Annotated in this window: 52 protein-coding genes and 1 riboswitch (2 of these 53 running past the window's edge); of the genes, 39 read left to right on the top strand and 13 right to left on the bottom strand. The window is 45.3% G+C overall.

What is annotated here, in order from left to right; all coding sequences use genetic code 11:
* From uvrB to luxU, 3 genes are all read left to right on the top strand, one after another.
* On the top strand, window positions 1-652 hold the final stretch of the coding sequence (gene uvrB, locus KI655_RS05150) for an excinuclease ABC subunit UvrB (RefSeq protein WP_285402386.1). Its footprint begins 1,379 nt before the window's first position; only the last 652 of its 2,031 coding nucleotides appear in the window; its start codon lies beyond the left edge, outside the window; its stop codon occupies window positions 650-652.
* Between the two features lie 313 nt (window positions 653-965).
* Window positions 966-2,366 carry a quorum-sensing sigma-54 dependent transcriptional regulator LuxO gene (gene luxO / locus KI655_RS05145; protein ID WP_285402384.1) on the top strand — a complete coding sequence of 467 codons (1,401 nt, stop codon included), beginning with the start codon at window positions 966-968 and terminating at the stop codon, window positions 2,364-2,366.
* Window positions 2,367-2,385: 19 nt separating this feature from the next.
* On the top strand, window positions 2,386-2,721 hold the full coding sequence (luxU, locus tag KI655_RS05140) for a quorum-sensing phosphorelay protein LuxU (protein ID WP_285402382.1): 336 nt from the start codon (window positions 2,386-2,388) through the stop codon (window positions 2,719-2,721).
* A 54-nt stretch (window positions 2,722-2,775) separates the two neighbouring features.
* Here luxU and KI655_RS05135 read toward each other — a convergent pair whose 3' ends face one another.
* On the bottom strand, window positions 2,776-3,663 hold the full coding sequence (locus KI655_RS05135) for a YvcK family protein (RefSeq protein ID WP_285402380.1): 888 nt from the start codon (window positions 3,661-3,663) through the stop codon (window positions 2,776-2,778).
* 195 nt (window positions 3,664-3,858) lie between these two features.
* Window positions 3,859-4,012: riboswitch (molybdenum cofactor riboswitch) on the top strand.
* On the opposite strand from KI655_RS05135, the gene moaA reads away from it, so the two are divergent.
* The 11 genes from moaA (at window position 4,001) to KI655_RS05080 (ending at window position 14,103) form a co-directional block, all read left to right on the top strand.
* On the top strand, window positions 4,001-4,990 hold the full coding sequence (gene moaA / locus KI655_RS05130) for a GTP 3',8-cyclase MoaA (RefSeq protein WP_285402378.1): 990 nt from the start codon (window positions 4,001-4,003) through the stop codon (window positions 4,988-4,990). (Overlaps the previous riboswitch by 12 nt.)
* Window positions 4,991-5,079: 89 nt before the next feature.
* The gene (gene moaB / locus KI655_RS05125) at window positions 5,080-5,592 is read left to right on the top strand and encodes a molybdenum cofactor biosynthesis protein B (protein ID WP_150868996.1); all 513 of its coding nucleotides are present in this window, start codon (window positions 5,080-5,082) and stop codon (window positions 5,590-5,592) included.
* 11 nt (window positions 5,593-5,603) lie between these two features.
* Window positions 5,604-6,080 (top strand): cyclic pyranopterin monophosphate synthase MoaC, encoded by a 477-nt coding sequence (gene moaC, locus KI655_RS05120; RefSeq protein ID WP_285402375.1) that lies wholly within the window; start codon window positions 5,604-5,606, stop codon window positions 6,078-6,080.
* Window positions 6,080-6,325: a molybdopterin synthase sulfur carrier subunit gene (gene moaD / locus KI655_RS05115; RefSeq protein ID WP_285402373.1), complete on the top strand. Its 246-nt coding sequence runs from the start codon at window positions 6,080-6,082 to the stop codon at window positions 6,323-6,325. The genes moaC and moaD overlap by 1 nt, the downstream gene beginning before the upstream one ends.
* A gap of 2 nt (window positions 6,326-6,327) precedes the next feature.
* Window positions 6,328-6,783: a molybdopterin synthase catalytic subunit MoaE gene (gene moaE, locus KI655_RS05110; protein WP_285402371.1), complete on the top strand. Its 456-nt coding sequence runs from the start codon at window positions 6,328-6,330 to the stop codon at window positions 6,781-6,783.
* Between the two features lie 594 nt (window positions 6,784-7,377).
* On the top strand, window positions 7,378-9,009 hold the full coding sequence (locus tag KI655_RS05105; RefSeq protein ID WP_285402369.1) for an ABC transporter substrate-binding protein: 1,632 nt from the start codon (window positions 7,378-7,380) through the stop codon (window positions 9,007-9,009).
* 118 nt (window positions 9,010-9,127) lie between these two features.
* Window positions 9,128-10,048, top strand: a complete 921-nt coding sequence (gene oppB, locus KI655_RS05100; protein ID WP_032552008.1) for an oligopeptide ABC transporter permease OppB — start codon at window positions 9,128-9,130, stop codon at window positions 10,046-10,048.
* Between the two features lie 15 nt (window positions 10,049-10,063).
* Complete coding sequence (oppC, locus tag KI655_RS05095; protein WP_032552009.1) at window positions 10,064-10,966, top strand: oligopeptide ABC transporter permease OppC; 903 nt, start codon at window positions 10,064-10,066, stop codon at window positions 10,964-10,966.
* 53 nt (window positions 10,967-11,019) lie between these two features.
* Window positions 11,020-11,991, top strand: coding sequence for an ABC transporter ATP-binding protein (locus KI655_RS05090; protein WP_285402366.1), 972 nt, complete (start codon window positions 11,020-11,022; stop codon window positions 11,989-11,991).
* Window positions 11,988-12,980: a murein tripeptide/oligopeptide ABC transporter ATP binding protein OppF gene (oppF, locus tag KI655_RS05085; protein ID WP_285402364.1), complete on the top strand. Its 993-nt coding sequence runs from the start codon at window positions 11,988-11,990 to the stop codon at window positions 12,978-12,980. Before KI655_RS05090 ends, oppF begins: the two co-directional genes overlap by 4 nt.
* A gap of 184 nt (window positions 12,981-13,164) precedes the next feature.
* Complete coding sequence (locus tag KI655_RS05080) at window positions 13,165-14,103, top strand: glutathione S-transferase family protein (RefSeq protein ID WP_285402362.1); 939 nt, start codon at window positions 13,165-13,167, stop codon at window positions 14,101-14,103.
* Window positions 14,104-14,181: 78 nt separating this feature from the next.
* Here KI655_RS05080 and pta read toward each other — a convergent pair whose 3' ends face one another.
* Window positions 14,182-16,347 carry a phosphate acetyltransferase gene (gene pta, locus KI655_RS05075; RefSeq protein ID WP_285402360.1) on the bottom strand — a complete coding sequence of 722 codons (2,166 nt, stop codon included), beginning with the start codon at window positions 16,345-16,347 and terminating at the stop codon, window positions 14,182-14,184.
* Between the two features lie 140 nt (window positions 16,348-16,487).
* Window positions 16,488-17,684, bottom strand: a complete 1,197-nt coding sequence (locus KI655_RS05070; RefSeq protein WP_032552014.1) for an acetate kinase — start codon at window positions 17,682-17,684, stop codon at window positions 16,488-16,490.
* A 342-nt stretch (window positions 17,685-18,026) separates the two neighbouring features.
* Between KI655_RS05070 and yfbV the strand changes: the two genes are divergently transcribed.
* The 4 genes from yfbV (at window position 18,027) to KI655_RS05050 (ending at window position 23,395) form a co-directional block, all read left to right on the top strand.
* Window positions 18,027-18,479, top strand: a complete 453-nt coding sequence (gene yfbV, locus KI655_RS05065) for a terminus macrodomain insulation protein YfbV (RefSeq protein ID WP_032552015.1) — start codon at window positions 18,027-18,029, stop codon at window positions 18,477-18,479.
* A 310-nt stretch (window positions 18,480-18,789) separates the two neighbouring features.
* Window positions 18,790-19,758: an ABC transporter substrate-binding protein gene (locus KI655_RS05060; protein ID WP_285402356.1), complete on the top strand. Its 969-nt coding sequence runs from the start codon at window positions 18,790-18,792 to the stop codon at window positions 19,756-19,758.
* Window positions 19,759-19,905: 147 nt separating this feature from the next.
* Complete coding sequence (gene malZ, locus KI655_RS05055) at window positions 19,906-21,744, top strand: maltodextrin glucosidase (RefSeq protein ID WP_285402354.1); 1,839 nt, start codon at window positions 19,906-19,908, stop codon at window positions 21,742-21,744.
* Between the two features lie 184 nt (window positions 21,745-21,928).
* The gene (locus KI655_RS05050; protein WP_285402352.1) at window positions 21,929-23,395 is read left to right on the top strand and encodes a sensor domain-containing diguanylate cyclase; all 1,467 of its coding nucleotides are present in this window, start codon (window positions 21,929-21,931) and stop codon (window positions 23,393-23,395) included.
* A 55-nt stretch (window positions 23,396-23,450) separates the two neighbouring features.
* On the opposite strand, the gene dusC is transcribed toward KI655_RS05050, so the two are convergent.
* Both dusC and KI655_RS05040 read right to left on the bottom strand, forming a co-directional pair.
* The gene (dusC, locus tag KI655_RS05045) at window positions 23,451-24,413 is read right to left on the bottom strand and encodes a tRNA dihydrouridine(16) synthase DusC (protein WP_285402350.1); all 963 of its coding nucleotides are present in this window, start codon (window positions 24,411-24,413) and stop codon (window positions 23,451-23,453) included.
* 73 nt (window positions 24,414-24,486) lie between these two features.
* Window positions 24,487-25,041: a prepilin-type N-terminal cleavage/methylation domain-containing protein gene (locus KI655_RS05040; protein ID WP_285402348.1), complete on the bottom strand. Its 555-nt coding sequence runs from the start codon at window positions 25,039-25,041 to the stop codon at window positions 24,487-24,489.
* A 210-nt stretch (window positions 25,042-25,251) separates the two neighbouring features.
* On the opposite strand from KI655_RS05040, the gene KI655_RS05035 reads away from it, so the two are divergent.
* Window positions 25,252-25,875, top strand: coding sequence for a YecA family protein (locus KI655_RS05035; protein ID WP_285402346.1), 624 nt, complete (start codon window positions 25,252-25,254; stop codon window positions 25,873-25,875).
* A 123-nt stretch (window positions 25,876-25,998) separates the two neighbouring features.
* On the opposite strand, the gene dsbB is transcribed toward KI655_RS05035, so the two are convergent.
* On the bottom strand, window positions 25,999-26,502 hold the full coding sequence (gene dsbB / locus KI655_RS05030; RefSeq protein ID WP_285402480.1) for a disulfide bond formation protein DsbB: 504 nt from the start codon (window positions 26,500-26,502) through the stop codon (window positions 25,999-26,001).
* A 147-nt stretch (window positions 26,503-26,649) separates the two neighbouring features.
* Window positions 26,650-28,239 (bottom strand): Na(+)/H(+) antiporter NhaB, encoded by a 1,590-nt coding sequence (gene nhaB, locus KI655_RS05025; protein WP_285402344.1) that lies wholly within the window; start codon window positions 28,237-28,239, stop codon window positions 26,650-26,652.
* A gap of 639 nt (window positions 28,240-28,878) precedes the next feature.
* Between nhaB and fadR the strand changes: the two genes are divergently transcribed.
* Window positions 28,879-29,718 carry a fatty acid metabolism transcriptional regulator FadR gene (gene fadR, locus KI655_RS05020; RefSeq protein ID WP_285402342.1) on the top strand — a complete coding sequence of 280 codons (840 nt, stop codon included), beginning with the start codon at window positions 28,879-28,881 and terminating at the stop codon, window positions 29,716-29,718.
* 111 nt (window positions 29,719-29,829) lie between these two features.
* Here the strand turns inward: fadR and KI655_RS05015 are convergent, their stop codons facing one another.
* Entirely contained in the window at window positions 29,830-30,309 is a 480-nt protein-coding gene (locus KI655_RS05015) for a DUF1456 family protein (RefSeq protein ID WP_285402340.1), read from the bottom strand.
* A 172-nt stretch (window positions 30,310-30,481) separates the two neighbouring features.
* Window positions 30,482-32,542: a methionine--tRNA ligase gene (gene metG, locus KI655_RS05010; RefSeq protein ID WP_285402338.1), complete on the bottom strand. Its 2,061-nt coding sequence runs from the start codon at window positions 32,540-32,542 to the stop codon at window positions 30,482-30,484.
* Window positions 32,543-32,701: 159 nt separating this feature from the next.
* Here metG and apbC point away from each other — a divergent pair, with 159 nt between their 5' ends.
* The 3 genes from apbC to KI655_RS04995 all read left to right on the top strand — a co-directional run bounded on the left by apbC (window position 32,702) and on the right by KI655_RS04995 (window position 36,838).
* On the top strand, window positions 32,702-33,778 hold the full coding sequence (apbC, locus tag KI655_RS05005) for an iron-sulfur cluster carrier protein ApbC (RefSeq protein WP_285402336.1): 1,077 nt from the start codon (window positions 32,702-32,704) through the stop codon (window positions 33,776-33,778).
* A 195-nt stretch (window positions 33,779-33,973) separates the two neighbouring features.
* A complete protein-coding gene (gene udk, locus KI655_RS05000; protein ID WP_285402335.1) occupies window positions 33,974-34,615 on the top strand; it encodes a uridine kinase in 642 nt (213 codons plus the stop codon).
* Window positions 34,616-34,738: 123 nt separating this feature from the next.
* Window positions 34,739-36,838, top strand: a complete 2,100-nt coding sequence (locus tag KI655_RS04995) for an AsmA family protein (RefSeq protein WP_285402333.1) — start codon at window positions 34,739-34,741, stop codon at window positions 36,836-36,838.
* A 167-nt stretch (window positions 36,839-37,005) separates the two neighbouring features.
* Here the strand turns inward: KI655_RS04995 and cobO are convergent, their stop codons facing one another.
* Window positions 37,006-37,611, bottom strand: a complete 606-nt coding sequence (gene cobO, locus KI655_RS04990; RefSeq protein WP_285402331.1) for a cob(I)yrinic acid a,c-diamide adenosyltransferase — start codon at window positions 37,609-37,611, stop codon at window positions 37,006-37,008.
* Between the two features lie 84 nt (window positions 37,612-37,695).
* On the opposite strand from cobO, the gene KI655_RS04985 reads away from it, so the two are divergent.
* Window positions 37,696-38,145 carry a low molecular weight protein-tyrosine-phosphatase gene (locus KI655_RS04985; protein ID WP_285402329.1) on the top strand — a complete coding sequence of 150 codons (450 nt, stop codon included), beginning with the start codon at window positions 37,696-37,698 and terminating at the stop codon, window positions 38,143-38,145.
* A 91-nt stretch (window positions 38,146-38,236) separates the two neighbouring features.
* On the opposite strand, the gene KI655_RS04980 is transcribed toward KI655_RS04985, so the two are convergent.
* Together KI655_RS04980 and rne are read right to left on the bottom strand one after the other, a co-directional pair.
* A complete protein-coding gene (locus KI655_RS04980; protein ID WP_285402327.1) occupies window positions 38,237-39,784 on the bottom strand; it encodes a SulP family inorganic anion transporter in 1,548 nt (515 codons plus the stop codon).
* Between the two features lie 261 nt (window positions 39,785-40,045).
* Entirely contained in the window at window positions 40,046-43,186 is a 3,141-nt protein-coding gene (gene rne, locus KI655_RS04975; protein ID WP_285402325.1) for a ribonuclease E, read from the bottom strand.
* Between the two features lie 594 nt (window positions 43,187-43,780).
* On the opposite strand from rne, the gene rluC reads away from it, so the two are divergent.
* Window positions 43,781-44,725 carry a 23S rRNA pseudouridine(955/2504/2580) synthase RluC gene (rluC, locus tag KI655_RS04970; RefSeq protein WP_285402323.1) on the top strand — a complete coding sequence of 315 codons (945 nt, stop codon included), beginning with the start codon at window positions 43,781-43,783 and terminating at the stop codon, window positions 44,723-44,725.
* 299 nt (window positions 44,726-45,024) lie between these two features.
* Here the strand turns inward: rluC and KI655_RS04965 are convergent, their stop codons facing one another.
* The gene (locus KI655_RS04965) at window positions 45,025-45,606 is read right to left on the bottom strand and encodes a nucleoside triphosphate pyrophosphatase (RefSeq protein ID WP_285402321.1); all 582 of its coding nucleotides are present in this window, start codon (window positions 45,604-45,606) and stop codon (window positions 45,025-45,027) included.
* Window positions 45,607-45,755: 149 nt separating this feature from the next.
* Here KI655_RS04965 and yceD point away from each other — a divergent pair, with 149 nt between their 5' ends.
* The 14 genes from yceD to ptsG all read left to right on the top strand — a co-directional run.
* A complete protein-coding gene (yceD, locus tag KI655_RS04960; protein ID WP_239841480.1) occupies window positions 45,756-46,283 on the top strand; it encodes a 23S rRNA accumulation protein YceD in 528 nt (175 codons plus the stop codon).
* 35 nt (window positions 46,284-46,318) lie between these two features.
* Window positions 46,319-46,489, top strand: coding sequence for a 50S ribosomal protein L32 (rpmF, locus tag KI655_RS04955; protein WP_004414666.1), 171 nt, complete (start codon window positions 46,319-46,321; stop codon window positions 46,487-46,489).
* 10 nt (window positions 46,490-46,499) lie between these two features.
* Entirely contained in the window at window positions 46,500-47,525 is a 1,026-nt protein-coding gene (plsX, locus tag KI655_RS04950; RefSeq protein WP_285402319.1) for a phosphate acyltransferase PlsX, read from the top strand.
* A gap of 5 nt (window positions 47,526-47,530) precedes the next feature.
* The gene (locus KI655_RS04945; RefSeq protein WP_285402317.1) at window positions 47,531-48,481 is read left to right on the top strand and encodes a beta-ketoacyl-ACP synthase III; all 951 of its coding nucleotides are present in this window, start codon (window positions 47,531-47,533) and stop codon (window positions 48,479-48,481) included.
* 78 nt (window positions 48,482-48,559) lie between these two features.
* Window positions 48,560-49,483, top strand: a complete 924-nt coding sequence (gene fabD / locus KI655_RS04940; protein ID WP_285402315.1) for an ACP S-malonyltransferase — start codon at window positions 48,560-48,562, stop codon at window positions 49,481-49,483.
* A 20-nt stretch (window positions 49,484-49,503) separates the two neighbouring features.
* Window positions 49,504-50,238, top strand: coding sequence for a 3-oxoacyl-ACP reductase FabG (gene fabG / locus KI655_RS04935; RefSeq protein WP_172974268.1), 735 nt, complete (start codon window positions 49,504-49,506; stop codon window positions 50,236-50,238).
* 166 nt (window positions 50,239-50,404) lie between these two features.
* Window positions 50,405-50,638 carry an acyl carrier protein gene (gene acpP, locus KI655_RS04930; RefSeq protein ID WP_004737381.1) on the top strand — a complete coding sequence of 78 codons (234 nt, stop codon included), beginning with the start codon at window positions 50,405-50,407 and terminating at the stop codon, window positions 50,636-50,638.
* A 93-nt stretch (window positions 50,639-50,731) separates the two neighbouring features.
* Window positions 50,732-51,976: a beta-ketoacyl-ACP synthase II gene (gene fabF / locus KI655_RS04925; protein ID WP_032552037.1), complete on the top strand. Its 1,245-nt coding sequence runs from the start codon at window positions 50,732-50,734 to the stop codon at window positions 51,974-51,976.
* Between the two features lie 103 nt (window positions 51,977-52,079).
* Window positions 52,080-52,889 carry an aminodeoxychorismate lyase gene (gene pabC / locus KI655_RS04920; protein WP_285402273.1) on the top strand — a complete coding sequence of 270 codons (810 nt, stop codon included), beginning with the start codon at window positions 52,080-52,082 and terminating at the stop codon, window positions 52,887-52,889.
* Window positions 52,886-53,902 carry an endolytic transglycosylase MltG gene (mltG, locus tag KI655_RS04915; RefSeq protein ID WP_285402272.1) on the top strand — a complete coding sequence of 339 codons (1,017 nt, stop codon included), beginning with the start codon at window positions 52,886-52,888 and terminating at the stop codon, window positions 53,900-53,902. The genes pabC and mltG overlap by 4 nt, the downstream gene beginning before the upstream one ends.
* Window positions 53,903-53,913: 11 nt before the next feature.
* Window positions 53,914-54,546 (top strand): dTMP kinase, encoded by a 633-nt coding sequence (tmk, locus tag KI655_RS04910; protein WP_285402270.1) that lies wholly within the window; start codon window positions 53,914-53,916, stop codon window positions 54,544-54,546.
* A gap of 7 nt (window positions 54,547-54,553) precedes the next feature.
* On the top strand, window positions 54,554-55,519 hold the full coding sequence (locus KI655_RS04905; protein ID WP_285402268.1) for a DNA polymerase III subunit delta': 966 nt from the start codon (window positions 54,554-54,556) through the stop codon (window positions 55,517-55,519).
* Window positions 55,510-56,277, top strand: coding sequence for a TatD family hydrolase (locus KI655_RS04900; protein ID WP_285402267.1), 768 nt, complete (start codon window positions 55,510-55,512; stop codon window positions 56,275-56,277). The genes KI655_RS04905 and KI655_RS04900 overlap by 10 nt, the downstream gene beginning before the upstream one ends.
* A 445-nt stretch (window positions 56,278-56,722) precedes the next feature.
* A protein-coding gene (gene ptsG, locus KI655_RS04895; RefSeq protein WP_285402265.1) for a PTS glucose transporter subunit IIBC crosses the window boundary here: on the top strand, window positions 56,723-57,671 show its 5' portion. 482 nt of this gene lie beyond the right edge of the window; the window shows 949 of its 1,431 coding nt (coding positions 1-949); it begins with the start codon at window positions 56,723-56,725; the stop codon falls past the right edge of the window.

Here is a 57,671-nt window from a genome sequence, read left to right as displayed (position 1 = left end):
AGAAGACCTTACTGAGTATCTTACAGAGCATGATGTTAAGGTGCGCTACCTACACTCTGATATTGATACGGTTGAGCGCGTTGAGATCATCCGTGACTTGAGGTTAGGCGAGTTTGATGTGCTGGTCGGTATCAACTTGCTGCGTGAGGGTCTGGATATGCCAGAGGTGTCTCTGGTGGCAATTCTTGATGCAGACAAAGAAGGCTTCTTACGTTCTGAACGTTCACTGATTCAGACTATAGGTCGTGCCGCGCGTAACCTCCGTGGTAAAGCGATCTTGTATGGTGACTCAATCACTAAATCAATGAAGAAAGCGATTGATGAGACGGAACGACGCCGAATCAAACAGATGCAATACAATGAAGAGCAGGGCATTACTCCACAAGCGCTTAAACGCAATGTTAAAGACATCATGGAATTGGGTGACATCACCAAGTCCAAGAAGCAGCGCCAGTCGAAGCAAGTGCCTCTTTCTAAAGTTGCTGAAGAATCTCAAGATTATGCAGTATTAACACCGCAGCAATTGGATAAGGCAATCAGTAAACTAGAGGCGGAAATGTATCAACACGCTCAGAACCTCGAGTTTGAACTTGCTGCTCAGAAGCGTGATGAAATCGAACAGATGAGACAGCAGTTTATTACTAATAGTTAGTGTGGGTTCTTAGCTAGTGTGAGTATTTAGCTAGCGTGAGTATTACGGATTCAGAGGTACATTTCGGCAATAAAAAAAAGCCAGTAGCAAGTATTCTACTGGCTCACATTTGTGGGAATGTCATCCACTAACAACGTCAGTTGGCTAGGTGACCCGTAGGTCAATTAGTATTCTGCATCCTTCATGCCAGATGTTTAACTGTATGATTTTTAGCCTTGACAGAAAATGATGCGATAAAAAGCGTCCGTTAATTTGCATAATGCAAAGCGGAATGCGATTATTACAATAAATGCAAAATAATATCGGCTAGGATATGCAATCACAAACATTTGATAACAAATCAAAATATTTGTTAATGGTAGAGGATACGGCATCAGTTGCTGCTTTGTATCGTTCTTACCTGACTCCACTCGAGATAGATATCAATATCGTGGGCACAGGTAAAGACGCTATTGAGAGTCTCAACCATAGAATCCCAGATCTCATTCTCTTGGATCTCCGTCTTCCTGATATGACGGGGATGGACGTCCTATTTGCTGTAAAACAGAACTTCCCAGAAGTCCCTGTGATCTTCATGACCGCACACGGTTCTATAGATACGGCCGTCGAAGCGATGCGTCATGGTTCTCAAGACTTCCTTATCAAGCCTTGTGAAGCCGACCGCCTTCGTATTACGGTCAACAATGCTATCCGCAAAGCGACTAAGCTAAAAAATAGCGCAGAGCATCCGGGGAGCCAAAACTATCAAGGCTTTATCGGCAGTAGCCAAACCATGCAACAGGTTTATCGTACCATTGACTCCGCAGCCTCAAGTAAGGCGAGTATCTTTATTACAGGTGAGAGTGGTACCGGTAAAGAGGTATGTGCTGAGGCTGTTCACGCAGCGAGTAAACGTGGTGATAAGCCGTTTATTGCGATCAACTGTGCGGCTATTCCTAAAGACTTGATCGAGAGTGAGCTGTTTGGTCACGTGAAAGGGGCCTTTACGGGCGCCGCTACCGATCGACAAGGTGCAGCAGAATTAGCCGATGGCGGCACGCTGTTCCTTGATGAACTTTGTGAAATGGACCTTGAGCTTCAAACCAAGCTGCTTCGTTTCATTCAAACCGGTACTTTCCAAAAAGTGGGTTCTTCAAAAATGAAGAGTGTGGATGTGCGTTTTGTCTGCGCAACCAACCGAGACCCGTGGAAAGAAGTTCAAGAAGGTCGCTTCCGTGAAGACTTGTATTACCGTCTTTACGTTATCCCACTGCACCTTCCACCACTGCGCGAGCGCGGTGAAGACGTGATTGAAATTGCCTACTCATTGCTAGGCTATATGTCCGTGGAAGAGGGCAAAGCGTTTGTTCGTTTCTCTCAAGAAGTGATCGATCGATTTAATCAATATGAGTGGCCGGGGAATGTACGTCAGCTGCAGAACGTATTGCGAAATGTTGTGGTACTGAACAACGGTAAAGAGATCACCTTGAGCATGCTGCCACCACCGCTCAACCAACCGCTGGAAAACAGTCTACGATTAAAAGAGAAACAGAGTGAAGATATCTCCGTTAAGGACATCTTCCCATTGTGGCTCACTGAAAAAACTGCGATAGAGCAGGCAATTAAAGCCTGTGATGGCAATATCCCAAGGGCGGCGGGTTTCTTAGATGTCAGCCCGTCGACCATTTATCGTAAGTTACAAGCATGGAACGCGAAACAATCATCCTCAGAGTAATTAGTGCATAAGAATAACGATGAAAATACTAAACCAACAAAAAGTAGATGAACTTGCTAGTGAAATTGGTCAAGAGAACGTCCCCGTTTTACTAGAGATTTTTTTAGGGGAACTCAAGGGTTATCATGAACATTTAGAGCAGAGTAATGCGGTAGATTCGACTAAGTACTTAGCCGATATCAGCCATGCATTAAAAAGTAGTGCGGCCAGTTTTGGCGCAGACTCTCTGTGTAATTTTGCGATTGGCTTAGACGCCAAAGTAAAACAGTCTAAACCGATTACCGACGATGACTATCAAGATATGAAGGCCTTGTTGGTCACCACTTACGGTGAATATCAACAACTGATGAGCTAATAAAAAAGGAGCGTGATGCTCCTTTTTTCTTTCATGACTCAGAGAAGTGATCGTTTAAACTAATTGCGCTTCAATCGCTCGCTGTAGTTTGACCCTGTCATGACGCCAATCTCGGTTTGGAGATGCGAGCTCGGTCGTCACACAATGCCATTGACCGTCCAGTTCAGGGTGTGCAGTATCACCGATAATCACGTCAATTTTGCGCGCTTTACATGCGCGTTCACACCATTCAATCTTCTCTTTAAGCGTCATCATCCCTGCAGGACCTGCTTCAGGTGACAGGTTTTCAACCAAGATTACTTTTGCATTGGTGTTGTCAGCGATCGCTTTGCCGATTTCAGGCAATAGCAAAGGTGGCATGATGCTAGTCAGGAAGCTTCCCGGTCCTAACACGATGCAGTCAGCTTCTGCGATCGCTTGAACGGCTTCCTTGGTTGCCGGAACTTCAGGCGAGAGATCAAGGCGACGCAGGCGCTCGTTCATGTCATCGACATTGGTTTCGCCTGTAACCCAACGACCATCCATAGAGAGTGCCGTGAGATCAGAAGGGTGCTCAGTCATTGGTACGATGTTAACGTCTACTTTCAGCATGCTGCGAATCAGATTAATCGCTTCTAATGGTCTTACCGACAGGTTATCAAGCGCAGTAAGCATGAGATTACCTAGGTTGTGTCCATCTAGCTCACCTTGACCTCGGAAACGATATTCAAACATCATTGAACTGATTGACGGTTCGGTAATCAACTGATTAATACAGTTACGAGTATCACCCCACGCGATGCCACCTTGGCAGTCACGAATACGACCTGTTGAGCCGCCATTGTCGGTGGTAGCGACAATACCTGTCGCGTTACTGCCAAACTCCTTTAATGCCGCTAACATGCGACCTAAGCCATGACCGCCGCCAATCGCGACGACTTTTTTTGAAGAGTACAAATTCATTTTTTCGTTCTTATTAGATTATTACCAACTATAATTTAGGGTAAATGGTTGTAAGCAGATACTCAACAAGAGTTATTTTGAGGGTCTGGTGTGGTTTTTTTGCTGCTATGGTTCGTTTTTTTAGTATCAGAGCTAGATTCACACACAATTATTAAGTATTTTATACGCAGCTGCTACGAGTGCCTCCGTGTACCGTAGTTGCCATAACTCCGAGCTCTTATATGCTAAGTCGCACAGTGGTCTTTTGCTGTATTGATAAGCGTTGAGAGCCAGTGACATGTTGTCACAAGGGCTTAATTGGAAATGATTATGCCTCCCGTGTTTGGAAAGGTGTTCCGTGGCGCAACAATTCGAAGATAGATTCCATCGCAAGTTTTATTACTTGCGCTTGTCGGTTACAGACGTCTGTAACTTTAAATGTACGTATTGCTTACCTGATGGCTATAAGCCTTCGGGGCAAAAAAACTCGTCTTTTCTGAGTGTTCCCGAGATCAAACGCATTGTAAAAGCGTTTGCAGATTGTGGTACCTCCAAGATTCGTATTACTGGTGGCGAGCCAAGCTTACGTAAAGATTTCACTGAAATTATTGATACCGTAGCCAATACTCCGGGTATCCAAAAAGTGGCCACCACCACTAATGGCTACCGTATGGAAAAGCAGGTTGCACAGTGGCGTGAAGCTGGCCTGACGCACATTAACGTCAGCGTCGATAGCTTAGACTCGCGTATGTTCCACCAAATTACGGGTGAGAATAAGTTCACTGAGGTAATGCGCGGTATCGATAAAGCGTTCGAGGTTGGCTATGAGCAAATCAAAGTCAACGTCGTGCTGATGAAAGATCTCAACAGCCAAGAGCTGCCTTCATTTCTTAATTGGATCAAAGACAAACCTATTCAACTGCGTTTTATTGAGCTGATGCAAACCGGCGAAATGGACGATCTGTTTGATAAACACCATGTATCAGGCGTTGCGATTAGAAACCATCTAATAGCGAACGGTTGGCTTTTGAAAGTTAAAGCGGTTAACGACGGCCCTGCACAGGTATTTGTTCATCCCGACTATAAGGGTGAGATTGGTTTGATCATGCCATATGAGAAAGACTTCTGTGAAAGCTGCAATCGCCTACGCGTATCGGCAACAGGCAAGCTTCATTTGTGTCTCTTTGGCGACCATGGCGTTGAGCTGCGTGATCTTCTTCAACAAGATGAACAAGAAGATGCGCTCATCGCTCGTATTCAAGCCGAACTGCAAACCAAATCAGTGAGTCATTTCCTCCATGATGGCAATAGCGGTATGACACCGCACCTTGCTTCGATTGGCGGCTAAGCTCCCATATCAACAAAATTTAATCACCTAGCTCAAAGGAGCTGGGTGAACTCAGTATAATCATTGAAATAGATAGAATAGGTGAACAAATGGGTCACGCAGAGAGTAAATTCCAACCTGCAAACATCGCAGTACTAACCGTTTCAGATACACGCACAGAAGAAAACGACACATCAGGTCGCTACCTAGCGGAAAACGCGCAGGAAGCGGGCCACAATGTTGTCGACAAGCAGATCGTTATTGATGATATGTACAAAATCCGTGCAATCGTTTCTAAGTGGATTGCGGATGAAACAGTACAAGCAATCATGATCACTGGTGGTACAGGATTTACTTCTCGCGATAGCACTCCAGAAGCACTAAAGCCGCTTTTCGATAAAGAAGTAGAAGGTTTTGGTGAGCTATTCCGTCAAGTTTCTTACGAAGAGATCGGCACATCGACGATTCAATCTCGCGCGATTGCAGGTTTTGCGAACCACACTGTGATTTTTGCAATGCCGGGCTCAACAGGCGCTTGTCGCACAGGTTGGACAAAAATCATCAAACAACAACTTGATGCAAGCCACCGCCCATGTAACTTCATGCCACACCTTTCAGTTTAAGGAAGGTCTTCATGAGCCAATTTACTCACATTAACGCTTCGGGCGAAGCTAACATGGTTGATGTATCGGCAAAAGCAGAAACCGTGCGTGAAGCACGAGCAGAAGCTTTCGTCCATATGGCACCAGAAACGCTTGAGCTGATTATGTCGGGCAGCCATCACAAGGGTGATGTGTTCGCAACCGCACGTATTGCTGGAATTCAGGCTGCGAAAAAGACATGGGATCTTATCCCTCTTTGTCACCCTCTACTGTTATCTAAGGTTGAAGTTCAGCTTGAGCCTATCGTGGAAGAGAACAAGGTTCGTATCGAGTCAGTCTGTAAGCTGGCAGGTAAAACCGGAGTTGAGATGGAAGCGCTAACAGCCGCTTCTGTTGCCGCGCTTACCATCTACGATATGTGTAAAGCAGTACAGAAAGATATGGTGATCGATCAGGTACGCCTTTTAGAAAAAACGGGTGGCAAATCAGGCCACTTTAAGGCGGAATAATGATTACAGTTCTATTCTTTGCACAAACACGTGAGCTTGTGGGTGTTGATAGTCTTGAAGTGGATGCAAGCTTTGCCACCATTGAAGCGATTCGCAGCCATCTTGTTCAACAAGAAGGTAAGTGGGACATAGCGCTGGAAGAGGGCAAGCTTCTGGCTGCGCTGAATCAATCGATCGTACCATTGACGACAGAAGTTAAAGATGGCGATGAAGTGGCATTCTTCCCGCCAGTAACGGGAGGGTAAACATGGATTCTCGTGTATTAGTGACCGCTGAAGACTTTTCCGTCGCTGACGAATACGATTTCCTCTCGCAAGGAACCTCAGCAGGCGCGGTGGTCACATTTGTTGGCAAGGTTCGTGATATGAACTTGGGCGATAACGTCATCGGTTTGTCTCTCGAGCACTACCCAGGTATGACAGAAAAGTCGCTTAGTGAGATCTGTGACCAAGCAGAAGCGCGTTGGCCGGTTCAAAAGATACGTGTTATCCATAGAGTGGGTGATCTCGATATCGGTGATCAAATCGTGTACGTTGGTGTATCGAGTGCTCACCGTGGGGCGGCATTTGAAGCGTGTGAATTTGTGATGGATTACCTGAAAACAAAAGCACCGTTTTGGAAGAAAGAGCGCACCACCGAATCGACTCGTTGGGTTGAATCTCGTGATTCAGATGCGAAAGCAGCCGAGCGCTGGCAAAAATAAACTCCTATTTGGGTAACTGAAAACCGACTCTTTGAGTCGGTTTTTTTATGCCTGAAGAATAATCAACCAATAAGTGAGTGCTGTTTGTGTGAATAAATAAGCATATAAACCGAATAAAACAATTTGTTGTGCCGATATGATCGACTAACCAGCTATTTGTTCTGCTTTTGATAGAGTGATAACCCTCACAATTAACGTAAGCAACTTAGGGGATATGTGATGCCCTATTAGATTTCATGTGTCAATAATGTTAATTTGTCAGGGTTGTTCTAGCATAAGATGCTAAAAATAAGTATCAAAACAGATATATCAACATTTACGGCTGGCTTTTAATAATACATCGTATTTAAATAGCTATAAATTACGTTTTTATTAGAGTTTATCGCTAATTCATTGAGGATTTCGGAGAATTATCCGATTTTTTGTCAGTTCTTTATGGCAAATTACTTCAATGATTGATAGTGTGTGCCGCAATCTTTGTAAGGTTTTAGGTTTTTATGCTCAAGAATTGAGCTAAATAAATCTAAATCACTAACCGTTCAGTGAACCAAGCAAAGAAGTCATGGATGCAATACAAAAACTTGGAGTTTATGCATGTACAAGAATAAAATCACTCAGGCCCTTCTTCTAGGTGCTGGTCTGGCAGTGGCTGCCACTTCTACTACATCAATCGCTGCTGACGTTCCAGCGGGTACAAAATTGGCAAAGGTTCAGGAACTCGTTCGTGGTAACGGTACTGAAGTTGCTACAATCGACCCACACAAATCTCAAGGTGTACCAGAGTCTCACGTAATTCGTGACCTACTAGAAGGTCTAGTGAATCAAGACGCGGACGGCAACACTATCCCAGGCGTAGCAAAAAGCTGGGAAACATCTGACAACAAAACTTTCACTTTCCACCTACGCGACGACGCAAAATGGTCTAACGGCGATCCTGTAACTGCAGGCGACTTCGTTTACAGCTTCCAACGTGCCGTTGATCCAGCGACAGCATCACCATACTCTTGGTACATGGAGTACACGAAGATGGTGAACGCGAAAGACATCATCGCGGGTAAGAAAGACAAGAGCGAACTAGGCGTTAAAGCACTAGACGATAAGACTCTTGTTGTTGAGCTAGAAACAGCAGTTCCATACTTCGTTATGATGACTGGCCACACAACAATGAAGCCAGTACACCAAGCAACAGTTGAGAAGTTTGGTGACCAATGGACTAAGCCAGAAAACTTCGTTGGTAACGGCGCATTTAAAGTAAACAACTGGGTTGTTAACGAGCGTCTAGAGATGGTTCGTAACGAGAACTACTGGGAAAATGACAAGACTGTTCTAAACAAAGTTACTTTCCTACCGATCGAAAACCAAGTAGCGGAAATGAACCGTTTCCTATCTGGTGAGATCCACTTTACTTCAACGCTGCCAACTGAGCACTTTAAGCGTCTGAAGAAAGAGCATGCAGAATCTGTTTCTGTTGAAGGTAGCCTGTGTACTTACTACTACTCTTTCAACACGAAGAAAGAACCATTCAACGACGTACGTGTTCGTAAAGCGATCTCTTACGCTATCGACCGTGACATCGTATCGGGTGCTATCCTTGGCCAAGGCCAAAAACCAGCTTACTTCCTAACTCCTGAAATCACAGCTAATTTCGATCCAGAAATGGCTGCTTACGGTGAGCTATCTCAGAAAGAGCGTAACGCAGAAGCTGCACGTCTTCTTGAAGAAGCAGGTTACGGCAAGAGCAACCCTCTAGAATTCACTCTTCTATACAACACTAACGAAAACCACAAGAAGATTGCGGTAGCACTTGGTTCTATGTGGAAGAAGACTCTAGGTCTTAAAGTAACTCTTGAGAACCAAGAGTGGAAAACATACCTAGATTCTAAAGATCAAGGTGACTTTGAAGTTGCACGTGCTGGTTGGTGTGGTGACTACAACGAAGCATCTTCATTCCTAACTCTAATGGTAAGTGCGAACACAACAGGTGGTCAGCACTGGGGCAACGCAGAATACGATGCTCTTATCGAAAAAGCACTGAAATCTACTTCTGAAGAAGAGCGTAAAGCTATCTACCTAGAAGCAGAGAAGATGATGGCTGACGATATGCCAATCGCACCGATTTACCAATACGTGCGTTCACGTCTACTTTCTCCGCAAGTTGGTGGTTTCCCAGCTGAAAACGCGGAAGAGAAAATCTTCTCTAAAGACCTCTACATCAAAGCTCAGTAATCTGCGCTTCGATTCTAGAAAGTTAATATAAAAATATAACGATACAGACACTACATGCGCAGCGCGCGCATGTAGCGTCTTTCTAATTTTAATTGTCACAGACTGAAAGAGTGAGTTTATGCTTAAATTCATTATGAAAAGGATATTTGAAGCAATCCCAACAATGTTGGTGTTGATCACTATATCTTTCTTTCTTATGCGTTTCGCACCGGGTAACCCGTTTTCAAGCGAGCGTCCATTACCGCCAGAAGTTATGGCGAACATCGAAGCTAAATACGGTTTAGATAAACCAGTATTTGAGCAATACACAACATACTTGACGAACATTCTGCAAGGCGACTTCGGTCCTTCGTTTAAGTACCAAGATTACACCGTAAATGAGCTGATCGCAGTAGCACTACCTGTTTCAGCTAAGGTTGGTTTCGTTGCCTTCATTTTTACGCTGATTATGGGGGTATCGGTCGGAACCATTGCCGCCTTGAAGCATAATACCTGGATCGACTACACCATAATGTCGACCGCCATGCTCGGGGTTGTAATGCCATCCTTTGTATTGGCACCCGCTCTGATTTACCTATTCTCGCTTCACTGGAACATCTTCCCAGCTGGTGGCTGGCATGGTGGTACCTTTATTTACCTCGTTCTGCCTGTAATCGCAATGTCGCTTCTATACGTTGCAACGTTCGCTCGTATTACTCGTGGTAGCATGATCGAAACTCTTAACAGTAACTTTATCCGTACCGCTCGTGCTAAGGGTCTAAGTTACCGTTACATCATTCTTAAACATGCGCTTAAGCCAGCGATGCTGCCTGTTGTTTCGTACATGGGCCCGGCATTCGTAGGTATCATCACAGGTTCGGTGGTTGTTGAAACCATCTTCGGCCTACCAGGTATCGGTAAGCTGTTCGTGAACGCTGCGTTTAACCGTGACTACTCGTTAGTAATGGGTGTAACCATCTTGATTGGTTTCCTATTCATCTTATTCAACGCAATTGTTGATATTTTGCTAGCGGTTATTGACCCGAAAATTCGCTACTAACAGGGACGCATGGTTATGTTGAAGAAAAAAGAAAATTTAGAAGCGATCGAAAAGTTCTCTGAGAACTTAGAAATTGAAGGTCGTAGTTTGTGGCAAGATGCGCGTATTCGTTTTATGCGTAACAAAGCTGCGATGGTGAGCCTGTTTATTCTAACATTGATGGTATTGGCGGTTATCTTCCTACCAATGCTGGCTCAATACACTTATGACGATACTGACTGGTATGCAATGCACGTTGGTCCAAACGCTGACCACTGGTTTGGTACTGATAGCTTAGGTCGTGACCTTTACGTACGTACTCTCATTGGCGGCCGTATCTCGTTGATGGTTGGTGTGATGGGTGCCTTCGTAGCGGTATTGATTGGTACGCTTTACGGTGCAGCTTCAGGCTTCATTGGCGGTCGTACTGACCGAGTAATGATGCGTATCCTTGAGATCTTGTACGCGGTTCCATTCATGTTCCTAGTTATCGTACTAGTAACATTCTTTGGTCGTAACATTGTACTAATCTTCGTCGCGATCGGTGCGATTGCTTGGCTTGATATGGCGCGTATTGTACGTGGCCAAACGCTGAGTCTACGTAGTAAAGAGTTCATTGAAGCTGCTCACGTATGTGGTGTAAGCAAATGGAAGATCATTACACGTCACATCGTACCAAACGTACTGGGTATCGTAGCGGTTTACTCAACTCTACTTATCCCAAGCATGATCCTGACGGAATCATTCCTATCTTTCCTTGGTCTTGGTGTTCAAGAGCCTATGACGAGCTGGGGCGCACTGCTTCAAGAAGGTTCGCAGACAATGGAAGTTGCTATCTGGCAACTGGCATTCCCTGCAGCATTCATGGTAGTTACGCTGTTCTGCTTTAACTATGTAGGTGATGGCCTGCGCGACGCGCTTGATCCAAAAGACAGATAAAAACTAAATAGCAAATAAAAATATAAAAGCTATAAAAGATTAAGGAAGCAATGATGAGCTTATTAGATGTCAAAGACCTGCGCGTCGAATTCACCACGCAAGATGGTATCGTAACCGCAGTAAATGACTTGAACTTCTCACTTAACCAAGGCGAAACGCTGGGTATCGTAGGTGAGTCAGGTTCAGGTAAATCACAGACCGTATTCTCTATCATGGGATTGCTAGCGAAAAACGGCATCATCTCTGGTAGTGCAAAATTCGAAGGTAAAGAGATTCTTAACCTTCCTGAAAAAGAACTGAATAAAGTTCGTGCTGAACAGATCGCGATGATCTTCCAAGATCCAATGACTTCGCTTAACCCTTACATGAAGGTAAGTGATCAGTTGATGGAAGTACTTATGCTACACAAAGGCATGGGTAAAGCGGAAGCGTTCGAAGAGTCGGTACGCATGCTTGAAGCGGTTAAGATTCCTGAAGCGCGTAAGCGTATTACCATGTACCCGCACGAGTTCTCAGGCGGTATGCGTCAGCGTGTAATGATTGCAATGGCACTTCTGTGTCGTCCTAAGCTGCTTATCGCTGATGAACCAACAACCGCATTGGATGTAACTATCCAAGCACAAATCATGGAACTGCTGAACGAACTGAAAGATGAGTTCAATACGGCAATCATCATGATCACTCACGATTTGGGTGTTGTTGCTGGTTCTTGTGACAAAGTACTTGTGATGTACGCAGGTCGTACTATGGAATACGGTTCAGTAGATGAAATCTTCTACAACCCAAGCCACCCATACGCGGAAGGCCTACTGAAAGCGATCCCTCGTCTTGATACTGAAGGTGAGATTCTGCCAACTATTCCAGGCAACCCGCCAAACTTACTTCGTCTACCACCAGGCTGTCCTTACCAAGACCGCTGTCACCGTGTGATGGACCGTTGTAAGCAAGAAGCACCGATTCTGACGCCATTCGGAAATGACCGTCAACGTGCATGTTTTTCTGATTGGGAGGCTTGGAAAAAATGAGTGTAGATAAACAGTTACTATTAGACATTAAAGACCTTAAGGTTCACTTTAGCATCGCTGCTAAGTCTGCATGGCCTTGGGCTAAGCCTTCAAACCTTAAAGCGGTTGATGGCGTTGATATCCACCTTTACGAAGGTGAGACGCTGGGCGTAGTAGGTGAGTCGGGTTGTGGTAAATCAACGTTCGCTCGTGCAATCATCGGTTTGGTTGAGGCAACTGACGGTGAAGTAATGTGGTTAGGCCAAGACCTAACTAAAATGGAAGAAATTCAACGCCGTGAAACGCGTAAAGAGATTCAGATGATCTTCCAAGACCCACTAGCATCGCTTAACCCGCGTATGTCAGTAGGTGACATCATTGCTGAGCCACTAGAGACGTTCTACCCAGAGCTTTCTAAGCAAGAAGTAAAAGACCGCGTTAAAGAGATGATGGCGAAGGTAGGTCTACTACCAAACGTAATCAACCGTTACCCGCACGAGTTCTCTGGTGGTCAGTGTCAGCGTATCGGTATCGCACGTGCACTTATCTTGAAGCCTAAGATGATCATCTGTGACGAACCAGTATCAGCACTAGACGTATCTATCCAAGCTCAAGTTGTTAACCTTCTGAAAGAGCTACAAAAAGAACTAGGTCTTTCGTTGGTATTCATCGCGCACGATTTGTCAGTGGTTAAGCACATCTCTGACCGTGTCTTGGTAATGTACTTGGGTAATGCGGTTGAGCTAGGTGAGTCAGATGCTCTGTTCTCTGATCCTAAGCACCCATACACCAAGGCACTGATGTCAGCAGTTCCAATCCCGGATCCTCGCTTAGAGCGCAGCAAAACAATCCAAATGTTGGAAGGTGATTTACCATCGCCAATCAACCCACCATCTGGTTGTGTGTTCCGTACTCGTTGTCCTCAAGCGACAGAGGCGTGTGCTGAGACAAAACCTAGAATTCAAGGTAACGACGTTCACGCGGTATCTTGTCTTCATGTTCAGGTTTAATCGAAGGTAATTCAGCCTGTGACAGGCTTAAGCGTGGCTGGTCAAACAGTCACGCTTTTTTTATGTCTGACGCTTATTCAAATAATTTGAACAACTAAGCCAACTTCTTCTAGTTTTGAAAAAGTTGGTTTTTTTTATACTGGTTGCGTTTGGTATAAAAAGTTTGGATATGAAGGGGTTCAAAATGGGTAAGTTGATACAAGGTGAGTGGCACGACGTTTGGTACGATACGAAGTCGAGCAATGGTAAATTTGTGCGCGAAGATGCTGGCTTTCGTGGTTGGGTCGAGAACCGTGCTGATGCGGAATTTCAACCAGAAAGTGGGCGCTATCATCTGTATGTGTCATTAGCCTGCCCATGGGCGCATAGAACACTGATTTTCCGAGAGCTTAAAGGCTTGGCTGAACATATTGACGTCACCATCGTATGTCCTGATATGATGAATGAAGGCTGGCAAATGGGGCTGCCTGAGCCATTGTTTGGTCATACCCGCATGCACCAGATGTATACCCAAGCTAAGTCTGAATACACCGGACGCGTTACGGTTCCTGTTCTCTGGGATAAGAAAACCAATACTATTGTGAGTAATGAGTCATCAGAGATCATTCGTATGTTTAACTCTGCATTTAATGACTTAACGGGCAATAACGACGATTACTATCCACCCGCACTTCGCCACGCGATCGATGAATGGAATGATTTTATTTATCCGAATATCAACAATGGTGTTTACCGTTGTGGCTTTGCGACTACCCAAGAGGCTTACGAAGAAGCATATGAAGGATTATTTGCTGCTCTAGATAAAGTCGATGCACACCTAGCAAAAAGTCGTTACTTAGCTGGAGATACAATTACCGAAGCGGATTGGCGTTTGTTCACGACTCTGATTCGTTTTGATGCTGTGTATGTAGGGCACTTCAAATGTAATAAAAAACGTATTGCTGACTACCCACACCTGAATGGCTACATGAAAGAGCTGTATCAAGTGAAGGGTATTAAAGAGACGACGGATTTCTACCACATCAAACGTCACTATTACTACAGCCATACAGGCATCAACCCAACACAAGTGGTACCAAAAGGTCCTGAGCTGGACTTAGAGTCACCTCATGGGCGCGGTTAGAATCATTAATTCGCTTTTCTCCAGGCATAAAAAAACCCTAGATAATCATCTAGGGTTTTTGCTTTCTGAAAAAGAAAATTAGTTAACTACTTTTTCTTCAGCTTGTGCAGCTTGGTCTGCTTGGATAGCCGTTAGAGCTACTGTGTAAACGATATCGTCTACTAGAGCGCCACGAGACAGGTCATTTACTGGCTTGCGCATACCTTGAAGCATTGGACCGATAGATACTAGGTCTGCTGAACGTTGTACAGCTTTGTACGTCGTGTTACCAGTGTTTAGATCTGGGAATACGAATACAGTCGCTTTACCTGCTACTGGAGAGTTAGGTGCTTTAGAAGCTGCAACGTTTTCCATGATAGCCGCGTCGTACTGTAGAGGGCCGTCGATTACTAGATCAGGACGCTTCTCTTGAGCAAGTTTCGTCGCTTCACGTACTTTATCTACGTCTGCGCCCTTACCAGATTCACCAGTAGAGTAAGAGATCATAGCAACGCGTGGTTCGATACCGAATGCTGCTGCAGAATCAGCAGATTGGATAGCGATTTCAGCAAGCTGTTCTGCTGTTGGATCTGGGTTGATCGCACAGTCACCGTAAACCAGTACTTGGTCAGGAAGTAGCATGAAGAATACAGAAGATACGATAGACGCATCAGGTGCAGTCTTGATGATTTGGAACGGAGGAACGATAGTGTTCGCCGTTGTGTGAACAGCACCAGAAACTAGGCCGTCAACTTCGTCGTTCTCAAGCATCATTGTGCCTAGGAATACTGAATCTTGTAGCTTCTCACGAGCAACAACTTCAGTCATACCTTTCGCGCCACGTAGCTCAACTAGACGAGCAACGTAGTTCTCACGTACTTCGTCAGAGTTGATGATCTTAACGCCAGCGCCTAGCTCAACGCCTTGCTGTGCAGCAACACGTTTGATCTCTTCAGGGTTACCTAGAAGTACACATTCCGCGATACCGCGCTCAGCACAGATAGCCGCAGCTTTAACTGTACGTGGCTCGTCACCTTCAGGAAGAACGATACGCTTAGCCGCTTTACGAGCAAATTCAGTTAGCTGGTAACGGAATGCTGGTGGGCTTAGACGACGAGACTTCTGAGTACCTTCAGTCATAGACTCGATCCAGTTGCCGTCGATGTGACCCGCAACGTGTTCATTGATGAACTCGATACGCTCTTTATCGTCAGCTGGAACTTCTAGGCTGAAGCTTTGTAGGTTCAGAGAAGTCTGCCAAGTGTTACCTTGTGCTTTGAAGATCGGTAGGCCGCTTTCTAGAGCTGGTTTGATTAGGTCTTGGATTTCCGCAGGGATATCGTAACCGCCAGTTAGAAGTACTGCACCGATTTCAACGCCGTTCATTGCTGCAAGAGCTGCTGCAACGATTACGTCTGGACGGTCAGCTGAAGTTACTAGTAGTGAACCTGGCTTGAAGTGCTCAATCATGTGCGGCAGTGAACGTGCACAGAACGTGATGCTCTTGATACGACGAGTGTTCAGTTCACCTTCGTTAACGATTTCAGCGTTTAGGTGAGAAGCCATATCTGCAGCACGAGTTGCGATTAGCTCGATGCTCCAAGGCACACAACCAAGAACGCGGATAGGAGAAGTGTTGAAAATCTCCATCACTTTTAGTTCGCTCTGTTTTGCGCTGTCTGAATCGTCGAAGATTTCAGATAGGTCAGGGCGAGTACGGCCTGCTTCATCAACTGGAGCGTTAAGCTTGTTGATGATAACGCCAGAGATGTTTTTGTTCTTAGTGCCGCCGAAGTTAGAACATGCTACTTCGATGCGCTCTTTAAGTTGAGCTGGGTTGTCAGTACCCGGAGTTGCAACAAGTACAATCTCAGCGCCAAGTGTTGCCGCGATTTCTGCGTTCACTTGGTTAGCGAATGGGTGCTTACGAGTTGGAACTAGACCTTCGATAAGTGTTACGTCAGCATCTTTGTTGATCTGGTTGTAACGCTCAACAACAGTTTCCAGTAACTCGTCCATGTTGTCGTTACCGATTAGGCTTTCAGCAACAGACATAGCAAGAGGTTGACCGATCTTAACATCGCTGTTTGTGCCAACGATAGTTGACGTTAGATCAGGTTGGTCGCCACCAGAACGTGGTTGAGAGATAGGTTTGTAGAAAGAAACCTTAACGCCTTTGCGCTCCATTGCGCGAAGAACACCCATGCTTGCGCTAGTTAGACCAACACCAGCACTTGTAGGGATAAGCATAATAGTACGAGACATTCGTATGAGTACCTTTAGCTATTGGATTAAAAAAAGCTCAACTTCATATTCCTATTTAAGGGTAGGAATAGGAATAGAAGCTGAGCCCCATTTTTATCAAAATACCGCCGACTCATGAGAGCCAGCGGTATAAATCTTGATTAAAGACCTGCTAGACGTGCAGTGTCTTCAGCGATTACTAGCTCTTCGTTAGTAGAGATAACCATCGCAGGGATGCGGCTGTCAGCTGTTGTGATAACGCCTTCACCACCGAAGCGAGCTTTAAGGTTAGCTTCGCCGTCAACTTCGATACCGAAGATGCCTAGGCGGTTAAGAACTAGTTCACGGATTGGAGCACCGTTTTCACCGATACCACCAGTGAATACGATAGCGTCTAGACGACCGTCTAGAGTTGCAGTGTAACCAGCGATGTATTTCGCTAGACGGTGACACATTACGTCCATTGCGCGAGTTGCAGCTTCTTCTTTACCGTAGTTGTCTTCAACGAAACGACAGTCTGGAGAAACAGCTGTTAGACCAGCAAGACCAGATTCTTTAGTTAGCATGTTGTTGATTTCTTCAACAGAGTAACCTAGAGAATCGTGTAGGTGGAAGATGATCGCTGGATCGATATCACCACAACGAGTACCCATTACTAGACCTTCAAGAGGAGTAAGACCCATAGAAGTATCTACAGATTTACCGTTTTTGATTGCACAAACAGATGCACCGTTACCTAGGTGACAGTTGATGATGTTAACTTCGTCAGCTGGCTTGCCTAGTTGCTCTGCTACTTCGCGAGCGATGAATAGGTGAGAAGTACCGTGCATGCCGTAACGACGGATGCCGTGCTCTTCGTATAGGTTGTACGGTAGAGCGTATAGGTAAGACTCTTGAGGCATTGTTTGGTGGAATGCAGTATCAAATACAGCAGACATTGGTAGACCAGGGAATGACTTTTGAGCAGCCTTGATACCGATGATAGCAGCTGGGTTGTGAAGAGGTGCTAGAGCAGCACAGTCTTCGATACCTTTCAGTACGTCGTCAGTGATTAGTGCAGACTGAGTGAACTTCTCGCCGCCGTGTACAACACGGTGACCAACTGCTGCTAGGTTTTCAGCAAGTTCTGGCTTAGAAGCAAGAATAGTTTCTACCATGAACGCTAGCGCTTCTTCGTGAGCTGCGCCATTACCTAGCTGAGCTTCGTGTTTGCCGTCAAGTTTCCACTTGATGCGAGCTTCAGGAAGGTGCAGACACTCTGCAAGACCTGTTAGATGCTCGTCACCGTTTTCTGCGTCAACAACAGCGAATTTAAGAGAAGAACTACCGCAGTTTAAAACTAAAACTAGCTTAGACATGAATGACTACCTGTAAATTTGTCTGATAAAATCAGTTAAGGGTGAAAATCAATCACAAGAATAGTCGAAGCACCGTAGCTTGCGTACTAATCTTGGTCAAAAAAACATTAATTTCCATATAAAGTGAAAGCCGTCTTTCATCGTAAAAGAGGCTGGTGCAATCCTTGCAGGGGTCGTCACAAAGTTGCTTAAATTGTAAATAAGGGCAACAATGAGATTGAGGTCTGCAAATAATAGCGATATTGTGCAAATATAACAAAAAAATTTGAAAGAATATTATTTTTCGTCAATTTTTTGCGTTTTTAGTTGATGATTTCAACTTTTTTTTAACGGGAGACTCATATGAGCAATAGAGTTGGGTTAGCCAGTAGTTTAAAAGATGGCCAAAAGTACATGGATCTCTGGCCTGTCAGAAAAGAGTTAAATGCGATCTTTCCCGAGCAACGCATCATTAAGGCAACGCGCTTTGGCATTAAGGTTATGCCTGCGATCGCCGCGATCAGCATTTTAACGCAGATGGTATTCAACAATTATCAAGCGATGCCGCAAGCCGTCGTTATGGCTTTGTTTGCGATTAGCTTACCACTGCAAGGCATGTGGTGGCTGGGCAACCGTTCCAATACTCAACTGCCACCAGCATTAGTGTCTTGGTATCGTGAACTGCATGAAAAGATTACAGAAACTGGCTTTGCTTTAGAGCCGATGAAGTCTCGCCCACGTTACAAAGAGTTGGCGATTATTTTGAACCGCGCCTTTAGACAGCTTGATAAGTCATCGATGGAGCGCTGGTTCTAGATTGAATCAAGTTCCAAGCCACATCATAAAACATTGCGCCCCTGAGATCCTTTTGGGGCGTTTTTGATCTCTACCGCTATCTCTCCTTTTTTGTGCACTTAGTCGCCTTTTTATTTCTCCATTTCAGACCTTTCACTCTAATTTTTGAAGCTAGCTCATAAATTCGACACTTGTTGCACTTTTGTTATTTTTAGCTTTCGTTCTGTATCTCTTACTGGTAATACTATCATTAACGTAATGATATGCCGTTCTCTTTATGCAACAGCGGGAGTATGGCGGCAAGTAAGCGAGTGCATCACAGGGAGTGTCGATGAAAATAAGGTTGAATTGGTCGAGTGCCATGTTATTGAGCGTGGTGGCGCTCTTATATTCGAGTGTCTCTCTAGCGAGCAGTGCCAAAGTCTCTATCTCTCAGATTATCGACCACCCCGACTTGAATGCCACACATAGAGGGTTGATTGATGGATTAAAGGAGCGCGGCTATGAAGATGGTAAGAATCTAGAGTTAACATCACAAGTCGCAGACGGTAAACCGGCGCAAGCGGCTAGGATTGCCAGAGAGCTCGTAAGTAAAAACCCACACGTATTGGTTGGTATCGCTACTCCATCTTCTCAGGCGTTGGTTTCCGCAACGCGTACTATTCCTATTGTGTTTACGGCAGTGACCGATCCTGTAGGGGCGCGACTTGTGAGACGCTTAGAAAACCCCGGTCGTAATGTCACTGGCCTGTCGGATCTTTCTCCCGTGCATCAACACGTCGAGCTTATTAAGCAATCGATGCTAGATGTCGACTCTATCGGTGTTGTCTATAACCCGGCGGAGTCTAACGCAGTCACTCTGATCTCAATACTGAAAGGCGCGGCTGAACAACACGATTTGGCATTGCATATCGAGCCCGTGTTCACCGTTGATGAAGTGGAAGAGAAAACCCGTATAGTGGCCAAGAAGTCGGATGTGGTGTACGCAATGACAGATAATACAGTCGCAAGTGCCATTGATGACCTTATTCAAGCTGCGAACAATCAGAATACCCCTGTTTTCGCTGGGACCACAGCCTATGTCAATAAAGGCGCTGTCCTCGGTGCTGGGCTGGATTACTACCAAATAGGTTTGGAGACAGCAGAGTATGTGGTTGCCATTCTAGAAGGTGAGAAGCCGGGGAAATTGGATGTCAAAACTCCGAATCGCTCAGCACTTAAGGTGAACTTAGAAGCATTGAAGAAGTTTCGAATCACACTGCCTTCGTCAATTCTAAACCAAGCATCCGTCGTGCAATAGAAGCCCTACAAAACACCAAGCAGTGAACTTTATTTGAGCGTTGTAGGGCTACAAAGCGTGATCCACTTTAACTGCTGATAGTTTGCACATTGTGGTCGAGATGATTTTTCATATCTTTAGCGAATCTAATATTGTGTGAGACTCGTTATGCGACCATATCTATACCATGCTCAAACCTCAGACTTCGTCGATTTAGAACGAGGCTTCCTTACTTTAAAACTGCACACAGAAAGTGACGACTGGAACAAAGTGCAACTGCGTCATGAGCCTGATAACGAAGAGTATCTGGTCGATATGTCGCTCGTTGGAAGGCAAGGGCGTTTGTTTATTTGGGAAGCTCGCATTCCACTTAATACTGATCAACCTATCACTCACTACACATTTAAGTTGTTAAGTGAAACGGGGCAGTTTTGGTTAGATGCACAAGGTATTCACCTGCGTATGCCAAGCCGCTCTCATCATTTTAAGTTCAACGCTGAACATCAACCGCCAAGTTGGGTCGCTAAGCAGGTGTTTTACCAGATTTTCCCTGAACGTTTTTGCAATGGTAAGCCAGAGATCAGCGTTCAACCCGGCGAGTACCGCCTCAAAGAAGATACGCTAGATGTGGTAGTCAAAGAGTGGGGCGCTGCCGTTGAAGGGCATAACGGTACTGGCGCTGCTGAGTTCTTTGGAGGCGATCTGGTAGGCGTTCATAGCAAGCTCGACTACTTGCAGCAGCTTGGTGTTACGGCACTCTATTTGAATCCGATTTTCCAATCTCCGAGTAATCATAAGTACGATACGACTGACTACTACAACGTTGACCCTCACTTCGGAACTAATCAAGAGTTTGCAGCTCTATCGGACGATCTGCATTCAAGGGGCATGAAAGTCGTGCTTGATGCGGTGTTTAACCACACTTCTGTCGAGCATCCTTGGTTTGATAAATTAGGTCGCGGTGACACCGGTGCCTTCGGTCAACCCCAGTCAGAATTCCACGACTACTACTTTTTTCATAACGACGAAGCGACGCAATACGTAGGTTGGAAGGGGATTAACTCTCTGCCGGTTTTGAACTTCTCTAATGAGTCGGTGCGCGACTACATCTACCAAGCTGAAGATTCGGTGATTAAGCACTGGCTCAAAGCGCCTTATGGCATAGATGGGTGGCGTTTTGACGTCATTCATATGTTGGGAGAAGGTGAGGGTGCCTACAATAATGCGCATTACGTGAGAGAGTTTCGTGATGCAGCCAAGAGCGAAAACCCAGAAGCGTATATTCTAGGCGAACATTTCTTTGAAGCGACGTCATGGTTACAGGGTGATCAAGAAGATGGTTCCATGAACTACTACGGTTTTGCTCACCCAGTTCGTGCGTTGTTGGCTAAGCAAGATATCGCGTATGACCCTATCGACATTAACGTGCATGACTTTTCAAACTGGCTGTCAGAAGCGCGTGCTAAAGTCCCATGGCTCAACCAATTGTCGCAACTGAATCAGCTTGATAGCCACGACACCGCGCGCTTCATATCTTTACTCAATGGGGATACTGCTAAACAAGAAATTGCTCTGGCGCTATTGATGACTTACGTCGGTACCCCTTGCCTCTATTATGGTACGGAAGTGGGCTTAGAAGGCGGGCAAGATCCAGACAATCGTCGATGCTTCCCATGGGGTGAAGAACAGACGTCGAGTTGGTTTGAATATACCCAAGCACTCATTAAGTTGAGGCAAGATCGCACAAGCTTACAAACGGGCGCCTACCAAGAGCTTTACTGTGATGACGAAGTACTGGTGTATGTGCGTAGCCTGGGGCAAGAGCATACGTTAGTGGCAATAAACCTTGCTCAAACGCCATCAGAGGTGGTGATCCCTGTGTGGAAATTGGGCCTAGAGTCTGGGGAGATTAGTGAGGTATTGGCTGGTGGTGATGCGTTAAGCATAGACAAAGGCCAATTGCGATTATCACTTAAATCCATGTCTGCACAGCTATACATCAACTAATATCTATTGTTCGGTACCGAACGATTCTTTAAACACCCCTTGAACAGCTTGCTCAGCGTCAAGGGGTTATTTTTTTGCGATATCTATTTGTGAAATAACAAATTACATAATTTTATCGGGTTGAATGTCGTTACGAATGTAATAATATTAATGGGAAATAGATAAGCGAAAGAGCATACAGTTTATGAAAGTTAATAGGCATTTTAGCCTAACCTTTGTTTTTGGTTTTCCTGCCATTATTATCACCATGCTGCTTGCGCTTATCGCTAAAAATCATCTCGATGCGGTAGAGAAAGAGGTGACCTACGAGTACCAAAGGATTATTGATGCCTTTGAACGTACGACAACGGTTGTAACCGCTCTGGACTACAGCTTCTCCAATTACTACAAATCCAGTAACCCTCTATTCCTAGACCACAATAAGACTGTGGTGGATGGTGTGTGCCGTATTTGGCCCATCGATGGTCTGTTGCTTGCAGACGGTAAGACTGCCGATATCCCTTCCGTCGATATCAACTATATGTTGGTTGGCGATGCAAGCTTGTGTTCAGAATTGAGTGATGCCTATAAAAGCGCCAGTGAGAAAGTGGCACTTGCTCCTATACTCTCTTTCTTAGCTCAGTTGGACGATTATTATTTTGGTGTTCATTTTATTGATACTAAGGGCTATGTGATCTCTTCTCCTGAGGATTTTGCCAAAGGGCTGGGTAAAGAACTGCTATCGACGGTCAAGGGCCGTCCCTACTGGCAGCGAACCGCCAATAACCCTGAAATGCTCACTTTGTCGGGGCCTGCTCGTAGACCCGATACTCTGGATCGAGTAATGAGTATGACCATCCCCGTATTCTACAAAGGCCGTCATCAGGGAATGCTCTCGGTGGATATCAATTCGAAAAAGCTTCTGCGCTCGGAAAGTCGTTTGCTTGCAGGGCAAGTTGATATTGTTGATTTAACCCATAAGCTGCCGCCAGAGGGCGCGATCTGGGTACAACCAATAGAGCTAAATGGTGTAGCAGCCCATCATATGATCTTCTATCGATTCGATTTGGCGAAAGAGCTTAAAACCTTTGTAAAAAATGAGACCGACAGTGTGTTTGTCGCCTTAACTGTGTATCTGTTCATGGTGACCATTTTTTTCTATATCAATAGCACGATAGAGAAAGGCTACTTTAAAGAGCTTGCGGCTAAAGACCCGATGACAGGATTGCTCAACCGACGTGGCTTAGAGGCATTTTGGCGTAACGTTCAGCACGATGAGTTATTTGTACTGGTCGTGTTTGATATCGATAACTTTAAAGGCATTAACGATACCTTTGGTCATGACAAAGGCGACGAAGTGATTCGCTATATGGCGCGTCAAATCCATAATGGAATACGCAGTAGTGATGCTGGGGCCCGTTTTGGTGGAGAAGAGTTTGTTCTTTATCTTAGAGGAGAGGAGCGACAAACCCTTAAGAACATCCTGCATCGCGTTAAGACGGCGATTTGTGAGCAGTCGACGAATGTGGTTGAGGGTGGTTTTACTGTCTCAGGCGGCGCTTGTATTGTCGAGTCGGATAGCACTCAACTAAGCTTTGATGAAGTATTCAAATGTGCGGATGAGAAGCTGTATATTGCGAAAACAACGGGCAAGAATAAGACTGTGTTTTAGTCTATAGAACGCCTGTGTGACGTTCTGTAGATGGGAGGAGATATCTTGGCGTGATTTAGACTGTTGGCGCGGCCAATAATCTATCTTGATAGCGCTGAATATGCTCAACGATCGGTGCGGCCTTCTTGAAGGTACGGATCTCTCGGAAGATCTCTTCTGCCTCTGGGTACTCTTTACGTAGATAGACAAACCACTGTTTTACACGGTTAGGGTAGTAGAGCCCCTTATCGCCCTCAATCTCGAACTCAGAATAGCGCAGTAGCAATGCCAATACTTCTTTCCAAGGCATCGGCTGGTGGTTGTGCTTAACCACATTACCTAGGTTAGGAACGTTAAAAGCGCCTCGGCACACCATCAAAGAATCAATACCCGTCGCTTTAATGCAGTCCTGGCCGTCTTGGTAATTCCAGATCTCGCCGTTTGCAATCAAGGGTAATGAGGTTTTCTGGCGGATTTGATTAATATAATCCCACTTGATTTCACTTGCCTTATAGCCACCTGTCTTAGTACGTGCGTGTACCGTTAACTCATCGGCCTTGGCTTGCTCAATCGCATCCACAATCTCAAAACACTCTTCAGGGTCTTCCCAACCCAGGCGAATCTTAGCTGATACAGGAATGTGCGCTGGTACCGCTTCGCGACAAGCCTTAACCACCTTGTAGATGAGGTCAGGCTCTTTAAGAAGAGAGGCACCACCATTACTCTTGTTTACCGCTTTAGCTGGGCAGCCGAAGTTAAGGTCAATCCCTTTTGCGCCCAGACTCGCGGCTTGGACTGCGTTTTGCGCCATCCATTCAGGGTGCTGACCAAGCAGTTGAACGTGCACAGGGACACCTGCCATGGTTTGAGAGCCTTGGTGTAGTTCAGGACACAGACGGTGGAATACGTGAGGCGGCAGTAGCTGATCGGTAACGCGCACAAATTCGGTGACACAAAGATCGTAATCGTTGATCTCTGTGAGGATCTCACGCATTAGGTGGTCTAAAACACCCTCCATCGGGCCTAGTATTACTCGCATATCGCTCTACCGAAACATCTCTGTCCTAAAAAATTAAGAGGCGTGATTGTACGGTGTCCCTTTCTGATTGTCACTACGGAGCGGAGTTAGCTAATTGCCTAGTTACTCTAACTTCACCTGTAATCGGTGAATAATAGAGAATAGGTAAGCGCTCGGATTGGGTGAAACTCGGAGTGTAGTAGTAATAGCACTCAGGCGTTCCTGTATACCAACTAACAATCGCTTCCGTTGAGGGTAGAATATAGCCAGTATCGTACTGTGAACGAGCGATTAAGTCAGAATCAATCAGAGAGTTCCACAGCGCAACACACTGGTCGCCTTCTACTTGTGGCGCTTGTGTTGGTGGTTGCTCACGTACCGATATCGGGAATCCAGTCTCTGAAGGATATACATCGCCTTCGCCGTAATTAACAACTTGATCAAAATCGGGCTCACCATCGACCAGCCATTGTGAATGGTACATATCGATACTGTTTCTGAAGGCAGAAAATGCGCCTTGCGCTAATGCCTCGTGAGCGTCTCTTTGTACACCCATAAAACGAGGTGCGACAGTAATGGCCAATACACCCAAAATAACCACCACCACAATAAGTTCGAGTAATGTAAAACCTCGGAATTTTGACTTCATGTTGATTAATCCTAAATGTAATAAATTATTTCAGCCGCCGTTTTACACCCAAGACTATGATTATCAAAGCGAAATAAGTGATATGAAGGTGATATTTTCAACGCAATGGTTTGCGTACGATTGTCGGTTACAAAAGGGAGAGAAGTGGTTGGCGACATCTTAGGGTGGTTGGCGTTATAATGTCGAAAATGCCCAATATCCAGAGCTTTCATGACATATCAATTATTAAGCCTTCCAGAGTCCATCAATGACATTACGCCTCAATTTATTGAAGGGGCAATCCTTGCTTCGAATCTAGCGACAAAACCGTTAGAGCCTGAAACATGGTTAGCGATTATTGCACCTGAAGCGGGTGAAGCTTTAGTTGCCTTGGTGACGGAACAGATTAACCGCCAACACAACCTAATTCAGCGTAGTGAATACTTACTGACGGATGTGCTTGCTGAAGGTGATTTCAACGAGCAGTTCGCGGATTTCGCTGAAGGCTTTATGATGGTTTGGCCGACTGTGGAAGAGCAGTGGCAAACCGTGACGATTGCCGACGGTACACTACGTATGTTGCAAGCGCTGCTGACAACGCTGATGCTAGCGATTGATGAGGAACAAACACAGCAACAGATGATTGCGGCTGGCCTTGAAAACCCACCTGTATTAGCAGATTTAGTTGGCCAAATTGACTTGATGGTTTCTGAGGTTGCACTGGCAGCAGACGAAGCGATGCTCGGCAATAAAGCACAGAGTGTGAATCCGTTCAAAGGTATTGGTCGAAATGATCCGTGTCCTTGTGAAAGCGGTAAAAAATTCAAGCAATGCTGCGGCCGAGCGAATGCTTAATACTCGTTAATAGCGGGTGGTTAATAGAGGCTCGTTACTAGAAGCCTGCTAAAAACAACGCGCAAGAAAAACAAAAAAGTCGACCTCATTGGTCGACTATTTTATTGATGTCTGCAGTGATGATTACTTAGATTTAACGAACTGAGAAATCACAATGATACCCAGTGCAATCAAGTTGCCGGCAAAAATGACCACCAACCATTGTGGCATGGATAAGCCTATAAATTGCCAAACGACCTTAGCACAATCACCATACGCCTCGAACATCCAAGGTGCCCATTCATTCAGTGGCGCCCAGCTTGGGAATGTCACAAATAGGTCACAGGTTGCGAATGGTGATGGATTGAATTGGTAATCCACGTGTTGAAGTGACAACATTAAGCCTTTATAAGCACCGAATCCCCAACCAGCAAGACCAAGCCAGCGTACAACTGGATTATTGGGTGCAATGGCACCTATCATAGCCGCAACACCAATAGCGAGCATGGCAATGCGCTCGTAGATACACATTACGCATGGGCCAAGCATCATAACGTGTTGGAAGAACAACGCGCATGCTTCAAAGAAGATTACGAAGCCAAGTAATAGTAGCCAAGAGAGGCGACCTTTAGAGAAATCTTTGAGCATTACAAGAAAATTCACGAATTTAGTCCTTCAATAAAATTAAAAAAGCCCTGATTACTCAGAGCTTTTTATCTTGGATAAGTTTCCTAATCAATGATTATTTTTCATTACTTAGATTCACTTATTCGTATCAGCCTACCAATTCGCCAATTAATGGCCGTTTGAGATGATTGATGTCACTTCGCCAGTGCGAGCCGTGATCCAACCTGCATCATAGAACCATGCGGTCATTGGCTCAACAAAGAACACGATTCCTGCAAGGCCAACCAGAGCCAGTACGATGGTGTAAGGCAGTGCCATGATAACCATACGACCGTAAGATAGGCGGATAAGTGGTGCTAGAGCCGAAGTCAGTAAGAATAGGAATGCCGCTTGGCCGTTTGGTGTTGCAACTGAAGGTAGGTTAGTACCCGTGTTGATAGCAACAGCAAGTAGGTCGAATTGGTCACGTGTGATGATACCGTCGACTAGAGCCGTTTTCACTTCATTGATGTAAACCGTACCAACGAATACGTTGTCCGAAACCATCGATAGAATACCGTTGGCTACGTAGAACAGAGCAAGTTGTGCACCTTTGTCTTCAACGTGAAGTACGGCATCGATAACTGGCTTAAATAGGCCTTGGTCGATGATTACCGCAACGATAGAGAAGAATACAGCAAGTAGCGCGGTAAATGGCAGTGCCTCTTCAAATGCTTTACCCATTGAGTGCTCTTCGATAACACCAGTAAATGCAGTTGCAAGGATGATAACCGATAGACCAATCAGACCTACTTCTGCAACGTGCAGAGCAAGACCAACGATTAGCCAAACCGCAATTGCGCCTTGAACCCACAGCTTAGCGATGTCTTGTTTTGTGCGGCTTGCTTTCTGCGTGTTATCGAATTCAACCAGGATTTGGCGAACGTTTGCAGGCAGTTTAGCACCGTAACCGAAGACTTTTAGCTTCTCAACTAGCGCACAAGTGATGATACCGCAGATGAATACTGGCAAGGTTACTGGCAGCATACGGATGATGAATTCACCAAACTCCCAGCCCGCTTGTTTAGCGATAACCAAGTTTTGTGGTTCGCCTACCATGGTCATTACACCACCCAGAGCCGTACCCACACCAGCGTGCATCAATAGTGAACGTAGGAAAGCACGGTAGTCTTCAAGGTCTTCACGTGTCAGTTCAGAGATCTCTTCATCGTGCGTGTGGTCGTGGGCTGAGTTCGAGCCCTTACCTGACGCGACTTTGTGATAGATAGAGTAGAAACCTACCGCCACGCTGATAACAACAGCAATAACCGTTAGTGCATCAAGGAACGCAGATAAGAACGCGGCTGCGACACAGAAGGCAACAGAGAGCAGGATTTTAGAGCGGATGCCAAGCAGTATCTTAGTAAAGATAAACAGCAGCAGCTCTTTCATGAAGTAGATACCCGCAACCATGAATACTAGCAAGAGTAGTACTGGAAGGTTGGCTTGGATTTCGTGGTAAACCATTTCAGGTTTGGTCATGCCAATCGCGATAGCTTGAATAGCCAGCAGACCGCCCGGTTGAAGAGGGTAACATTTGAGTGCCATTGCCAGCGTGAAAATAAATTCAACGACCAGTAACCAGCCTGCAACAAATGGATCAACGAGGAAGAAAACAAATGGGTTGATGATTAAAAACGAAATGATGGCAACTTTATACCAATCAGGAGCCTTACCAAGGAAGTTCTTGATAAAAGCGTTTCCGAGAGACATCGGCATGTTAATACTCTTTTATGTTGATTATGAATAGACAAGCAATACAACATTCGAGTTTCGAGCTATAGAAATTGATAAAAACTATAACTAACAGTGACTTAGAAAAACTACATTCCATGTAATGTTCTGTGGCCTTGCCAAGTCACTCCCTTAGAAACTCGTGCACTGCTTATTTTTGAGCGCAACTCTACTCTTAGATAACATTTAGTCAACAGGAAAAGCTCTGTTGGCCTAAAAATACCTCTTTTTTGTTGAAAAACGCGATCAAAGTAGCGCAAGCATAACACTTAAACTGTAATAAAAACCGACTAGAATCAATATTTGAGTGAAATGATTGAAATTTACATAATAACCCCACTTTATGTTCGATTATTACAACTTAATATTGCATTTTAATAGATTTAAAATTATGACCTATCTCTCTGATTTAATTGAAAAAGTAATGTGTTAAATTTTTGTTTAAATTGATGTTATATAGTGCAGCGATATTAGACTAAAGGTGCAAACGTGTGCTGCAATTTAGAGCTTTAGCTCTATTGTGTTGTTGGTGTGAGTAAACTTTTCGAGGTGTTTCCGAGAGGCGCTAACTAGTGGTATGATGAGTCAATTAAAGCAAAATAATTAAATTGGATTGAAGTGTAGATGGTCATTAAGGCGAAGAGCCCGGCAGGATTTGCAGAGAAGTATATTATTGAAAGTATTTGGAACGGCCGTTTTCCCCCTGGCTCAATCCTACCAGCTGAGCGTGAGCTGTCTGAGTTAATTGGTGTTACCCGTACTACGCTGCGTGAAGTGCTCCAGCGTTTGGCTCGTGACGGTTGGTTGACGATTCAACATGGTAAACCAACTAAGGTTAACCAGTTCATGGAAACGTCTGGTCTGCATATTCTTGATACGCTAATGACGCTAGACGTCGATAACGCGACTAACATCGTAGAAGACTTGCTTGCAGCACGTACAAATATTAGCCCTATCTTTATGCGCTACGCATTTAAGGCAAACAAAGAGAATTCTGAACGCACCATCATTAATGTGATTGAGTCGTGTGAAGCTCTACTTGCTTCAAAGACATGGGATGAGTTTGTTGAATCTTCTCCATATGCCGAGAAAATTAAACAAGCAGTAAAAGAAGACAACGAAAAAGACGAAGAGAAGCGCCAGGCGATTTTGATTGCGAAAACGTTCAACTTCTATGACTACATGTTGTTCCAACGTCTTGCGTTCCATTCAGGCAACCAAATCTATGGTTTGATCTTTAATGGTGTTCGTAAGCTTTACGACCGTATCGGTAGCTACTACTTCTCTAACCCAGAAGCACGTCGTCTAGCGATGGACTTTTACAAAGAGCTATTGGTGATTTGTGAGAGCGGTGAACGTGAAACCTTGCCATTGGTGATCCGTAACTACGGTGTTGCTAGCGGTCAGATTTGGAACGAGATGAAAACCACGTTACCAACGAACTTTACTGAAGACGACAGCTAAAGCGCGGTCTACAGTCTAGATTCTAGAAATAAATAAAAACGGGGAGCTATCTGATAGCTCCCCGTTTTTTGATCTTTTGCTGTGATTTGAGCGTGGTTAAAGGTGACTTAATTAACCAGCAAACTCTTCTGAATCTGGGCGCTGGGTGAACTGAACGCCGTTTAAGAAATCACACAGAAGCTGATCTTCACATACTTTGTAGTTTTTGTTGTTTGGCTTACGGAAGTAAGCACCAATCTCGTACTTGCTTAGGCTAATTCCCATTACTTCTAGCGCATCGAGTACATCTTCCGCTTTCATATTCAGTGCAATACGCAGCTTCATGAAAATCATGTTGTTGGTGAGTGATACTTCCGGCTTCGGTTGTTCGCCTTCTTTCTTACCGCGCTTAAGATTGATGAAACCGTTCAGGAAGATCGCCAGCTCTTTGTCTTTCATTTTCGAGAATGACTTTTCACCTTCGGCTTTGAGCCAGTTGTTCACTTGGTCGTGCGCAACGGTCGTATCTGCTTGTTCAAAAGCTTTGATGATTTGAGCGTTCTTCAGGTTTAGCGCGTGTTGGATACGGCGCAAGATTTCATTGTTAGTCACAGGAATCCTAGTTAGGCAGTGAGTCGAGAAGGGCTTGTATCGCATTAGTACGTAAAGCGCATCATCGACTGAAAAATTGAGGGGGGAATGTATCAGAGAATTTGGGATATCAACAGAAATAAAAAATCCCCATGCATTACTGCGATGGGGATTTTTAATTCAGTGGTTGGCGTTACATTACACGCATACCTGGCTGTGCACCTTCGTGCGGCTCAAGGATCCATAGGTCGCTGCCACCAGGGCCCGCTGCTAGGATCATGCCTTCAGACATACCAAACTTCATCTTACGAGGTTTAAGGTTCGCTACCATTACCGTTAGCTTGCCTTCTAGCTCTTCAGGTTTGTAGGCTGACTTGATGCCAGAAAATACCTGACGAGTTTCGCCACCGATGTCCAGTTGGAACTTAAGCAGTTTGTTTGCTTTTGGCACTTCTTCACAAGAGATGATACGAGCAATACGCATATCGACTGCTGCGAACGCGTCGAACTCAATCTCGTCTGCGATTGGATCTTTATCAAGCTCTGTTTGGCTTGCTTTGTTCTTAGCTGCTTCTGCCGCTTCTTTCGCTGCAACTTCTGCTGCGGCGTCTTCTTTAGAAGCTTCAATCATCGCTTCAACCTTTTTAGGGTCGATGCGGCTGAACAGTGCCTTGAACTTAGTGATCTCGTGGCCAGTTAGTGGTGCACTGATGCCTTCCCACGTTAGCTCTTCGTTTAGGAAGGCTTCTGTACGTGCTGCAAGCTCAGGCATTACAGGTTTCAGGTATGTGATCAGAACGCGGAATAGGTTAATACCAACAGAACAGATGTCTTGAAGCTCTTGGTCTTTACCTTCTTCTTTCGCTACAACCCACGGTGCTTTTTCGTCAACGTATTGGTTTGCTTTGTCTGCTAGCGCTGTGATTTCACGGATCGCACGACCAAACTCACGCGTTTCGTAAAGCTCAGCAATGCGGTCAGCGGCAGCAACGAACTCATTGTAAAGCTCAGGCTCAGCGAAGGTTTCAGATAGCTTGCCTTCATAGCGCTTAGTGATGAAGCCTGCGTTACGTGATGCTAGGTTAACGATCTTGTTTACTACGTCAGCGTTAACGCGCTGAGTGAAGTCTTCAAGGTTAAGATCTAGGTCATCGATACGGCTGTTTAGTTTCGCCGCGTAGTAGTAACGTAGACACTCTGGGTCTAGGTGGTCTAGGTACGTTGCCGCTTTGATGAATGTGCCTTTAGACTTAGACATCTTCGCACCGTTTACCGTTACATAGCCGTGTACGAATACGTTGTTTGGCTTACGGAAACCAGAGCCTTCTAACATTGCAGGCCAGAATAGAGAGTGGAAGTACACGATGTCTTTACCGATGAAGTGGTAAAGCTCTGTTGTGCTGTCTTTCTTCCAATACTCGTCGAAATCTAGACCTTCAGTCTTGTCACATAGGTTCTTGAACGAAGCCATGTAACCTACAGGTGCGTCTAGCCATACGTAGAAGAACTTATTCTTCTCGCCTGGGATTTCAAAACCGAAGTAAGGTGCATCACGTGAGATATCCCACTGTTGCAGGCCAGACTCAAACCACTCTTGCATCTTGTTTGCTGTTTCAGACTGAAGAGAGCCAGAGCGAGTCCACTCTTGTAGCATGCTTTCAAACTGAGGCAGGTCGAAGAAGAAGTGCTCAGAGTCTTTCATAACTGGTGTCGCGCCAGAAACTGCTGATTTCGGGTTAATCAGTTCAGTTGGGCTGTACGTTTCACCACAGTTGTCACAGTTGTCACCGTATTGGTCTTCTGACTTACACTTAGGGCATGTACCTTTTACGAAACGATCCGGTAGGAACATCTCTTTCTCAGGGTCGAATAGCTGAGAGATAGTGCGGCTAGAGATAAAGCCGTTCTTTTTAAGCTCTAGGTAGATGTGTGAAGCCAGCTCACGGTTCTCTTCTGAGTGTGTGCTGTGGTAGTTATCAAAGCTAATATCGAAGCCAGCGAAGTCTTTTTGGTGCTCTTCACTTACTGCAGCGATCATTTCTTCTGGTGTAATACCCATCTGTTGTGCTTTTAGCATGATTGGCGTGCCGTGAGCATCGTCAGCACAGATGAAGTTTACAGTGTTGCCACGTAGGCGTTGGTAGCGAACCCAGATATCAGCTTGAATGTGCTCAAGCATATGACCTAGGTGAATCGAACCATTAGCGTACGGAAGGGCACAAGTTACCAAAAGTTTTCTTGGATCAGTCGCCATACTTAAATTTCGCTTCTTTTTGATGGGTATTAATTTGATGTGTAATACTACTTTATAACGTGTGTCACGCCAAGGTATCAAATTGAGGAATCCCTTAGTTTTTTAAGGGTTCAGTCTTTCGTCAGCGGGTGATAGCATAAATCAAAAAAAGGAGCCCCAATGCGTAACTTCACATCAAAGCAAGATTTCTGTTCTTGGCTGAATGAGTTTGAATCTGTACTTCTTATCCCTGAATGGGCATCGCAACCAAACATGGTTACGGTTGACCCAAAAGGCGCATTCATCATCACACTACCATTTGCTGCCAACAGCTTAGTCGAAGAGTTGTCTCACTGGGTATCACATCAAATTGCAGACCAAAAGGTTGCTGCTTTCGAATTCGAAGTTCGAATTAAACCTGCTGCATTGGAAACCACCGTATCTAGCCCTGTGAAAGGGGTGAAAAACATCATTGCAGTGACGTCTGCAAAAGGTGGCGTGGGTAAATCAACAACCTCAGTAAACCTTGCGTTGGCTCTGTCTAAGTCGGGCGCCAAGGTCGGCCTACTAGATGCTGATATTTACGGCCCTTCTGTTCCTATGATGCTCGGTCAAATGCAGGCGAAACCAGAAGTACGTGATAACAAATGGATGATCCCAATTGAAGCGCATGGGATCTTTACGCACTCTATCGGTTACCTTGTATCAAAGGATGATGCGGCCATCTGGCGTGGTCCTATGGCGGCAAAAGCATTAGGTCAGATCATGAATGAGACGGTATGGCCTGATCTCGATTACCTGGTGATTGACATGCCACCGGGCACGGGCGATATCCAACTCACCCTCTCTCAACAGATTCCAGTGACGGGCGCTATCGTCGTAACTACACCACAAGACTTGGCACTCGCCGATGCGCGCAAGGGTGTGGCAATGTTCGATAAAGTGGGCGTGCCTGTGGCGGGCTTAGTGGAGAATATGAGCTACCATATCTGTAGTCACTGTGGTGAAAAAGAGCATATCTTTGGGGCTGGTGGCGCAGAAGCCATGGCTGTTGAGTTCAGTTTAGACATTCTGGCGCAAATTCCACTGCACATTGATGTGCGAGAAGATATCGATGCCGGCATGCCAACTGTCGTGCGTCGCCCGGAGAGTGAACATACTCGTCACTACCTTGATCTGGCTGAGAATGTTGCTTGTAAGATGTTCTGGACGGGTAAGGCAAAGCCAGAGGCAATCAATTTCTCAATGGTTGACTAGTTTAAAAATAATACAGAGTGTGCAAATGGTTGATGGGTTCTGAACGCTAAGCAAACGTTTGTTTTGATTTAATCCATTTGGATCATCAATTTGACGGTATTTTGCTGAAATGGCGACTAGAATCTGTAGAGCTTAGCCCCTATAATCAGGCGGTTTATCTATTCCCATCACCAAAACCATATCGGGTGCAAAATAATGTCTGATAATAATCAATGTGTCATCGTAGGTATCGCTGGCGCTTCAGCTTCAGGAAAAAGTCTGATTGCTAGTACTATTTATAATGAGTTGCGCGAAAAAGTAGGCGACCATCAAATTGGTGTTATCACGGAAGATTGCTACTACAGCGACCAAAGCCACTTGAGTATGGAAGAGCGTGTTAAAACGAACTACGACCACCCAAATGCACTAGATCATGATCTACTGTGCGAGCACCTGAAAGAGCTAATGAACGGCAACGCTGTTGAAGTTCCAGAATACAGCTACTCTGAACACACACGTACTTCTGAAACGACTACACTTACTCCAAAGAAAGTGATCATCTTAGAAGGTATCCTGCTGCTAACGGACCCACGTCTACGTGAATTGATGCACGCGAGTGTATTCATGGATACACCACTAGACATCTGTCTACTGCGTCGTGTTAAGCGTGATGTTGAAGAGCGTGGTCGTACGATGGACTCAGTACTGAAGCAGTACCAAGAGACAGTGCGCCCAATGTTTATGCAGTTTATCGAGCCATCAAAGCAGCATGCGGATATTATCGTTCCTCGTGGCGGTAAGAACCGTATCGCAATCGACGTTTTGAAAGCTCATATTGCTAAGCTATTAAAGTCGTAGTCAGTCGGATCTGACAGAAGTAAGAATTTAGTTATAAGTTCTTAACTTAGCTTTATTTTTTATCGAATAAGTGGCACTTTTATAGTGCCACTTTCTTTTGGAATCTAAGCAAGGAATATGCGGATGAAGAAACTACTCATTTTCATAGCTATCCCAGTTGTTGTCGTTATTGCGGCTATTCTGGCGTTAGTACTGTTAGTGAATCCTAACCAATTTAAACCAATGATCGTTGAACAGGCGCAAAAGCACACTGGCTTAGAGCTTGTGATTGAAGGCGATATCAGTTGGCAATTCTTCCCATCAATTGGTTTTGAACTCGGACAAACAGAGTTACGTAATCCGCAAGGCTTTACGCAGCCGAACCTATTTAAGGTTGATACTGTTGGTATCGACATCTCGGTAACCCCTCTATTTAGCAATCAACTTGAGATCGGTAACGTCACGCTGGATGGCGCAGAATTCTATTTAGAAACGCTGAAAGATGGCCGTAAGAATATTGATGCGCTAACGCAAGCTCAATCATCAGAAGCGACAACGGAAGAAGCGGTTGCGACTGAAGAGACAGTGCCGGCTGCACAAGAGGAGAGTGCGGGCTCTAACTGGACGATTAACCTTGCTGGTGTGACAGTATCCAATGCACTGTTTGAGATGGACGACAAGCAAGCTGGTTCGTTTATCAAGCTCTACGATGTGGCATTTAATCTATCTGAATTTGCAGCAGAGACTTGGACGACTGCGACTTTCTCCGCATCGGGTGAAAATAATCAACAGAAATTCTCAGCGGACGGCAGTGCGGAATTCAAGTTGGCGAAGGGTTTCACCAGCTACGTGCTGCGCAATATCGATCTAGATGCTACGTTTAGCGATCCAAGCACCAAGATTGAATCAGCAAAAATTGGTTTGGATGCCTTTGAGTTCGATAAGGTTAGCAATCTAACTTACAGTGTTGTGGGTCAAGCCGCTGATATGGAGCTGGATCTGAAAGGTTCGGGTGAGCTGACCGTAGACAGCGCAATTTCTAAAGTTGTGCTGAATAAGCTGACGCTAGACTCTACCTTTAAAGGAGCAGCACTTCCGCAATCGCCAATGAAGGTCGATATGCTATCGGACTTGAGTTTTGATCTGACTAAGAGCCATCTAAGCTTTGTGTTAGAGAAACTGCAAGCGAATAGCATCGCCTTAGACGGTAAAGCGGATGTGACACTGTCTGAGATTCCTAAGGTTCGCTTCTCTTTGCATAGCCCAAATATTGATTTGGATGAGTTCCTAGGTTTGAACAATGCTTCTGAAACGGCGGTTTCAGAGCCTGCGAAAGAGACAACGCCTTCAGCGCCGGCAAAAGAAGTAGAACCGGATCTTACTGCGCTGAAAACGCTTGATGTTAAAGGCGATATTACGATTGATAAGTTCAAAGCTAATAACGCACGTATGCAGAATGTAAAAACGGCATTCTCGGTTAACCGTGGCGTAGCAAAGCTAGAGTCATTCACATCTAACCTTTATGACGGCTCGATCTCTGCGACAGCAACTCTGGATGCGCGTAAGTCACCAGCGTCATACACGGCTAAGAAAGCGATTAAGGGCGTTAAGGTTCAACCATTGCTGGTGGATGTTGCGAATAACGACATGCTTGAAGGTACGGGTAATATCGATGTGAATGTCTCTGGTAAGAGTCTGACGCCGACTGGTATCAAGAAGAATCTTGTTGGTACCATTGCGATTAACTTTGCCGATGGTGCCGTGAACGGCATTAACGTTGCGCAGTTGATTCGTGAAAATTACGCGAAGATCAAAGGCGAAAAGCTAGACGATACCGAAGGTGTTCAGAAAACGGATTTCAGCGCGATGAAAGCAACACTGAAAGTCGATAAAGGTTGGGTATCGACCAATGACATGTCTGCACAATCTCCACTACTGCGTGTAACGGGCTCAGGTAAGGCTAACTTCATTAATGAGACTGTCGATTTCCTAGTACGCACCTCAATCGTAGGCTCTCTAGAAGGTCAGGGCGGTAAGAGCATTGATGACCTAAAAGATGTGACCATTCCAATTAAGGTGACAGGGGCTTGGGCAGATCCTAAGTTTAGCTTGGTGTTCGATGACGTATTGAAGCAGAAAGCACAGAAAGAGATTGATCGCGGTGTTGAGAAGCTGACTGACAAGATTAAAGATGAGAAAACCAAAGAGGCGGTAGATGGCCTTCTGAAAGGTCTATTTAACTAATCTTGGATTAATTCGTTAATGAAAAAGCGCCACTCTTTAATTAGGAGTGGCGCTTTTTTATTTAAACGTCTAAAACAGAGGTTTTCTAAGATATCGCCCTTTGTTATGGGAAGTAACACGGCCAAAGCCGTCATTTGCCTGAGTCGAGAACCCCTGTTCGAGGGTTATTACCAATCCACGCCTTGCAGAGCTTTAATACCAGACTCGAATGCATGCTTCACATTGCGAACCTCTGAAACCGTATCTGCCATCTCGGTCAACGTGCGATGTGCGCCACGACCTGTAATGATCACTGATTGCATCTTTGGACGGTTATTTAGCGCTTCAACGACTTCATCAAGCTCAATGTAGCCATAGCTCACCATGTAGGTCAGCTCATCAAATAGAATCACGTCTAGAGACTCATCAGCGAGCATTCGTTTACACTCTTTCCAAACGCGCTGAGCTGCCTCGATATCTTGGGCTTTATTTTGTGTCTCCCAAGTAAAGCCCGTGCCCATTACCTGAAACTCAACGTCTAGCTTCTCAAGAACATTCTTTTCGCCGTTGTCCCAAGTACCTTTAACAAACTGAGCCACTGCACACTTCTTACCGTGACCGACTGCGCGAGTAATGGTACCAAAGCCAGATGTAGACTTACCTTTGCCGTTACCTGTGATAACAAGCAGCAGTCCTTTGACTTCCTGAGCAGCAGCAACACGTGCGTCCACTTGCTCCTTTACCTTTTGTTGGCGGGCTTTGTGGCGTTGCTCTTTGTTGTCTTCAGTCGACATAACTCATCCTTATAATTTGTGATTGGCTCTATCATAGCTTAAGTTAAGACTATCAAAAACCATCGAAAGAACAGGTGATTAGGGATGAAAAAGATACTGGTAGTCTGCATGGGTAATATTTGTCGTTCTCCGACAGGCGAGGCAATACTGCGAGCAAAGGCAAAATCTATGGGAATAGACGTAGAGGTCGACTCAGCTGGCACCATTGGCTATCATCAAGGAAATCCACCGGATCCTCGTTCTAAAGCTGCAGGTGAGGCGAGGGGTTATAGCTTTGCGGGGATTACATCACGTAAGGTGGTAAGCCAAGATTTTGAGGACTTTGACCTGATCCTAGCCGCCGATAATGCCAACTTGTCGGATCTAGAATCACAATGCCCAGTGCACCTACGACACAAACTGGCACTTTTCTTAAGTTATGGTTCTTCAAGTTATCAAGAGATCCCTGATCCCTATTATGGCGGGGGAGATGGCTTTGAATTGGTTCTCGATTTAATCGAAGAGTCGAGTGAAGCGGTACTGAAATCCCTTTGAAACTCTAATATTCCGATTTCGTAAGCAGATACAAAAATGCCGACGTTCAACGTCGGCATTCTTTATCTTATCTATGTAAAGCCATCAGCTGTTACTTAGACATAACCTTGTAGATTGGGTCTTCAGCAACGTTTGCTTCAACTAGGCTACCGGCCTTGTGCAGCATAGCAACACAGTCTTGGCTTAGGTGGCGTAGGTGCAGCGTTTTACCTTGCGCAGCGTAACGCTCTGCAATGGTATCAATCGCTTCGATTGCTGAGTGGTCCGTTACGCGAGAGTTTGCGAAGTCTACGATAACATCTTGTGGATCTTCATGAGCATCAAATAGCTCTAGGAAGTTCGCTGTAGAACCGAAGAAGATTGGGCCATTAACCTTGTACTCTTTTGAGCCTTCTTCGTTGATGCACGTGTCTGCGTAGATGTGCTTAGCGTGTTGCCATGCAAACATTAGCGCAGAAGCGATAACACCAACAAATACAGCAACCGCAAGGTCAGTCATTACAGTAACAACCGTTACTAGAACGATAACAAAGAAGTCTTGCTTAGGTACGCGGCGTGCAAGCTTGAACGTTGCCCATTCGAACGTACCGATAACAACCATGAACATTACGCCCACAAGAGCTGCTAGAGGAATCATTTCAATCAGCGAAGATGCGAATAGGATGAACATCAGTAGAGCAACCGCAGCAACGATACCTGATAGACGACCACGACCACCAGAGTTTACGTTGATCATCGATTGACCAATCATTGCACAACCACCCATCGCGCCAAATACTGAACACGTTACGTTCGCCATACCTTGACCAACACATTCACGGTTAGATTGACCACGAGTGTTCGTCATTTCATCAAGTACTGTCAGAGTCAGTAGTGATTCAATCAGACCAATTGCTGCAAGGATCACTGCGTAAGGCAGGATGATGTAAATCGTTTCTAGGTTAAATGGTACTGCTGGAATAGAGAATGTTGGTAGAGAGCCAGCAAGTGTTGCTGCATCGTCGCCAGACATAGTACGCAGGAAGTCTACTACGGTACGTGTTTCTAGGTCTAAACCAACCACTAGCGCGGTAACAGTCACAATTGCAACCAGTGAAGAAGGTACTGCAGTGGTGAACTTAGGCAGGAAGTGGATGATACCCATTGTAAGTGCAACCAGACCTAGCATTAGCGTCATTTGGTCTGTTGGCAGCCAAGTAAGTGCGCCCGTCATATCCGGTGCTTTGAACTGACCAAGTTGAGCTAGGAAGATAACGATAGCCAGACCGTTCACAAAACCGATCATTACCGGGTGTGGAACGATACGGATAAACTTACCGAGTTTGAATAAGCCCGCAGCAATCTGAAGGATACCCGCTAGCATGATGGCTGCGAATAGGTATTGAACGCCATGAGTCGCGACTAGGCTAACCATTACAACGGCCATTGCACCCGTTGCACCAGAGATCATGCCTGGACGACCGCCAAAGATAGAAGTGATTAGACCGACGATGAATGCTGCGTAAAGGCCGACCATAGGGTCAACACCAGCAACGAATGCGAATGCTACGGCTTCAGGTACTAGAGCAAGTGCTACAGTAAGGCCTGAAAGCACGTCATTCTTTACAGAGTGCTTTGAAAATTGTGGGAATTCGAACATGTGTGCTCAGCTATGCTTTAAATGGATTTACCGACACGAACATATTGCGAAGCTAAACAGGTGTAATAAAGAGCGGCAATAGCTAAGTGTCGAAAAAGATAAGTGCGCGAATCCTACCCAAAAATGTGATTAAGTTCAAGGTTGAACCCAACTTTGAGTAATATATCTATTAATCGTTATTCCGATAACGGATATAAAAAAGGCTGCTTATTATAAGCAGCCTTTGATTCTATTTACTTAAGATTTTACAACAGTAAATGCTTAGTAGTTTGGCTTAGTCATGCCTGAACCCGCTTGGTTCGAAGCCGCTTGGCTACCTGCGCCTTTTGCAACGTAGCGCTCGCTACGGAAAGGTGCAGCAACAACTTCAATCTCTTTGATCTCTTGTGGACCAGGAGCTTTCGTCATTGGTGAGCTTGCTTGCTTCTTCACTTCTACTGAAGGTTTTGCTTCAGCCGTCTCAACAACTGATTTCGCTTCAACAGCAGGTTTAGCTTCGACAACTGGAGCTTCTGCAACAGGAGTTTCAGTCACAGTCTCTTCAGCTTTCGCTTCAACTGTTTCTTCAACTTCAACAGACTCTTCAATTGCAGGTGCCGCTTCTTCAACAACAGGCGCTGCTACAGGCGTTTCAGCAGTAGACGTTTCAACAGCAGGAGTCTCAACCACAGGTGTATCAACAACTGGTTGTGCTACGACTTCTTCAGCTTTCGCCTCAACAACAGCTTCTACCGCAGGTTCTTCACGACGGATAATTACCTTACCCATTGCCATTTCAGGACATGCAAAACCACCTGCAATCACAACGTTACTCTGAACTGCTTCTAGCTCAGTTGATTGTTGAGTTTGCACTTCTGCTTTAGCCGCTTCAGGCTTCGCTTGCTTGTGGTGTGGCTTAGGCACGAAACGAGGCATCACTTTACCCATCGCCATCTCTGGAGATGCTACACCACCTTTACGTAGGCGGAATGGGTTAGGGCGACGATCACGACCGCGACGACGACGTTGACCACTTGCACGTAGGTGACGTGGAGAACGACGGTTGCGACGTTGCTTCGGCTCTTCCTGCTCTGCTTGTTCAGCGTTTGCTTGGTTAGCTTCTACTTGATCAGCCACTTTTTGCTCTTGAGCAACAGACTTATCTTTTGATGCAACTTGGTCTTTAGCTGAAGGTGCTTTTTGCTCTTTCGCTGGTTGGTCAGCTTGTGCTTGCTGATCCTTCACACGAATTTGCTTGTTCAGTTTACGACGTTGACGACGCTCTTTAACTTTAGCCGCTTTCGCTTCAGATTTAGGCTTTTGACCTTCAGGCTTAGACGCTTGTGCATCTGCTGCAAGTTGTTGGCCTTGTTCTGCAAGTTTCGATGGTGCCTGCTCTTCGCGTTGTGGCTTCTGCTCGTCACGCTGCTTGTTGCGGCGGTCTTGCTTAGGCTTGCGGTTTTGACGAGGTTGCTGAGTCGCGGTCTCTTTTTGCTCTTCAGGTTTTTCGTCACGAGCTGGCTTACGGCGGCGCTTGTTATCGCGGTTTTCGTTACGATCACCACGTTGGTTGCGACGACGGTTGTCGTTACGATCGCGACGCTGGCGGTTGCCGTTGTTGCGATTGTTCTTAGGTTTCTCTTCTTGCTTCTCTTCTTGTTTCTCTTCTTGAGTTGAAGAGCCACCGAATAGGAAGCTGCCAATAGCCTTAAAGAAGCGGCTGATTAGGCCAGATTCTTGTGCTTTAGGCTCTTCTTTCTTCTCTTCTACTTTTGCAGCTGCTGCTTTTGGTGCCGGAGCTGGTGCAGATTGAGCTGGAGCAGCGAAGCCTTTCAGTGCAGGTTCTTCAATCTTCTTAGGACGAATAGTCTGTTCAGCTGGTTCTTTGCTTTCTGCTTCTTTCAGCGCATCTAGCTTCTTAGGAAGTAGGTAAGACAGTAGATCGAACTCTTCACCTTCACGAACACGGATAACTTCGAAGTGCGGAGTTTCCATGTCTGAGTTAGGAACAACAGTGATCTTAACTTCTTGGTTCTTCTCAATGTGGTTTACTGAGCGACGTTTTTCATTCAGAAGGTAAGAAGCGATAGGAACAGGCACAACCGCAAGGACTTGCGCTGTGTTGTCTTTCAGTGCTTCTTCTTCGATCAAACGTAGAACAGACAGTGCTAGAGATTCGTTATCACGAACAACGCCCGTACCTGTACAACGAGGACAGATGTGGTGGCTTGCTTCTGCTAGAGAAGGGCTCAAACGTTGACGAGACATCTCAAGTAGACCAAAGCGAGAGATACGGCCGATTTGAACACGTGCACGGTCTAGACGAACGGCATCACGTAGGCGGCTTTCTACTTCGCGTTGGTGGCGAACTGGTGTCATATCGATGAAGTCGATTACCACTAGACCACCTAGGTCACGTAGGCGAAGTTGGCGTGCAATTTCGTCTGCGGCTTCTAGGTTAGTGTTTAGTGCTGTCTCTTCAATATCGCCGCCCTTTGTTGCACGAGCAGAGTTGATATCGATAGAAGTTAACGCTTCAGTTGGGTCGATAACGATTGAACCACCAGACGGAAGGCGAACCTCACGTTGGAAAGCTGATTCAATTTGGCTCTCGATTTGGTAGTGACTGAATAGAGGCACTTCACCATCGTACTTCTTAACGCGACTGATAAAGTCAGGGCGCACTAGTTGAATGTGCGCTTGTGCACGCTCAAAAATAGTGTTGCTGTCGATAAGAATCTCACCAATATCGCGACGTAGGTAGTCACGAATTGCACGTACGATAACGTTACTTTCTTGGTGAATTAGGAAAGGCGCTGCATTTGAGTCTGAAGCTTGTTTGATCGCACCCCAGTGATTAAGTAGAACGTTTAAGTCCCACTCAAGCTCTTCTGCGCTTTTGCCAACACCCGCTGTACGTACGATTAGGCCCATACCTTGAGGAAGCTCAAGCGTGCTTAAAGCGGCTTTTAGTTGTGTACGCTCATCACCTTCGATACGGCGAGAAATACCGCCTGCACGAGGGTTGTTTGGCATAAGAACTAAGTAGCTACCCGCCAAAGAGATGAAAGTAGTCAGTGCAGCACCTTTGCTACCACGTTCTTCTTTCTCAACTTGTACGATAACTTCCTGACCTTCCTTTAGCACTTCTTTGATGCTTGGACGGCCTTGGTAGGTGTAACCTTCAGGGAAGTATTCGCGGGCAATTTCTTTAAGAGGGAGGAAACCGTGACGTTCTGCGCCGTAGTCAACAAATGCCGCTTCTAGGCTTGGTTCAATACGAGTGATACGTCCTTTGTAGATATTCGCTTTTTTTGATTCGTGACCTGGACTTTCGATATCAAGATCGAAAAGTCGCTGGCCGTCAACCAAAGCGACACGCAACTCTTCTTTTTGAGTTGCGTTAATTAACATTCTTTTCATTTAGAAATACTCATTGTCTTTTCTTATTTTCATCATTGTTCTTGTCGCTTGATTTCGTTACTCATGGTGCCTGATCCCATGGCTTTATCGGTGCAGCCTCCCGGCTGGAAGGGATGCTCTTGGGGCACGTCAGTCATCATAGATATTGATCTATGATCCGCGATGTGGCGGTGAATACTCAACACGAGTGTACGTGAGTAGAGCGACAAGGAACTCAGTTAACGGTGTCTTACGCCAGTGCAGCACGGTTTTGGCTGAGTCATCTACTCATTTACTTGCTTGTGAATGGATGACTGTTTAAATAGTAGTCAAACCATAGATAGCAGCTGTGAACTATAGCAGTGGTCGGTAATCACAGCAATCTGCTTTATCAGAATGCGCGAAAAAAAACGGTTTTTATTTGGGTTTTGATAGCTCTAACTCACTGTCTATCAATAATTTATCAAATGATATTTAATTTTGCGGCAGTCTTGACGATTTTTTGTTCGAAGAATCAAACAAATATAGAAGTTTCCCACCTCCTTTTGGGTATAATCGCGTTGAAAAATGCAATTAACTCTCAATTATCAAATTTGACAGTGATACACTAACCGCATGAGCGAAATTAGAACCAAAGTCCAATTTGTCGACATCGACGAAGATATGGCTGGTCAACGCATAGACAATTTCTTGCGTAACCAATTAAAAAATATCCCGAAAAGTATGATTTATCGAATCGTACGTAAGGGCGAAGTGCGCGTTAACAAAAAGCGTATCAAGGCAGAATATAAGCTGAAGGCGGGCGACCTAGTTCGTATCCCTCCAGTGACTATCGAAGAAAAAGTTGAAGAGCATGTGCCAAGCACCAAGCTGAACAAGGTTTCAGAGTTAGAGCACTGTATCATCTATGAAGATGATCACATGCTTATCTTGAATAAACCTTCTGGTACAGCAGTACACGGTGGTAGCGGATTAAAGTTCGGTGCCATTGAAGCACTGCGTGCACTACGACCAGAGGCTCGTTTTTTAGAGCTTGTACACCGTATTGATAGAGATACCTCAGGTATTCTTCTGGTTGCGAAAAAGCGTTCGGCGCTGCGTCACCTGCAAGCTCAGTTCCGTGAAAAAACGGTTCAGAAGTACTATTTCGCTCTTGTTATGGGTGAATGGAAAAACAGCTGCAAGGTGGTGAATGCACCGCTGCTTAAAAATGAAGTGAACAGTATTGTTCGAGTTAACCCGAACGGTAAGGCATCAGAAACGCGTTTTAAGGTGTTAGAAAAGTTCAAAGAGGCGACCTTGATTCAAGCAAGCCCGATTACAGGTCGTACTCACCAAATCCGTGTACACACTCAATACACGGGTCACCCGATAGCGTGGGATGATCGCTATGGTGATCGCCGCTTTGATGCTTATACAGGTAAAGTTGGTTTGGACCGCTTATTCCTGCACGCAGCAAACATTAAATTTACGCATCCAGGCAGTGAAGAGAAGATGGATATCTCGGCACCAATGGAAGCTAGACTAGAAAAAGCGATCGCTGGGTTACGTAAGCTTTAATTTCTAAAGATACGAGATACGAGATACGAGATACAAAAGAGAAATTCTCTCTCTGAGTTAGGTATCCCGAAATGAGAAAGGTTGACGAATATCGTCAACCTTTTTTGTTTGTGCCGTGGTAGGAGAGCCCCAACTCGCTCGTTCCTCGCTCTTGAGGATGACGAACTTTGGTTTTTAGCGATAAAGTAACCCGTTATGTTAGTTGAATCGTGTTATTCTAAAATGAGTGATAAACCTCTGTCATTCCCTAGACTGACGAAGGAAGGAGTAGGGAATCGCTAGCAACGGGATTGGAGCACTTAAAGCACATTCATCCCTTGCACTTCCAACATGTCGATCAAATCGATCAGAGGAAGTCCAATCAAGGTATTCGGATCTTTACCTTCAAGACGTTCAAACAGAGCAATACCTAGCCCTTCACTTTTGAAGCTACCTGCGCAATAGAATGGCTGCTCTTTATCAACGTAGTTTTCAATCTGTGCTGTGGTTAGTTGACGAAAGTGAACAATAAAGGTGTCGAGACGCGTGTCAGCTTGTTGGGTCTCGGTATTCCAAACAGAGAGGCCGGTATAGAAGGTAATGCTTTTACCGCTTTGTCGAGACAGCTGTTCAATGGCTTTTTCACGTGTATGGGGCTTTCCTATGATTTCACCATCAATCACACAAACCTGATCGGAGCCGATGACTAGGCTAGGAGAAGCGACTTCACAAGATTTAGCTTTCTCTTGCGCTAGTCGAGTGACGAGTTGTTGAGGTGTCTCATCAACTAGCGGCGTTTCATCGCAGTCTGGTTTGGCGGTGACAAAGTCTAAATGCAGTTTTTTAAGGATCTCTTGCCTAAATGGGGAAGTAGAGGCCAAAACTAGTTGGTAATTTTTCATTTTAATTTACAATTCATAGAAGCATTTAATGCAGGATATAGTAACTTATCTTGATATTCATAATGCTCTGTATGGGAAAGGTAAAAAAGTGTACTTTTTTTGCCATTTCCTTTGACTAAACTCGATTTGGAAGATAATATTCGCGCCCTATGCAAAAGGTAAAAATACCGCGTACAGTTGATCCGGCTAGAACCGCTCAAAAACGACTTGATTTAGATGGCATCATCCAAACCAGTCTTTTCAAGCGCTTAAGCGAGGCAACTGAAGGCGTAAAACGTGACGCGCAAGTCTCATTGTCATTTGGGCTTGATGAACAACGATTAGTCGTTATCTCTGGTAAAGCTAACGTCGAAGTCGATTTAGAGTGTCAGCGTTGTAATGAGGTTTTCGCACATGAGTGCGATGTCGAATTCACTTATACTCCTTACTACAATGAGAAAAGTGAAGAAGAAGCACCGGAAGAGTACGATTTGGTAGATCTGAACGAGTACGGTGAGTTAGACCTGATTCAACTAGTTGAAGACGAGTTCATCCTTGGATTGCCACAAGTAGCAATGCACGACGAAGCGGACTGTAGCGTTAACTCAAATAACTTGGTGTTTGGTGAACTTCCTGAAGAAATTGAGGAAGATAAGAAGCCGAATCCATTTGATGTTTTAAAAAGCTTAAAGAAGTAACTGCTTCTTTAAGAATTTACATAGGAGTAGGGTCAATGGCCGTACAAAAGAGCAAGAAATCACGTTCAATGCGTGGCATGCGTCGTTCACACGATGCGCTAACTACAGCTGCACTTTCTGTAGACGCAACTTCAGGTGAAACTCACCTACGTCACAACGTGACTGCGGAAGGTTACTACCGCGGCAAAAAGGTTATCAACAAGTAAGGTTGACCTTTTGCAAAATATAACCGTTGCGCTTGATGCAATGGGCGGGGATTTCGGTCCTCGTGTAACAGTGCCTGCCGCCGTGCAGGCACTGTCGTATTTCCCAGAGCTAAAAGTCATTCTCATAGGTGATCGAAACGCGATCACATCTCAATTATCCTCATTAGGTCGACAGCCTGATTCTCGTTTGAGCATCCAGCATTGTGACCGAGTAATCTCCAACTCAGAAAAGCCTTCTCTTGCCTTAAGAAACAGTCAGGGCAGTTCGATGCGTGAAGCAATCGATCTGGTTGCAGAATCTCAAGCAGACGCATGTGTCAGCGGTGGTAATACCGGCGCGTTGATGGCTTTGTCTCGTTTTCGTCTAAAGTTACTCCCAGGTATTGATCGCCCAGCTCTCGTTTCAGCATTGCCTACCGCTTCCGGTAGTCGTACGTGGATGTTGGACCTCGGTGCCAACGTATCCAGTGACGCAGACTCTCTTTTTCAATTTGCTGTAATGGGAAGTGCATTAGCAGAACAACATTTAGGCCGCCCTCCACGTGTCGCTATTTTGAATATCGGCGCAGAAGAAATAAAAGGTAATGACCTTGTAAAACGATGCGCGGAAATGTTGTCTAACACCCAGTCTGTGAACTTCATCGGCTATATTGAAGGAAATCAATTGCTGCAAGATGCAGCAGATGTGGTTGTTTGTGATGGTTTTGTGGGCAATGTGTGCCTAAAAACGTGTGAAGGCACTGCGCAGCTCTTTATTGATAAGCTAAAAACGCGCATCATGGCGTCAACGATAAAGGGTTGGATCGCCAGAATATTGTTTTCTGAGCTATTTACTGAATTAAAAACCTTGAACCCCGACCAGTATAACGGCGCAAGTTTGTTAGGATTGCGCGGCATTGTCATAAAAAGTCATGGAAGTGCTGATGTGTCTGCCGTCGTCAACGCGATTGGCGAAGCAGTACACGAGGTCAAACGACAAGTCCCTAGCCGCATTAGCGATCGTTTGGAAGCGGTTTTACTCGAGAGGCATTATTAGTCTTCATGTATAGCAAAATATTAGGTACTGGCAGCTACTTGCCATCTCAGGTGCGTACTAACGCAGATCTAGAGAAAATGGTAGAGACTAGCGATGAGTGGATTGTTGCTAGAACAGGAATTAAAGAGCGTCGTATTGCTGCTGAAAACGAAACAGTAGCGGATATGGCGTTTTACGCTGCAGAAAACGCGATTGAAATGGCGGGTATCGATAAAGAAGATATCGACTTGATCATCGTCGCGACAACCAGCAGCAGCCACACGTTCCCATCTTCTGCATGTCAGGTACAAGGTAAGCTTGGTATTAAAGGCTGCCCAGCATTTGACTTGGCTGCGGCTTGTTCTGGTTTTGTTTATGCATTATCAGTGGCAGACCAGCACATCAAATCAGGTATGTGCAAGAACGTATTGGTCATTGGCGCAGATGCACTGTCTAAAACCTGTGACCCAACGGATCGCTCGACTATCATCTTATTTGGTGATGCAGCAGGTGCGGTGGTTGTAGGTGCAAGTGAAGAGCCAGGTATTCTATCAACGCACATTTACTCTGATGGTAAATACGGCGAGCTACTAAGTCTTGAAGTACCAGAGCGCGGCGGTGACGCTGACAAATGGCTACACATGGCGGGCAATGAAGTATTTAAAGTGGCGGTAACTCAGCTTTCTAAGCTAGTTAAAGACACATTGGCTGCAAATAATATGGATAAGTCTGAGCTGGATTGGTTAGTACCACACCAAGCTAACTACCGTATTATTTCAGCGACGGCTAAAAAGCTAACCATGTCGCTTGATCAAGTGGTGATCACTCTTGATAAGCACGGTAACACGTCGGCAGCGACGGTTCCGACAGCGTTAGATGAAGCGGTTCGTGATGGACGAATTAAACGCGGTCAGACTCTTCTTCTTGAAGCGTTTGGTGGCGGTTTCACTTGGGGCTCAGCGCTCGTTAAGTTCTAACCCTAAGTTGACTGAACAATCAAGGCACATCGTTATGTGCCTTATTCATTTTTTTGCATTGCTTAAAGGATAATTACAATGAGCAAGTTTGCTATCGTATTCCCAGGCCAAGGTTCTCAAGCTATCGGTATGCTTGCTGAACTAGGCGAACAGTATGATGTTGTTAAACAAACATTTGCTGAAGCTTCTGAAGCACTTGGTTATGACCTATGGGCACTGGTTCAAGAAGGCCCAGTAGAAAATCTAAATGAAACTTTCCGTACTCAACCAGCTCTACTTACTGCATCTGTAGCGATCTGGCGTGTATGGCAAGAGCTTGGCCTAGAGCAGCCTGCAAACCTAGCAGGTCACAGCCTAGGTGAGTACTCTGCACTAGTATGTGCTGGCGTTATCGACTTTAAAGAAGCGATCAAGCTAGTTGAACTACGTGGTCAACTGATGCAAGAAGCGGTACCAGCAGGCGTTGGTGCAATGTACGCAATCATTGGTCTAGACGACGAATCTATCGCAAAAGCGTGTGAAGAAGCGGCGCAAGATGAAGTGGTTTCTCCAGTGAACTTCAACTCTCCAGGTCAAGTTGTTATCGCAGGTAACAAAGCGGCTGTAGAGCGTGCTGGTGCACTATGTAAAGAAGCGGGCGCTAAGCGTGCTCTTCCACTTCCTGTCTCTGTACCGTCTCACTGTGCACTGATGAAGCCAGCTGCAGATAAGCTAGCGGTTGCTCTAGAAGCGCTAGAGTTCAACACGCCAGTTCTGCCTGTAATCAACAACGTTGATGTGGCTGCTGAAACAGATCCAGCAAAAATCAAAGATGCACTTGTTCGTCAACTTTACAGCCCAGTTCGTTGGACTGAAGGTGTTCAAGCAATGAACGAGCAAGGCGTTGAGAAACTACTAGAATTAGGCCCAGGTAAGGTTCTTACTGGTCTAACTAAGCGTATTGTTAAAACAATGACAGCTGCTGCAGTAAACGATGCTGCATCACTAGAAGCTGCTAAATAACGACATAAAGAGAAGTTATGATGAATTTAGAAGGCAAAGTTGCACTAGTTACAGGTGCAAGCCGTGGTATCGGTCGTGCTATCGCTGAACTACTAGTTGAGCGCGGTGCTAAAGTTATCGGTACTGCAACGTCAGAAAACGGTGCTGCTGCGATCAGCGAGTATCTTGGTGAGAACGGTAAAGGTCTTGCTCTGAACGTAACAGATGTTGATTCTATCGCTGCAACACTAAAAACCATCAACGATGAGTTTGGTGCGATTGATATCCTAGTGAACAATGCTGGTATCACACGCGATAACCTACTTATGCGCATGAAAGATGACGAGTGGAACGATATCATCGATACTAACCTAACGCCTATCTACCGCATGTCTAAAGCTGTACTTCGTGGCATGATGAAGAAGCGTGAAGGCCGTATCATCAACGTAGGTTCTGTTGTTGGTACTATGGGTAACGCTGGCCAAGCAAACTACGCTGCAGCTAAAGCAGGTGTTATCGGTTTCACTAAGTCTATGGCACGTGAAGTAGCTTCTCGTGGTGTGACAGTGAACACAGTTGCACCTGGCTTTATTGAAACAGACATGACAAAAGCGCTAAATGATGACCAACGTGCAGCAACTTTGGCGAATGTACCAGCAGGTCGTCTAGGTGACCCTCGCGAAATCGCTGAAGCTGTGGTATTTTTGGCGTCGCCTGCGGCAGCTTATATCACAGGTGAAACACTTCACGTCAATGGCGGTATGTACATGGTGTAAATTGTGTGCAACATTTGTGCATGATTTAAGTCAAAATCATACGTAATTTCGGTTAAAATCGCTAAAATTGTGGTTTGACCAGAAAAGTTGGCCTTGCAACTTTTAATAGATTGAATAAACTACGGAAAACATCGCATAAAGCGAACTCTGTAAAGGAAAAGAAAAAATGAGCAACCTCGAAGAACGCGTAAAGAAAATCATTGTTGAACAACTAGGTGTAGACGAAGCAGAAGTTAAAAACGAAGCTTCTTTCGTTGATGACCTAGGTGCTGATTCTCTAGACACTGTTGAGCTAGTAATGGCTCTAGAAGAAGAATTCGACACTGAAATCCCAGATGAAGAAGCTGAGAAAATTACTACTGTTCAAGCTGCTATCGATTACGTAACTAGCGCTCAGTAATAATCTCTCCCAGGCGGTCACCTCGACCGCCTGTGTTTTATCTAACTCATCTATCCTCATCCTAAATCATTTCAATCCCCGGAGTGTAAAATCGTGTCCAAGCGTCGTGTAGTTGTCACTGGCATGGGTATGTTGTCACCGGTAGGCAACACTGTAGAATCTTCTTGGAAAGCCCTGCTAGCTGGTCAAAGTGGTATCGTGAATATCGAGCACTTTGATGCAACCAATTTCTCAACTCGTTTTGCAGGTCTAGTTAAAGACTTTAACTGCGAAGAGTACATGTCTAAAAAAGATGCTCGTAAAATGGATCTATTCATCCAGTACGGCGTCGCAGCAGGTGTTCAGGCACTTGATGATTCTGGTCTAACCGTTACTGATGAGAACGCACCACGTATTGGTGTGGCTATCGGTTCTGGTATCGGCGGCTTAGGTTTGATCGAAGCAGGTCACCAAGCTCTGACTGAAAAAGGCCCTCGTAAAATCAGCCCATTCTTTGTACCGTCAACCATCGTAAACATGATCGCGGGTCACATGTCTATCATGCGTGGTCTACGTGGTCCAAACATCGCTATCTCGACAGCATGTACGACTGGTCTACACAACATCGGTCACGCAGCTCGTATGATTGCATACGGCGATGCAGATGCGATGTTAGCGGGTGGTGCTGAGAAAGCATCTACACCTCTAGGTATGGGTGGCTTCGGTGCAGCTAAAGCGCTTTCAACACGTAACGATGAGCCTCAAAAAGCTTCTCGCCCGTGGGATAAAGGCCGTGATGGCTTCGTTCTAGGTGACGGTGCAGGCATGATGGTACTAGAAGAGTACGAACACGCTAAAGCACGTGGCGCTAAGATCTACTGTGAGCTAGTAGGCTTCGGTATGTCTGGTGACGCTTACCACATGACTTCTCCAAGTGAAGATGGTTCAGGTGGCGCACTAGCAATGGAAGCGGCGATGCGTGATGCAGGCATTACTGGTGAACAGATCGGTTATGTAAACGCACACGGTACATCGACACCAGCAGGTGACGTAGCAGAAATCAAAGGCATTAAGCGTGCCCTTGGTGAAGCAGGTTACAAGCAGGTTCTTGTGTCTTCGACTAAATCGATGACGGGTCACCTTCTAGGCGCTGCAGGCTCTGCAGAAGCTATCATCACAGCAATGTCTCTGGTTGACCAAGTGGTTCCACCAACAATTAACCTAGACGATCCTGAAGAGGGTCTAGACATTGACCTAGTACCACACACAGCTCGTGAAGTAAGCGGCATGGAATATGCGGCGTGTAACTCTTTCGGCTTTGGTGGCACAAACGGCTGTTTGATCTTCAAAAAGATTTAATCATCTTATAAAAGACTCAAACATCGTAGATAGTCATTAATTAGACTTGTTTTTAAACGGCTTGATGCTTAGCATTGAGCCGTTTCTTTTTATGGAGAAAAACATGTTTTGGGTTGACGGAGAAAGCCAGCAGACGATTGCTTTAAGCGATCGCTCTTTCCAGTATGGTGACGGCTGTTTTACCACGATGTTGACATTCGATGGTGAAATTAAGCATTACAATGATCACCAACAGCGCGTTAATGCATGCCTAGCGGCTTTGCGTATTGCGCCGTTAGATTGGAACCTTGTCGACCTATGGTTAAAGCAAGCACTGAGCTCAGTCTCTCAAGAGGGGCTAGGTGGTATTAAACTGCATGTAAGTCGCGGCTCTGGCGGCCGTGGGTATAGCCCTATGGGTGCAACTGCGCCTGTGGTGACGATTAGCACGTTTGCTTACCCAGAACATTATTTAGAGTGGCAGCAATCCGGTGTACATTTAGGATTGTGTCAACATAAGCTTGGCCTCTCACCAATGCTTGCTGGACACAAACATAATAACCGTCTTGAACAGATTATTATGAAGGCCGAGATGGATGAAGCGGGCTATGTCGATGGTATTGCATTAGATATCAACGATCAGGTTGTCGAAACGACGATGGCAAATCTCTTTTGGATTAAGGGCTCACATGTCTATACGCCTAAGCTAACTGAGAGTGGCGTCGCGGGTGTGATGCGTAGACAGGCTTTGCTTGCTCTTCAAGATATTGCTGAAGTAAGCGTGGGACATTTTAATCTTGACCATCTGCTTGCTAGCGACGAAGTCTTTATGACCAATTCGATACTCGGTATCGCTCCAGTCACACAAATCAAAGAAACATCATTTGAAATTGGACCTATCACACGTACCCTTCAAGGACTTTTAAACTCGTGATTAAGAAGTTATTTATTTTTTTCGTTCTATGTTTGGTTGTTGCGGCATCTGGCGCGTTTTATATCTATAACCAAGCACAAGATCACTTAAAACAAGTGATTCAATTGGATAAGCCACAGGTTATTACTGTCGCACCGGGCACGAGTTTCAACCGTGTACTCAATAAACTGGTCAACGAAGGCTTGTTTACGGCTTCTCCATACAGCAAGTTGATCCGTAAGCTTCACCCAGAGCTGGTTGATGTCAAAGCGGGCACTTTCTTATTGGAACCCGAGCTAACACTAAACCAAGCCCTTCAAGTATTGGTTGAGGGCAAAGAGCACCAATTTACGATTACCTTTGTTGAAGGCAGTCGTTTTGACGAGTGGCGCACGCAACTTGAGCAAAATGAGTTCATTGAACAGACCCTACAAGGCGTATCTGAAGAAGAGATTGCTGAGCTATTAGGTGTTGAACACAAGAAGCTAGAAGGCCTGTTTTTAGCAGAGACTTATCACTACACCTATGGTACAAGCGATTTAGATTTATTGAAACGTGCGCATCAAGATTTGATGGACGTGGTTAATCAAGAGTGGGAAAGCCGCGCTGAAAAACTGCCACTGAAGTCACCCTATGAAGCGCTGATTCTGGCATCTATCATTGAGAAAGAAACCGCAGTGGCGTCTGAGCGCGAGCGCGTTTCATCGGTATTCGTTAATCGTCTAAATAAGCGTATGCGTCTGCAAACTGACCCAACTGTTATCTACGGCATGGGCGACAGCTATGATGGTAACATTCGTAAGAAAGACTTAAGAACACCAACACCGTACAACACCTATACCATCAATGGCCTTCCACCAACGCCAATCGCGATGGCGGGGCGAGCATCTATCAATGCAGCACTTAACCCTGAAGAGAGTAACTATCTTTACTTTGTGGCAAGTGGTACTGGTGGTCACGTATTTTCAAAAAGTTTGGCTGAGCACAACCGTGCAGTACGAGCTTACCTAAAACAACTAAGAAAAAATAAATAAAGAACAGAGCTATGAATCAGTCGAAGTTTATTACCGTAGAAGGTCTAGAAGGCGCGGGCAAAAGTACCGCGATCAACGCAATTCTGGCAACGCTAAAGGCGTCGGGTGTGGCTGAGGTCGTCAATACTCGTGAGCCTGGCGGCACGGTTCTCGCAGAGAAGATGCGTGCTTTGGTCAAAGAAGAGCATGAAGGCGAGCAGCTGCAAGATATGACTGAGCTGCTACTGATGTATGCAGCGCGTGTTCAGTTGGTTGAGAACGTCATTAAACCCGCTCTTGCAGAAGGAAAGTGGGTATTAGGCGATCGTCATGATATGTCTTCACAAGCTTACCAAGGCGGCGGTCGTCAGATCGCGCGTAACACGATGACATCGTTGAAAGAGACAACCCTAGGCGATTTTAAGCCGGATTTAACCCTATATTTAGATCTGGACCCACGTGTTGGTCTTGAGCGTGCACGTGGACGCGGTGAGCTGGACCGTATCGAAAAGATGGATATCTCATTTTTTGACCGCACCCGCGAACGCTACTTAGAGATTGCCGCACAAGATGACTCTGTATTGGTGATCAATGCAGAGCAAGAGATCGAGCAGGTTGCCGCAGACATTAAACAAGCTCTAACAACTTGGTTAGAGCAGCAGTAGGTTAAACATGACCGAGTTATACCCATGGCTCTTGCCACTTTGGAATGAGTGGAAAAAGAGCTTAGAAGCGGGGCGATTCCCTAACTCCTCGATTGTGAATGCACCACAGGGGTTAGGTATTGATGAGGCTGTCGACCAACTCACCGCGTCTTTGATGTGCATGAACTATGAAAGCGAAGCGTGTGGTTTTTGTCATAGCTGTGAACTGATGAAGTCGGGCAGTCACCCTGACTTTCACGTCATCTCTCCTGAAAAAGAGGGGAAGGCGATCACTGTTGATCAAATCCGAGCGAGTAATCGCTGGGCACAGGAGTCATCGCAATTGAATGGCCTACGTGTCATCGTGATCAGCCCAGCTGAAGCTATGAACGAATCGGCATCGAATGCTCTACTTAAGACGTTAGAAGAGCCTTCTAGTGAGTGTGTTTTTGTGTTGGTAAGCCAAAATAGCCACCGCTTGATGCCAACGATTGTGAGCCGTTGCCAGCAGTTTACGGTGAGCTCTCCGAGTATTGAGCTTGGGTGTGAATGGCTTGAACAAGAGCTTGGTAAAACCGTCCCTCAGTACGCATTGGCCTTGAATGATAATGCGCCTCTGCTCGCTAAAGCTATGGTCGAAGAAGGCGGTTTAGACAGTTCAAAACAACTGTTCGAACGCTTTTCAAAGATCGTTCAGCGCACGGATATCAATCTGATGCAAATGGCCTCTGAATTGGCGAAAGATCCTGTGGTTCAGCTGAGCTGGTTGTGGCATTTGTTATCCGATGTACAGAAGGTACATTTTGGTATTCAGAATCCGTCGTTGTTGCCCAGTGCACAAGCATTGGCTGCGACACTCTCGTACCAGTCTGCATACAAATCATCGAATCAACTTCTAGTATTACTGGAACAGTTAAAGCAACACCCAGGGCTCAACAAAGAGTTACTGATAATGAATTGGCTTATTGCCACTTGTGAGGAAACATGTTTGTAGATTCCCATTGTCATCTAGACAAGCTGGACTATCAAGATTTGCACACCAGCGTAGAAGATGTAGTTAATAAAGCGAAAGCAGCCAATGTTGAACAGCTGCTTTCTGTGGGTGTAACGCTCGATTCCTTTGAAAACATGATCGAAATGATCGCCCCTTTTGACAATGTGCATGCGTCGTGTGGTGTGCATCCATTGGATGTAGAAAGCGATTTCGACTTTGACCGAATGCGTCGCTACGCCGCTGACGATAAGGTTGTGGCTATTGGTGAAACGGGGTTGGATTACCATTACCAACCTGAAACGGCAGCACTACAACAAGAGCGTTTTAAGCAGCATGTAGCCTTGGCTGTTGAGTTGAATAAACCGTTAATTATCCACACACGCAATGCACGCGAAGATACGCTGGCGATTCTACGTGAGGGTGGCGCGCAGAAGTGTGGTGGTGTAATTCACTGTTTTACAGAAGATCAAGCTTTCGCTGATGCTGCTATGGAACTTGGGTTTTATATCTCTATTTCAGGGATCGTAACCTTTAGGCAAGCAACTGAGTTGAAGGAAGTGGTTAAAAATATCCCACTGGATAGGCTACTGATTGAAACAGATTCCCCATACTTGGCACCTGTACCATATCGTGGTAAACAGAATCAGCCTGCATATGTAGTGGAAGTGGCTGCGTATATCGCACAGCTCAAGGGAATCTCAATGAAAGAAATTGCACAAAAAACCACAGAAAATTATCAAAAACTTTTTTTGCGATAAAAAGTAAAGTTAATAAACAAAAGGGAGCGTGAGCTCCCTTTTTTGCGTATTAGATCACCAAAACGCTCAACTTTTTTAATGTTTACGAATTATGTTGAACTTGAGAGCATGAAATGCAACATTTGTAAATTTGTTACGTGAAATAACATTGCCCTTTATTTTATTTACCCCGTAAAATAATAAGGCTTCAATAAATAAATGATAAAAATCAATAATTTACACCGCTGTAAACCATTGCATTTTTAAATTTGACATGTGATCCAAGACGTGTTTTGAAACTAAATTTCGTAAGTGACTAGAAACTTTGTCACCCATCAATATATATTTAGCGGCAGAAAATATAATGCAATACATGGTTACATTTTCACTGGGTGCTAACATTTAGGCTACGGGGGTGTGCCGTTAGAACCCATATAATTATTTTATCTTTATCAGGAGCATAAACATGTTTAAGAACCTTTTTGCTAGCCTGCAGAAAGTTGGTAAGTCTCTGATGCTTCCAGTATCAGTTTTACCAGTTGCGGGTATTTTGCTTGGTGTTGGTGCAGCGGACCTTCCTTTCATTCCAGAGATTGTTTCTAACCTAATGGAACAAGCTGGTGGTTCGGTATTCGGTCAAATGGCTCTACTATTCGCAGTAGGTGTTGCACTTGGCTTTACAAACAACGACGGTGTAGCGGGTCTAGCTGCTATCGTTGGTTACGGTATCATGACAGCAACACTAGGCGTAATGGCTGGTGTTATGGGCGTTGAGAAAATCGATACTGGTGTACTAGGTGGTATCCTAGTCGGTGGTGTTGCTGCTTGGGCATTCAACCGCTTCTTCCGTATCCAACTTCCAGAGTACCTTGGCTTCTTCGCTGGTAAGCGTGCTGTGCCAATCATCACTGGTTTCTCTGCAATCGGTCTTGCAATCGTACTTTCTATCGTATGGCCACCAGTTGGCGGCGCAATTGCTGCGTTCTCTGATTGGGCTGCACACCAAAACCCACAAGTTGCGTTTGGTATCTACGGCATCATCGAGCGTTCACTAATCCCATTCGGTCTTCACCACGTTTGGAACGTACCGTTCTTCTTCGAAGCTGGTACTTGTGTAAACGCTGCTGGCGAAACGCAAAACGGTGTTCTTACTTGTTACCTAGTTGCCGATGAAGCATCTCGTGCAGCGGGCAATGGCTTCGGTCAGCTAGCCGGTGGTTACATGTTCAAGATGTTCGGTCTACCTGCTGCTGCAATCGCAATTGCACACTCAGCTAAGCCTGAAAACCGCGCTAAAGTAATGGGTATCATGGCATCTGCTGCTCTGACTTCATTCCTAACGGGTATCACAGAGCCAATCGAATTCTCATTCCTATTCGTTGCTCCTGTACTGTACGCAATCCACGCTCTACTAG

It is taken from the genome of Vibrio sp. D404a (genome assembly GCF_030248535.1).
GTDB lineage: Bacteria > Pseudomonadota > Gammaproteobacteria > Enterobacterales > Vibrionaceae > Vibrio.
Note: the sequence above shows the minus strand (reverse complement) of the source record. Positions and strands in the feature narration are given on the sequence as shown.

Excerpts from the sequence above, each read along its gene's own strand:
- cobO (WP_285402331.1), bottom strand. The coding sequence starts at position 37,611 with ATGTCGACTGAAGACAACAAAGAGCAACGCCACAAAGCCCGCCAACAA.
- apbC (WP_285402336.1), top strand. The coding sequence starts at position 32,702 with ATGCGTAACTTCACATCAAAGCAAGATTTCTGTTCTTGGCTGAATGAG.
- luxU (WP_285402382.1), top strand. The coding sequence starts at position 2,386 with ATGAAAATACTAAACCAACAAAAAGTAGATGAACTTGCTAGTGAAATT.
- fabG (WP_172974268.1), top strand. The coding sequence starts at position 49,504 with ATGAATTTAGAAGGCAAAGTTGCACTAGTTACAGGTGCAAGCCGTGGT.
- KI655_RS04985 (WP_285402329.1), top strand. The coding sequence starts at position 37,696 with ATGAAAAAGATACTGGTAGTCTGCATGGGTAATATTTGTCGTTCTCCG.
- oppB (WP_032552008.1), top strand. The coding sequence starts at position 9,128 with ATGCTTAAATTCATTATGAAAAGGATATTTGAAGCAATCCCAACAATG.
- KI655_RS05135 (WP_285402380.1), bottom strand. The coding sequence starts at position 3,663 with ATGAATTTGTACTCTTCAAAAAAAGTCGTCGCGATTGGCGGCGGTCAT.
- moaD (WP_285402373.1), top strand. The coding sequence starts at position 6,080 with ATGATTACAGTTCTATTCTTTGCACAAACACGTGAGCTTGTGGGTGTT.
- pabC (WP_285402273.1), top strand. The coding sequence starts at position 52,080 with ATGTTTTGGGTTGACGGAGAAAGCCAGCAGACGATTGCTTTAAGCGAT.
- oppF (WP_285402364.1), top strand. The coding sequence starts at position 11,988 with ATGAGTGTAGATAAACAGTTACTATTAGACATTAAAGACCTTAAGGTT.
- fabD (WP_285402315.1), top strand. The coding sequence starts at position 48,560 with ATGAGCAAGTTTGCTATCGTATTCCCAGGCCAAGGTTCTCAAGCTATC.
- KI655_RS05060 (WP_285402356.1), top strand. The coding sequence starts at position 18,790 with ATGAAAATAAGGTTGAATTGGTCGAGTGCCATGTTATTGAGCGTGGTG.
- KI655_RS05050 (WP_285402352.1), top strand. The coding sequence starts at position 21,929 with ATGAAAGTTAATAGGCATTTTAGCCTAACCTTTGTTTTTGGTTTTCCT.
- KI655_RS04980 (WP_285402327.1), bottom strand. The coding sequence starts at position 39,784 with ATGTTCGAATTCCCACAATTTTCAAAGCACTCTGTAAAGAATGACGTG.
- rpmF (WP_004414666.1), top strand. The coding sequence starts at position 46,319 with ATGGCCGTACAAAAGAGCAAGAAATCACGTTCAATGCGTGGCATGCGT.
- tmk (WP_285402270.1), top strand. The coding sequence starts at position 53,914 with ATGAATCAGTCGAAGTTTATTACCGTAGAAGGTCTAGAAGGCGCGGGC.
- moaE (WP_285402371.1), top strand. The coding sequence starts at position 6,328 with ATGGATTCTCGTGTATTAGTGACCGCTGAAGACTTTTCCGTCGCTGAC.
- dsbB (WP_285402480.1), bottom strand. The coding sequence starts at position 26,502 with ATGCTCAAAGATTTCTCTAAAGGTCGCCTCTCTTGGCTACTATTACTT.
- dusC (WP_285402350.1), bottom strand. The coding sequence starts at position 24,413 with ATGCGAGTAATACTAGGCCCGATGGAGGGTGTTTTAGACCACCTAATG.
- rne (WP_285402325.1), bottom strand. The coding sequence starts at position 43,186 with ATGAAAAGAATGTTAATTAACGCAACTCAAAAAGAAGAGTTGCGTGTC.
- pta (WP_285402360.1), bottom strand. The coding sequence starts at position 16,347 with ATGTCTCGTACTATTATGCTTATCCCTACAAGTGCTGGTGTTGGTCTA.
- moaB (WP_150868996.1), top strand. The coding sequence starts at position 5,080 with ATGGGTCACGCAGAGAGTAAATTCCAACCTGCAAACATCGCAGTACTA.
- KI655_RS05105 (WP_285402369.1), top strand. The coding sequence starts at position 7,378 with ATGTACAAGAATAAAATCACTCAGGCCCTTCTTCTAGGTGCTGGTCTG.
- yfbV (WP_032552015.1), top strand. The coding sequence starts at position 18,027 with ATGAGCAATAGAGTTGGGTTAGCCAGTAGTTTAAAAGATGGCCAAAAG.
- KI655_RS04995 (WP_285402333.1), top strand. The coding sequence starts at position 34,739 with ATGAAGAAACTACTCATTTTCATAGCTATCCCAGTTGTTGTCGTTATT.
- KI655_RS04905 (WP_285402268.1), top strand. The coding sequence starts at position 54,554 with ATGACCGAGTTATACCCATGGCTCTTGCCACTTTGGAATGAGTGGAAA.
- rluC (WP_285402323.1), top strand. The coding sequence starts at position 43,781 with ATGAGCGAAATTAGAACCAAAGTCCAATTTGTCGACATCGACGAAGAT.
- oppC (WP_032552009.1), top strand. The coding sequence starts at position 10,064 with ATGTTGAAGAAAAAAGAAAATTTAGAAGCGATCGAAAAGTTCTCTGAG.
- malZ (WP_285402354.1), top strand. The coding sequence starts at position 19,906 with ATGCGACCATATCTATACCATGCTCAAACCTCAGACTTCGTCGATTTA.
- KI655_RS05040 (WP_285402348.1), bottom strand. The coding sequence starts at position 25,041 with ATGAAGTCAAAATTCCGAGGTTTTACATTACTCGAACTTATTGTGGTG.
- fadR (WP_285402342.1), top strand. The coding sequence starts at position 28,879 with ATGGTCATTAAGGCGAAGAGCCCGGCAGGATTTGCAGAGAAGTATATT.
- luxO (WP_285402384.1), top strand. The coding sequence starts at position 966 with ATGCAATCACAAACATTTGATAACAAATCAAAATATTTGTTAATGGTA.
- KI655_RS05070 (WP_032552014.1), bottom strand. The coding sequence starts at position 17,684 with ATGTCTAAGCTAGTTTTAGTTTTAAACTGCGGTAGTTCTTCTCTTAAA.
- udk (WP_285402335.1), top strand. The coding sequence starts at position 33,974 with ATGTCTGATAATAATCAATGTGTCATCGTAGGTATCGCTGGCGCTTCA.
- moaC (WP_285402375.1), top strand. The coding sequence starts at position 5,604 with ATGAGCCAATTTACTCACATTAACGCTTCGGGCGAAGCTAACATGGTT.
- yceD (WP_239841480.1), top strand. The coding sequence starts at position 45,756 with ATGCAAAAGGTAAAAATACCGCGTACAGTTGATCCGGCTAGAACCGCT.
- KI655_RS04965 (WP_285402321.1), bottom strand. The coding sequence starts at position 45,606 with ATGAAAAATTACCAACTAGTTTTGGCCTCTACTTCCCCATTTAGGCAA.
- acpP (WP_004737381.1), top strand. The coding sequence starts at position 50,405 with ATGAGCAACCTCGAAGAACGCGTAAAGAAAATCATTGTTGAACAACTA.
- KI655_RS05080 (WP_285402362.1), top strand. The coding sequence starts at position 13,165 with ATGGGTAAGTTGATACAAGGTGAGTGGCACGACGTTTGGTACGATACG.
- nhaB (WP_285402344.1), bottom strand. The coding sequence starts at position 28,239 with ATGCCGATGTCTCTCGGAAACGCTTTTATCAAGAACTTCCTTGGTAAG.
- metG (WP_285402338.1), bottom strand. The coding sequence starts at position 32,542 with ATGGCGACTGATCCAAGAAAACTTTTGGTAACTTGTGCCCTTCCGTAC.
- KI655_RS04945 (WP_285402317.1), top strand. The coding sequence starts at position 47,531 with ATGTATAGCAAAATATTAGGTACTGGCAGCTACTTGCCATCTCAGGTG.
- KI655_RS05090 (WP_285402366.1), top strand. The coding sequence starts at position 11,020 with ATGAGCTTATTAGATGTCAAAGACCTGCGCGTCGAATTCACCACGCAA.
- KI655_RS04900 (WP_285402267.1), top strand. The coding sequence starts at position 55,510 with ATGTTTGTAGATTCCCATTGTCATCTAGACAAGCTGGACTATCAAGAT.
- KI655_RS05035 (WP_285402346.1), top strand. The coding sequence starts at position 25,252 with ATGACATATCAATTATTAAGCCTTCCAGAGTCCATCAATGACATTACG.